Origin of the sequence: Massilia sp. Root418, from assembly GCF_001425265.1 — a bacterium.
Classification (GTDB): domain Bacteria; phylum Pseudomonadota; class Gammaproteobacteria; order Burkholderiales; family Burkholderiaceae_D; genus Rugamonas.
Genome location: NZ_LMEC01000023.1, coordinates 285950 through 340431, shown reverse-complemented (window position 1 = coordinate 340431; position 54482 = coordinate 285950). Strand labels below are relative to the sequence as shown.

Genomic DNA, 54482 nt, shown 5'->3' with positions numbered 1-54482 from the left:
CCGCGAGGAAGACAAGGGCCTGAACCGCAAGCCGCGCTACGCCGACTGGCTGTTTACCTATCCGGCCGACCTGTTCACGGGCGCGCCGCCCCCTAAAACTGATATCATCCCCGCCATCACTTCTGGAGGAAAATAGCATGAGCAAGAGCATAGGCGTCGGCGGCAAAACTGCGGAGCAGGCACTGGCAACCCTGTCCGACATGACGGCGGGCGCGGTCCCCATCGGCAAGGACGAACACGTGCAGCGCATCGCCAAGGCCCAGGCTTACATGCGCGAGCAGGGCATTGCTGCCATCTACATCAACGCCGGCGCCAACCTGCTCTACTTCACCGGCACGCGCTGGCACGCCAGCGAGCGCATGGTGGGCGCCATCCTGCCCGCAGAGGGCGCGCTGGAATACATTGCCCCCGCCTTCGAGGAAAGCACGCTGCTGGACTTCATGCTGGTGGAAGGCAAAGTCAATGGCTGGCACGAACACGAAAGCCCCTACCAGCTGTTCGTGGACACGCTGGGCCGCATGGGCATCGCCGCCAACCCGGCGCAGCCGCCGCGCGTGGGCATCTGCGAAAGCGCCGCCTTCTTCATCTACGACGGCATCCGCCCGCTGGCCGCCGGCTACGCGCTAGAGAACGCCCGCAGCGTGACGGCGCACTGCCGCACCCGCAAGTCCGCCGCCGAAATAGCGCTGATGCAGCGGGCCAAGGACATGACGCTGGCCGTGCACGTGGCCACTGCCAGCATGCTGCATGAAGGGATCACCACCACCGAGGTGGAACAGTTCATCGCCGCCGCGCACCGCAAGGTGGGCGCGCCCGGCTCCTACTTCGTGATTGTGCTGTTCGGCGAAGCCACCGCCTATCCGCACGGCGTGAGCTACGTGCAAACGCTCAAGCAGGGCGACACCGTGCTGATCGATACGGGCTGCAAGCTGCACAACTACATTTCCGACATCACGCGCACCTATGTCTACGGCGCGCCGAGCGATCGCCAGCGCAGCGTGTGGAACAGCGAGAAAAAGGCGCAGGCCGCCGCATTCGAAGCGGCGCAGCTGGGCGTGCCGTGCGAGCAGGTGGACCAGGCAGCGCGCCGTTCGCTGGAAGCGGACGGCTACGGCCCCGGATACAAGCTGCCCGGCCTGCCGCACCGCACCGGCCACGGCATCGGCCTGGACATCCACGAATGGCCCTACCTGGTGGGCGGCGACACCACGCCGCTGGCGCCGGGCATGTGCTTCTCGAACGAGCCGATGATCTGCATCCCCGGCGAATTCGGCGTGCGCCACGAGGACCATTTCTACATGACCGAGTCCGGCCCGAAATGGTTCACCGAACCATCCCACAGCATCGACGATCCGTTCGGCCTGAACAAAGCGGCATAACACCGGGGAGGGGCGCCGTCCCCTCCCTGCCGCTTGCGCTTCCTGCTTCTATTTGTGCTTGGAGACCAGCGTCAGAATATCGTAGCTGGCCACCAGCTCCTCGTTCTGGTTGGTCACCTGCACGTCCCACGCCACCACGCCCTGGCCGACGCCTTTGTCGTCGGTGCGGTTGCGGTCAACCTTGCGCTTGCAGGTCAGGCGGGCGCGGATGGTGTCGCCGATGGCCACCGGGGTGATGAAGCGCAGGTTGTCCAGGCCGTAGTTGGCCAGCACCGGACCCGGCGCGGGGGAGACGAACAACCCGGCGGCGGCAGACAGCACGAAGTAGCCGTGCGCGATGCGCTTGCCGAACTGCGTGTCCCTGGCGGCGATGTCGTCGAAGTGCATGTAGAAGTAGTCGCCCGAGACGCCGCCGAAATTGACGATGTCCGCTTCGCTCACGGTGCGGCGGTGGGTCAGCAGCGAGTCGCCGATCTTCAGGTCTTCGAAATGTCGGCGGAAGGGATGCACTTCGCTTTCGTTCACGGCCGCCCCGCGCACGTACTCGCCCGTCACCGCGGCCAGCATGGTCGGCGAGCCTTGCACGGCGGCGCGCTGCAGGAAGTGGCGCACCGCGCGGATGCCGCCCAGTTCCTCGCCGCCGCCGGCGCGGCCGGGACCGCCGTGCTTGAGCTGCGGCAGCGGTGAACCGTGGCCGGTGGAGTCCACCGACGATTCACGCTCCAGGATGTGCACGCGGCCGTGCGAGGCGGCGGCGATCGGCACCGCGTAGGCGGCCGTCTTCGGATCTTTGGTCACCAGGGTGCTCACCAGGCTGCCCTTGCCGCGCGCGGCCAGTTCCAGCGCCTCGTCGATGCCGTCGTAGGTCATCATGGTGCTGACCGGGCCGAAGGCTTCCACGTCGTGCACCGCGTCGTTGCTGCCGGCGTTACGGCACAGGACCAGGGTGGGCGAGAAGAACGCGCCTTCGGACACGCCCTCGCCGATCAGCTTGTAGCCATGGCTTTCACCGAACACGATCTCATTGCCGTGCGCGAGCAGGGCCAGGCGCTCGGCGACGTCGCGCTGCTGGTCCTTGGAGGCCAGCGCGCCCATGCGCACGCCTTCCACCGACGGGTCGCCGATGGTGACCTTGGCCAGGCGCTCGCGCAGGCGTTCGGCCACCGCGTCCACGCGGTCTTTCGGCACGATGATGCGGCGGATGGCGGTGCACTTCTGGCCGGCCTTGCCGGTCATCTCGCGCGCCACTTCCTTCACGAACAGGTCGAACTCCGGGTCGTCCGGTGTCACGTCCGGCGCCAGGATGGCGCAGTTAAGCGAATCCGCTTCGGCAGTGAACGGCACCGAGTTGGCGATCAGGTTGCGGTTGGTGCGCAGCTTGGCGGCGGTGTCGGCGGAACCGGTGAAGGTCACCACGTCGGCGCCGCCCAGGCGGTCCAGCAGGTCGCCGGTGCTGCCGATCACCAGCTGTAGCGCGCCCTCCGGCAGCAGACCCGATTCATGCGCCATGCGCACCACGGCTTCGGTGAGGTAGCTGGTGGCGGTGGCCGGTTTGCCGATGCAGGGCATGGCGGCCAGGAAGCTGGGCGCGAACTTCTCCAGCAGGCCCCAGATGGGGAAGTTGAAGGCATTGATGTGCACCGCCAGGCCGCCGCGCGGCACCAGGATGTGGGTGCCGGCGAAGCCGCCGCGCTTGCCCAGCGCCATGGCGGGACCTTCGTGCAATACATTGGACGACGGCAGCTCGCGGCTGCCCATGCTGGCGTAGGCGAACAGCGTGCCGATACCGCCCTCCACGTCCACCCAGCTGTCGGCACGGGTGGCGCCGGTGAGGTGGGAAATCTTGTACAGCTCTTCCTTGCGCTCCATCAGGTACACGGCCAGCGCTTTCAGGCGTGCCGCACGCTGCTGGAAGTCCAGCTTCATCAGGGCCGGCACGCCGGTCTTGCGGGCGTAGGTCACGGCTTCGCTGAAGTCGATCGCTTCGGCGTGGGTATGGTAGATCAGGCTGTTGTTCAGCGCGCTGTGCAGGGGGGTGGCCGCTTCCTTGCCGTGCCAGCGGCCGGCGATCAGGCTTTGCAGTGTTGGTGCCATACTTTTCTCCAGTTTCATTCAGTGACGTTCGCAGTGACGTTCGCAGTAACGTTCTCAGTTGCGTTCTTATGCAGGTGCAGCGGCAGCGACGATTCCCACTGCATGCGTTGACGGTCCGGTTCCACCTCGGTGAGCGCCACGGTTTCGCGCATGGTGGCGAGCGAGCGCACGCTCAGTTCCTGGTACTGGGCGGTGCCGGAGGTCTTCCATTCGATTTCCTTGTCGGTGACTTCGCGCAGCACGCGGGCCGGCGTGCCCACCACCAGGCTGCGCGGCGGCACCACCATGTTGGCCTTCACGAAGCTCATGGCGGCGACAATGCTGTCGGCGCCGATGACGGCGTTGTCCATGATGACCGAGTTCATGCCCACCAGCGCGTTGCGGCCGATGCGGCAGCCGTGCAGCACGGCGCCGTGGCCGACGTGGCCGTCCACTTCCACCACCGTGTCCTCGCCGGGGAAGCCGTGCATGATGCAGCCGTCCTGCAGGTTCGATCCCTCTTCCAGGATCAGGCGGCCGAAGTCGCCGCGCATGGAGGCGTGCGGGCCGACGTAGCAGCGCGGGCCGACGATCACGTCGCCGATCAGCACCGCGCTCGGGTGCACGTAGGCGGTGGGGTGGACCACCGGGGTGATGCCGTTCATTTCATATACTTTGACCATAGTCGCTCCTCGATCGGCGGGTTACGGCTATGCCTAACCCGCCCTACCTTGCCGCTGTCTGCGATGAGTAGGGCGGGTTAGCCGAAGGCGTAACCCGCCATTACGTACCCTATTACATGCCCAGATAGGCGCTCTGCACCTGCTCGTTTTTCAGCAGCTCCGGGCCGGGGCCGGACAGCGTGATGGCGCCGGTCTCGATCACATAACCCACGTCCGCTATCGACAGCGCCGCGTGCGCGTTCTGCTCCACCAGGAAAATGGTGATGCCCTGGTCGCGCAGGCCGGCCACGATGCGGAAAATCTCCGCGATCAGCAACGGCGCCAAACCCATGCTGGGTTCATCCAGCAGCAGCACGGATGGCTTGCCCATCAGCGCGCGCGCCATGGCCAGCATCTGCTGCTGCCCGCCGGACAGCGTGCCCGCCAGAAGCAGCCGCTTCTCCTTCAGGATGGGAAACAGCTGGTACATGCGTTCCATGTCCGCCGCCACTTCCGCCTTGGGCCGCGTGTAGGCGCCCAGCAGCAGGTTGTCCTCCACCGACATGGGGCCGAACACCTGCCGCCCCTCGGGCACCTGGCAGATGCCCGCGCGCACGCGCTTGTCCGCGCTGGCCCGGCTCACGTCCTGACCGCTGAAGTGAATGCTGCCGCCGCTGATCGGCTGTACGCCGGAGATGGCGCGCAGCAGCGTGGTCTTGCCCGCGCCGTTGGCGCCCACCAGCGCCACCAGTTGCCCCTGGCGCACCTCGATGTCGATGCCGTGCAGCGCCTGGATGCGGCCATAGTGGCTGGTCAGCCCTTTGATTTCCAGCACCAGCGGCTTCACCGCCACCTCGCTCGTGTTCGTCATGGCATCCCTCATGCTGCAACTCCCAGATAGGCCGCCACCACGTCCGGATTGGCGCGCACTTCGGCGGCCGTGCCTTCGGCCAGCTTCTTGCCGTAGTCCAGCACCAGGATGTGGTCGGATAAATTCATCACCAGCTTCATGTCGTGCTCCACCAGCACCACCGTCACGCCGGACTGCGCCACCTTGCGGATCAGCGCTTCGATTTCGCCGGTTTCGGTGTGGTTCAGGCCAGCGGCCGGTTCGTCGAGCAGCAGCACTTTCGGCCGCGCCGCCAGGGCGCGCGCGATCTCCAGCCGCTTCAGGGCGCCGTACGGCATCTGGCTGGAGTCGGCGTCCACGTACTGGCCCACGCCGACGAAATCCATCAGCTGCGCCGCCTCATCACGGCACACCTGGTCGGCCTTGCGTACCGACGGCAGGCGCAGCATGGACGCGAACAGGTTCTGGTTCAGGCGCAGGTGCGCGCCCACCATCACGTTGTCGATGGCCGTCATGTTCAGGCAGATCTGCAAGTTCTGGAAGGTGCGGCTCATGCCGCGCCGCGCCAGCGCGTCCGGCGACAGACCGGCCACGTTCTCGCCGCGCAGCACGATCTCGCCCCTGGTTGGCGTGTAGACGCCGGTGATCAGGTTGAACAGCGTGGTCTTGCCGGCGCCATTGGGGCCGATCACCGAGTGGATCGCCCCCTCCTTGATGGCGAAGCTCACATCCTGCACCGCGTGCACGCCGCCGAAGCTCTTGCTCAGGTTGCGGATCTCAAGCATGGCCGCCTCCCGCCTTCTTCACCAGTTTCAGTGGCGCCGCGGCGCCCGCTACGGGCTTGCTGCGGCGGCGCGCCAGCGACGGCACCAGGCCGCGCGGCAGGAAGATCATGGTCAGCATCAGGATGGCACCGAACACCACCACTTCCCAGCCCTCGAATGCGGACAGCAGCTGGGGCAGCAAGGTCAGGAGCGCGGCGCCAAGGATGGAGCCGAACACCGACGCCATGCCGCCCACCACCACCATGGTCACCAGCTCGATGGAGTGGAAGAATCCCGCCATGTTCGGCGTGATGAAGCCGATGTAGTGCGCACTGATGCTGCCCGCAATGCTCGCCACCACGGCCGACAGCACGAACACGCGCACCTTGAAGCGCGTGGTGTCGATGCCGACCACGCGCGAAGCCACTTCGGAACCGTGGATGGCCTGCAGCGCGCGGCCGACAGGCGAATCGATCAGGTTCAGCGCGAACCACGTCACCAGCAGCAGCAAGGCGGCAGCCACGGCGTACCACGATTTCTCGCCGGTGATCTCGGCACCGAAGATGGCGAAGCCCGGCACCGAAATGCCGTCCGGACCGCCGGTCCACTGGCCTTCGTTGTTGATGGCGATGGAGATGATGATGCCCAGCCCCAGCGTGGCCATGGCCAGCGTGTGCCCTTTCAGCTTGAGCACCGGGCGCGCCAGCACAAAGGCCAGCAGGCCGGTGGCGGCGGCGCCGGCGGCCAGCGCGGCAACCGGCGGCCAGTTGTAGTGCGTGGTGAGCACGGCGGACGCATAGGCGCCCAGGCCGAAGAAGCCGGCGTGGCCCAGGCTGATCTGGCCGGTGTAGCCCATCAGCAGGTTCAGGCCGATCACCACCACCGCATTCAAGGCAATGCGGATCGCCACGTCGAAGTAATAGGCGTTCGGCAGCAGCAGCGGCAGCGCTGCCAGCACCAGCGCCAGAATCAGCAGGCCAGCATGGCGGGAAGCGAAGGTCTTCATACGCGCTCCGATACTTTGGCGCCGAACAGGCCGCGCGGCATGAAGAACAGGATCAGCAGGATCAGCACGAAAGGCACCGCGTCCTTGTAGGCGGACGAGATGTACCCTGCCGTCATGGCCTCCGCAATGCCCAGTATCAGCCCGCCCGCGATGGCGCCCACGCCGCCGCCCAGGCCGCCCAGCACCGCCGCCACGAAGCCTTTCAGGCCCAGCATGATGCCCGCGTCGTAGGAGGTGTAGGTGATGGGCGCCAGCAGCGCGCCGCCGACGGCACCCAGCAGCGCGGCCAGTCCGAAGGACAGCAGCAGCACGCGGCGCGTATTGATGCCCACCAGCTGCGCGGCCAGCTTGTTGTGCGACGTGGCCAGCATGGCCTTGCCCAGCAGGGTGCGGCCGAAGAACCAGCCCAGCGCGGCCACGATGGCGATGGTCACGCCCAGCACCCACAGGCTTTGCGGCAGCAGGCTCGCGCCCAGGAACTGGATCGGCGTGTCGCCCGAGAAGGCGGGCAGCGTGTGCGTGCCCTTGCCGAGCCAGATCTGCACCAGCCCGCGCACCACCAGCGAGGCGCCGATGGTGATGATGATGAGCGTGACCACCTGCGCGTTCTGCGCCGGCTCGATCACCGCCTTTTCCATCACCAGGCCGACGATGGCGGTGAGGATGACGGCGCCGATGATGGCCAGCGGCAGCGGCACGCCCGCCCCCGCCATCATCGCGGCCAGCATCCCGCCCAGCATGATGAATTCGCCCTGGGCGAAATTGATCACGCCGCTGGTGTTGTAGATGATGGTAAAGCCGAGCGCCGCCAGTGCATAGGCGGAGCCGACCGTCATTCCCGAGTACAGGAATTGCAGGAATTGGGCGAGCATGATGGGTCCCTGTTACTTGGTCAACTGCCAGTCGCCGTTCTTCACTTCAACCATGCGGAAGGCCGACAGGTCCAGGCCCATGTGGTCGGTTGGGCTCATGTTGAACACGCCGGTGGTGGCCACGAAGCCCTTGGTCTGCTCCAGCGCGTTGCGCACCTTCTCCTTGTCCGTGCCGCCGGCGCGCTTGATGGCGTCCACCGACAGGTTGAGCGCGTCCAGCGCGTAGCCGCCGAAGGTGGACGGGTCGATCTTGTAGCGGTCCTTGTAGGCCTTGTCGTAGCCGGTGACGATGGCCTTCTGCGGGTCGTTCGCGGGCAGCATCTGGCCGATCAGCAGCGCGGGCGTCGGCAGGCGCACGCCTTCGGCAGCCTTGCCGGACAGCTTAAGGTACTCGTCCGAGGCCACGCCGTGCGACTGGTACATCGGCAGCGCGGTCATGCCCAGCTGGCCGTAGTTCTTGGTCACGACAGCAGGGCCCTGGCCCAGGCCGAATACGAACACCGCCTGCACGCCCGCGGTATTCTTGATGCGGGTCAGCTGCGCGGTGACGTCGGTATCTTTCGGACCGTAGGTTTCATCGGCCACCAGGGTGATGCCGTACTTGGACGCCACGTGCTGCGACTCCTTGCGGCCGGAAGCGCCGAAACCGCTGGTCTCGGACAGCAGGCCCACCTTGCTGATGCCGCGCTTCTTCATGTCTTCGAATACCTTCTCGGCCGCCATGCGGTCGGTGTGCGGCGTCTTGAAGACCCACTTCTTCACCGGGTCGATGATCACCACCGCGCCGGCCAGCGAGATGAACGGCAGGCCCGCCTTGTCCACCAGCGGCGCCATGGCCATGGTGGCGCCGGTGGTGGTACCGCCGATCAGCACGTCCACCTTGTCGGACTCGATCAGGCGCTTGGTGAAGCCGTTGGCCTTGGCGGCGTCGCTGCCGTCGTCGTAATGCACCAGCTCCAGCTTGCGGCCCATCACGCCGCCTTCGGCATTGATCTTCTCGACGTACATCTGCAGCGTTTTCAGCTCCGGGTCGCCCAGGAAGGCGGCAGGACCGGATACCGACAGCACCGAGCCGATCTTGATGTTCTGCGCCAGCGCGCTGCCTGCTGCAAAGATCAAGGATGCGGCGATGGCGGTCTTTTTCAGGATATTCGTGAACATTTTTTGTCTCCGTTGTTGTATTTGGATTGCTCTAAAAATGCTATTTGTTCTTGTTGCGGCGCCGGCATGCCGGCGGGTTACGCTGCGCTAACCCGCCCTACCGCCTATCTGTAGGGCGGGTTAGGCGGCACGCCGTAACCCGCCATTGCGCCGCCCTCAAACGCGTTCGATTACCAGTGCAATGCCCTGCCCCACTCCGATACACATGGTGCACAGCGCGTAGCGGCCGCCCGTGCGTTCCAGCTGGTTCAGCGCGGCCGTCACCAGGCGCGCGCCGGACGCGCCCAGCGGATGGCCGATGGCGATGGCGCCGCCGTTCGGATTGACGTGGGCGGCGTCGTCCGCCAGGCCCAGGTCGCGCGTCACGGCCAGCCCTTGCGCGGCAAACGCTTCATTCAATTCGATCACGTCCATCTGCTCGATAGTCAGGCCCAGCTGCGCCAGCACCTTCTTCGACGCGGGCGCGGGACCGAAGCCCATGATGCGCGGCGCCAGGCCGGCCGTGGCCATGCCCAGCACTTTGCCGCGCGGTTTCAGGCCGTACTTGTCCACCGCAGCGGCGGAAGCGAGCAGGATGGCGCAGGCGCCGTCGTTCACGCCGGAGGCATTGCCCGCCGTGACGCTGCCGTCCGGCTTGACCACGCCTTTCAGCTTGGCCAGCATCTCGATGGTGGTGTCCGGGCGCGGGTGCTCGTCGGTGTCGACGATCTTGGGATCGCCCTTCTTCTGGGCGATCGTCACCGGCACGATCTCGCTCTTGAAGTGGCCGGCCGCATGCGCGGCCGCCCAGCGCTGCTGGCTGCGCACGGCAAACGCGTCCTGGTCGGCGCGGCTGATGTTGAACTCATTGGCCACGTTCTCCGCCGTCTCCGGCATCGAGTCGATGCCGTGCTGCGCCTTCATCAGCGGATTGACGAAGCGCCAGCCGATGGTGGTGTCCTCGATCTTGGCCGCGCGCGAAAAGGCGCTGTCGGCCTTGCCCATCACGAAAGGCGCGCGCGTCATGCTCTCCACGCCGCCCGCGATAATGAGGTTGGCTTCGCCGGCCTTGATGGCGCGCGCGCCGATGCCCACCGCGTCCAGGCTGGAGCCGCACAGGCGATTGATGGTGTTGGCCGGGACTTCCACCGGCAGGCCCGCCAGCAGCACCGCCATGCGGCCCACGTTGCGGTTGTCCTCGCCGGCGCCGTTGGCGCAGCCGTAGTAGACGTCGTCCAGCTCCGACCAGTCCACGCCGGGATTGCGCTGCTTCAGCGCGGCCAGCGGCACTGCCGCCAGGTCGTCGGCGCGCACGCCGGCGAGGGAGCCGCCATAGCGGCCGAAGGGCGTGCGTACCGCGTCACAGATGAATGCTTCGTTCATGATCGTTCCTTATACAACTTGTTTATACGAGCTTGGGTCGTTTGTCGATGACGCGCTTGGCCTTGCCGGTCATGGTGCGTTCAATACTGTTCGACGCCAGCAGGCTGACGCGGGTGGTGACGCCGACATAGGTCTTGATGGCGTGTTCCAGCTCGCGCGCCAGCGCTTCCACTTCATTGGCGGTGAGCTTGCCGGTCAGTTCGGGGCGCAGTTCACCGATCACGTCCAGCTTGTCCAGGTGGCCGTCGCGGCTCACCACCAGCTGGTATTGCGGCGCCAGCTTCGGCATCTTGCAGATCAGTTCTTCGATCTGCGTGGGGAAGACGTTCACGCCGCGGATGATCATCATGTCGTCCGAGCGGCCGGTGATCTTGCCGATGCGGCGCATGGCACGCGAGGTCGGCGGCAGCAACCGGGTCAGGTCGCGCGTGCGGTAGCGGATGATGGGCAGCGCCTCTTTGGACAGCGAGGTGAACACCAGTTCGCCGTCCGAACCGTCCGGCAGCACTTCGCCGGTTTCGGGGTCGATGATCTCGGGATAGAAGTGGTCTTCCCATATCACCGGGCCATCCTTCGATTCGATGCACTCGCTTGCCACGCCGGGGCCCATCACTTCGGACAGCCCGTAGATATCCACCGCGTCGATGCCGGCGCGTGCTTCGATCTCGGCGCGCATGGCGTCGGTCCACGGCTCGGCGCCGAAGATGCCCACCTTCAGGGACGATTCCGCCGCATCCAGGCCCTGGCGCTGGAACTCCTCGATGATGTTCAGCATATAGGACGGCGTGACCATGATGATCTCGGGCTTGAAGTCCTGGATCAACTGCACCTGCTTCTCGGTCTGGCCGCCGGACATCGGGATGACGGTGCAGCCCAGCCGTTCGGCGCCGTAGTGCGCGCCCAGGCCGCCGGTGAACAGGCCGTAGCCATAGGAGATGTGCACCATGTCGCCGGCACGCCCGCCCGCAGCGCGGATGGAGCGCGCCACCACGGTGGCCCAGGTGTCGATGTCGTTCTGCGTGTAGCCCACCACGGTGGCCTTGCCGGTGGTGCCGCTCGACGCGTGGATGCGCACCACCTTCTCGCGCGGCACGGCGAACAGGCCGAAGGGATAGTTGTCGCGCAGGGTCTTTTTGTCGGTGAAGGGGAACTTGGCCAGGTCGGCCAGGGTCTTCAGGTCGTCCGGATGTACGCCTTTTTCGTCAAACGCGGCGCGGTAATGCGGAACGTTTTCGTAAGCATGCTTCAGCGTCCACTTCATGCGTTCCAGTTGCAGCGCCTGCAGCTCGTCCTTGCTGGCGCGTTCGATAGGCTCCAGGTCAGCTGGGGCGGGATTGCGTTGAACCATTGCTGTCTCCTCTGTTCTACTTTTGAACTAGCCCTGCTGTGGCGCCACTTCTCCGCTGACGCGGTGCGATTTGCCACGGAACAGGGCGATAATGCGTCCGTCCTGGTTGCTGACCTTGACGTCGTAAATGCCGCTCTTGCCGGCCAGCGCCTGCTCCACGGCTTCCGCCGTCAGCAGGTCGTGGTGGCGGCCGGGGGCCAGGTACTCGATCGTGCAGCCGGCGCCCACCGTGTTTTGGTTGTGGCTGTTGCACGCAAACGCGAAGGCGCTGTCCGCCAACGCGAAAATAAAGCCGCCGTGGCAGGTCTGGTGCCCGTTCAGCATGTCTTCCCGCACCGGCATGGTCATGCGCGCATAGCCCGGCCGGATCTCGGCCAGCAGCATGCCCATGGCCTGGGTCGCGCGGTCGCGCGCGTACATCGCGTCGCCTGCGGCCTGGGCCAAAGCCTGGGCGTGCGCAGGGTCATGCGCAGCGCTCAACACTGGTACGTCCTTATGCATGGAATGCCGCTCCCGATGCCTGTTTGCGGCGCAGCAGCGGCGACACGCGGTAGCGGTCTTCGCCATAGGCGGCTGCGAGATTGTTCAACACGGTGGCGATGCGCTCGACGCCCACGGCGTCGGCCCAGGCCAGCGGGCCGCGCGGATAGTTCACGCCCTTCTGCATGGCGGTGTCCGCGCCCTGCGCGCTGCACACGCCCTGGTGCACCGCGTCCGCCGCTTCATTGGCCAGCATGGCCACCGTGCGCATCACGGCCAGGCCGGGCACGTCATCCAGTTTCGTCACCGCGAAGCCGGCGGCCTGGAACAGGCCCACCACGGCGTTGTACGCGGCGGCGCTGCACTGGTCGGCGGCGGCGATGGCGATGCGGGTGGCTTTACCATAGTCCAGCGCCAGGTCGAACACCACGGTGTCCGGATGCTTGTTGTCCGCCGCGCGCTGCGTGGCGCTGCGGCCATCCGTCAGGTAGACGGCAGCGCCGTTGCAATGGAATGCCGGCGCGTGCTCCGCCACCGTGCCCGCTGCGTGGCTGTGGGCCTCGCTGGCCGTGCGCTGCGTCACGGCGATGCCGCGCTCCTGGAAGCGGGCCAGCACCGCGTCCGTGACGGCCGATGCGCCGCTGGCGCCCGGCTCCACGCTGTAGCTCACATAATCCGGCTTGGGCTGCGGCGCTTCGCTGCGCGCGGCCGGCACCGTTGCGCCGTCGCCGTAGGCGTAGAAGCCGCGGCCGGATTTGCGGCCCAGGTAGCCGGCGTTCACCAGCTCCTGCTGGATCACGGACGGCGTGAAGCGCGGATCGTTGTAGTAGGCGTTGAAGACGGACTGGGTGACGGAATAGTTCACGTCGTGCCCGATCAGGTCCATCAGTTCGAATGGCCCCATGCGGAAGCCGCCGGCCTCGCGCATCACCGCGTCGATGGTGGCGGCATCGGCGGCCTGCTCGTTGAGCAGGCGCAGGCCTTCGGCGTAGTAAGGGCGCGCCACGCGGTTGACGATGAAGCCGGGCGTGGACTTGGCGTGCACCGGATTCTTGCCCCAGGCGGCGGCGGTGTCGTACACGGTATCGGCCACGGCGGCGTCGGTGGCCAGGCCGCTGATCACTTCCACCAGCGCCATCAGCGGCACCGGATTAAAGAAGTGCATGCCGACCAGGCGCTGCGGGCGGCGCAGTCTGGCGGCAATGGCGGTAACGGAAATCGATGAAGTATTGGTGGCCAGGATGCAGCTGTCGCCGACCACGCCTTCCAGGTCGGCGAACAGGGCGCGCTTCACGTCCAGGTTTTCCACGATGGCTTCCACCACCAGCGCGGCGTCGGCCACGTCGGCCAGGCCGCCGGCCGGCTGCAGGCGCGCGGTGGCGGCTTGCGCGTCGGCTGCCGTCATGCGCTCCTTGTCCACCAGCTTCTGGTAGACCTTGGCGATGTCGGCAATGGCTTTCTGCACCGCCTCGGCGCGCGTATCGTACAGCTTGACGGTATGGCCGGCGGCGGCGGCCACCTGCGCAATGCCCGAACCCATGGCGCCGCTGCCGATCACGGCGACGACGCCGGCTTTATCCAGAGCTGCCATACTTACTCCCCTTTGAACTCAGGCGTGCGCTTGGCGATGAAGGCGGCAACGCCTTCGCGGTAGTCGTGACTGTAACCCAGCTCGCGCATCATCTCACCTTCCAGCTTGAGCTGCTCGGGCAGCGAATTGCAGTGGCTGATCTGCAGGGCCTTCTTGGTGAAGGCCAGGCCCTTGGTGGGCGCGGCGGCAAAGTGTTCGGCCATGGCAGTCGCTTCGGTCATCAGCAGTTCGTCCGGCACGGCTTTCCAGATCAGGCCCCATTGCTCGGCCTTGTCGGCGGTGAGCTTTTCGCCCAGCATGGCCAGGCCGGTGGCGCGCGCCATGCCGATCAGGCGCGGCAGGATCCAGGTGCCGCCGGTGTCCGGGATCAGGCCCAGGCGGCAGAACGCTTCCACGAAGCTGGCCGACTTGCCGGCGATGACGATGTCGCAGGCCAGCGCCAGGTTGGCGCCCGCGCCGGCGGCCACGCCGTTCACGGCGCAGATGACGGGCATGGGCAGGCTGCGCAGCGCCAGCACCAGCGGGGCGTAGAATTTTTCCACCGAGTCGCCCAGGTCAACGCCGTTCACGCCCGGTTCCACCGCGCGGTCGGCCAGGTCCTGGCCGGCGCAAAAGCCGCGGCCGGCGCCGGTGAGCAGGAACACCCGCACGGATTTGTCGGCCTGCACCTTGGCCAGCGTGTCGCGCACCTCCAGGTGCATGGCCTGGGTGAAGCTGTTCAGCTTATCCGGGCGGTTCAAGGTCAGCTTGGCGATGCCGCCTTTGATCTCAAATAAAATATTCTCGTAAGTCATGGCGTCTCCTCCATTGTCGTTCGTTGCGGCGGGTTACGCGCTGCGCGCTAACCCGCCCTACGGTATTCATATCCCGTGTTTCGTATTCCGTGTCCGTATCCGGTCACGTAGGGCGGGTTAGCGCGGAGCGCGTAACCCGCCAGCGCCAGCGCTCACTCAGCCTGGTCGAAGTCGACCACCACCTTGTCCGTCACCGGGAAGCTCTGGCAGCTCAGCACGAAGCCGCGCGCGATCTCGTAGTCTTCCAGCGCGTAGTTCACGTCCATGTCCACTTTCCCGTCCAGCACCTTGCAGCGGCAGGTTGAGCACACGCCGCCCTTGCAGGAATAGCGCATGTCGATGCCTGCGCGCAGGCCGGCGTCCAGGATGGATTCCTTGTCGCGGTCCATGGTGAACATGGTGTGGTTGCCGTCCATGACCACGGTCACTTCGGTCAGGCCCGCCGAGGCGTCGGCCTGCGTGCGCGGCTTGTGCTGGTGCTTGGGGATGCTGGCCGCGAACAGCTCGATCTTGATGTTCGCCTTCGGCATGCCGGCTTCCTGCAGCGCGGCCGACACGCCGTGCATCATGTCTTCCGGGCCGCAGATGAAGGCGTTGTCGAAATCCTCCACGCGTACCCAGTGCTGCAGGAACTGCTGCGCCTTCTCCTTGGTGATGCGGCCGTTGAACAGCTCGATGTCCTGCTGTTCGCGGCTCATCACGTAGGCGATGTTCAGGCGGTCGGTGTAGATGTCCTTCAGGTCGGCCAGTTCGTTCTTGAAGATCACCGACGACGACGCCCGGTTACCGTAGAACAGTGTGAAGCGGCTGCCCGGTTCCGTCAGCAGCGTGGTCTTGATGATGGACAAGATGGGCGTGATGCCGCTGCCGGCCGCGAAGGCCAGGTAGTTCTTGCGGTTGGCGGCGTCCAGCGGCACATTGAAGTGGCCCATGGGCGGCATCACTTCGATCACGGCGCCGGGCTTCAGCGTGTCGTTGGCCCAGGTGGAGAACATGCCACCGGGCGTGCGCTTGATGGCCACGCGCAGCGCGCCGTCCTGCACGGCCGAGCAGATCGAGTACGAGCGGCGCACGTCTTCGCTGTTGATGCGGGTGCGCAGCGTGAGGTGCTGGCCTTGCTGGTATTTGAAGCTCTCTTCCAGTTCGGGCGGCACGGCGAAGGTGACGGCGATGCAGTCGCGCGTTTCGTTGTTTACCTTGGCGACGGACAGCGGATAGAATTTGCTCATAGTGGGTATGCTCTCAGTGGCACTTGAAGTAGTCGAACGGCTCGCGGCAATCGAGGCACTTGTACAGCGCCTTGCAGGGCGTGGAGCCGAACTGGCTGGTGTTTTGGGTATGGCTGGAGCCGCAGTGCGGGCACACCACCCTGGGTGCGGCGATGGCGCCGCGGCGCACGCCGGCCGCCAGGCCGGCACTGCCGGCGGCGCCGCCCCGCAAGCCGCTGATGTCGATCACCTGCTGCGCCGGCGGGGCGATGCCGTAGCCTTTCAGCTTGGCCTTGCCCTCTTCGCTCATCCAGTCAGTGGTCCAGGCGGGGGACAGCTGCGTGCGCAGCTCCACCTTCGCCACGCCGCGCTCGCGCAGCGCATCGGTGACGGCATCGGCGATCACCTGCATGGCCGGGCAGCCCGAGTAGGTGGGCGTGATGGTGACGGTGCACGCGCCGTCGTCCGCCACGGCCACGTCGCGCACGATGCCCAGGTCCACCACCGAGATCACGGGAATCTCCGGGTCGGCCACCTCGGCGAGCCAGGCCCAGACCTGCCCGGTGGTGACGGCGCTAGCGTTGGCGGCAGCGGCGGCGTTCATTTACCACTCCGATCCGGGGTAGGCGCGCTGCAGGAACTGCATCTCGGCCAGCAGAAAGCCCAGGTGCTCGCTGTGCACGCCCTGCTTGCCGCCCTTCTGCATCCAGGCCTCCGGCGACGGCATGGCCAGCGTGGCTTCGCCGAAGATGTCGCTCACGTGCGCCAGCCATTGCGCGCGCAGCGGCTCGGCGGCCGGCGCCACGCCTGCGGCCACCATGGCCTGGTCGATGGCGTCGTACTTGAAGAACTCGCCCGTGTACATCCACAGCTCGTCGGCGGCGGTTTGCGTTTTCGCGTGGCTCACTTCCGTGCCGTCGCCCATGCGGACGATCAGGTCGCCGCTGCGGCGCAGGTGGTAGGTGACTTCCTTCAGCGACTTCTCGGCGATTTCGCGGATGCGCTCATCGCTGGAGCTGGTCAGCGCGCCGATGAAGAAGTAGTGCCAGGTGTCGAAGAAGAACTGGCGCATCATGGTGTCGGCGTAGTTGCCGTTCTGCTGCTCCACCAGCAGGCAGTTCTTGAAGTCGTGCGCGTCGCGGTGGTAGGCCAGCTGGTCCTCGCTGCGGCCCGCGCCTTCCAGCTCGCCGGCGTAGGTGTACCACATGCGGGTCTGGCCCAGCAGGTCCAGCGCCACGTTGGTCAGCGCCATGTCCTCTTCCAGCGCCGGGCCCTTGCCGCACAGCTCAGACAGGCGCTGGCTCAGGATCAAGGCGTTGTCGCCCTGGCGCAGCAGCCAGGAAAATTTGTCGTCCGTGAATTTGTCCATGACGCTTCCCGCTTACAGGTTCTTCACTTCTTCCGGCATCGGGAAGAAGGTGGGATGGCGGTAGACCTTGCTGTTGGACGGCTCGAACAGCGCATCCTTGTCGGCCGGGCTGCTGGCCACGATGTCGGTGGCCTTCACCACCCAGATGCTCACGCCTTCATTGCGGCGGGTGTATACGTCGCGCGCGTTGTTGACCGCCATGGCGGCGTCGGACGCGTGCAGGCTGCCCACATGCTTGTGCGCCAGGCCGTGCTGGCTGCGGATGAATACTTCCCACAATGGCCATTCTTTGCTCATCTTATGTCTCCTCAGGCCGCAGCCTTCTCCTCTTTGTGTTTGTCGGCGTAGGCCACCAGCGCGTCGCGGAACCACTCGCCGTCCTCGTAGGCCTTCACGCGGGTGCGCAGGCGCTCGCGGTTGCACGGGCCGTTGCCCTTCAGGACAGCCTGGAATTCGCTCCAGTCGATCTCGCCGAATTCATAGTGGCCCGTTTCGGCGTTGAACTTCAGGTCGGGATCTGGCACGGTCAGGCCCAGGTATTCGGCCTGCGGCACGGTCTGGTCCACCATGCGCTGGCGCAGCTCATCGTTCGAGAACAGCTTGATGCGCCACTGCGCGGACTGCGCGCTGTTGACCGACTCCGCGTCCGACGGGCCGAACATCATCAGGGAAGGCCACCACCAGCGGTTCAGCGCGTCCTGCGCCATGGCCTTCTGCTCGGGCGTGCCCTTGGCCAGCGACATCATGATGTCGTAGCCCTGGCGCGCGTGGAAGGACTCTTCCTTGCACACGCGGATCATGGCGCGCGCATACGGGCCGTAGGAGCAGCGGCAAAGCGGGATCTGGTTGATGATGGCCGAGCCGTCCACCAGCCAGCCGATGGCGCCCATGTCGGCCCAGCTCAGCGTGGGGTAGTTGAAGATGCTCGAATACTTGGCTTTGCCGCTGTGCAGGGCCGCCAGCAGCTCGTCGCGCGACACGCCCAGGGTCTCGGCGGCGCTGTACAGGTACAGGCCATGGCCGGCTTCGTCCTGGATCTTGGCCAGCAGGACGGACTTGCGCTTCAGCGTGGGTGCGCGCGTCACCCAGTTGCCCTCGGGCAGCTGGCCGACGATTTCAGAGTGGGCGTGCTGGGAAATCTGGCGGATCAGCGTCTTGCGGTAGGCATCCGGCATCCAGTCCTTGGCCTCGATCTTCACGCCGGCGTCGATACGGGCCTGGAAGGCGAGCTCCTCGGCGCTCATGTCCTCGTTCGTCTGAACTTTCTTCAGGCCGGTTTCAACCATCTGTGCGTACATGTTTTGTCTCCTTGGTCAAGGGTGTAAAATCATCATACGATACAAAAATTCGTTTGCATACTGTTTTTTTGACTCAGATCAAAAAACTGTATCCCTTCGTGACAAGTTGGTGCAAACTTCCGGCTTGAGAGAACAACCCGCGCGCATGATGAAGACCCTGAACAGCAATGAATGGATCGCCCACTTCCTGGCCAGCGATCCGCCGCGCTCGAAATCGCTGGTGATGACCATCTTCGGCGACGCGGTGGTGCCGCACGGCGGCGTGGTGTGGCTGGGCAGCCTGATCGAGCTGCTGGCGCCGTTCGGCGTGAACGACCGCCTGCTGCGCACCTCGGTGTTCCGGCTGGCGCAGGAGGGCTGGCTGGTGTCGCAGCGCGACGGACGCCGCTCGTCCTATTCCATCACGCCCGGGTCGCAGGCCCGCTTCGCGCGCGCGCAGCGCCGCATCTACGCCCCGCTGCACGTGCACTGGGACGGCAACTGGACACTGGTAATGAGCGGCAACAGCCTGGGCGCGGCCGAGCGCACGCTGCTGCGCAAGGAGCTGGTGTGGGAAGGTTACGGACTGGTGTCGCCCGGTGTGTTCGGCCATCCGGCCGGCAATCCGGACACGCTGGACGAGCTGCTCGCGCGCACCGGCACGCGGGGCAAGCTGTTCATCTGCCACGCGGCCGGGATGCCGGGCGCGCAGAACGGACGTCCCCTGCGGGAAATGATAGACGAGGGCTGGGACTTGCGCGGCGTGATCGGCGGCTACCAGCAATTCATCGCGCAATTCCAGCCGCTGCTGGCGCTGCTGCAGGCGGGCCACCGGCCGGACCCGGAGCAGGCTTTCGTGATCCGCTCGCTGCTGATCCACGCCTACCGCCGCGTGCAGCTGCATGACCCGCAACTGCCGGTGGAACTGCTGCCCGAGCCGTGGCCGGGCGCGGCCGCCTACGAGCTGGCGCGCGAGCTGTACCGGATTGTGTCGAAGGCGGCCGAGCAGCACGTGCTGGCCGTGCTGCGCCGCGAGGACGAGGCCGCCGCCGAAGCCGGCAGCGAGTTCTACCAGCGTTTCGGCGGCCTGGCTTAGCTTTTTAGCCTTTGTAGATGCCGCAGATAATGACGAGGTCGCCCGCCTTCTCCACGTAGGTGGATTTCTTCTCGATGGCCTTGCTGACCGGGTTCGGCCACTTGTAATCGACCCAGCCGCTGCCCTTGGTGGCGGCCACGTCGAGGAAGGCCTTGATGAAGTACTTATCGTCCACGTCCTTCAGGTCGATCATGGGTTTGCCGATCAGCTTGGCATTGCCGCCGTGCGCCAGGGTCACGCCCTTGGTGTCCAGCACCGCGATGTAGAGGTCGCGGTCCTTGAACTGGCCGCTGGGGTTGTTGATCTCGGCAAAAGCCTTCTCCTTGCCGTTGGCGGCGATGTAGGCTGCCGCCTTCTTCACCATCGCCACCGCCTCGTCCGCCGACCCCACGTTTGCCGCCGACGCGCCCGGCACGAAGGACCAGGCCAGCATGGCCGCAAACACTACCCGAAACAATTGCTTCATCCGTGACCCCTTATCAATGTGGAAAGGCGCCGCGCTGCCCCGGCAGGCGGCCAAGGCAGTGTAGCGCACATTTTCCACAGCAAAACGGTTTGTCAGCGCGACGCAACAAGCGGGAAGGCAGCAGGATCGGCCAATATCACTAAGGGGTGAAGCCTGTCGGCCCATTATTTTACTCCCGGCCCGTCAGCCCTCCTTCCCTACCTGCTTGGCGGCGCCGAGCAGCTGGTCGCCCATCTGCTCAAGCATGCGCGCCTGGTGGGCCATGGCGTCGAGCATGGCGACCGAGAAGGCGAACTCGGCGGGAGTGGTGTAGCCGGGGAAGCGGATGATGCGCAGCAGCTCTTTCAGCGTGGTGCCCTGGCCCAGGTGGGCCAGCGCGTCGCTCAGCGCGCTGATCTTTTTGTCCAGCACTTCAATGTGGTCCGGTCCGCAATGATCCATGATCGTCTCCTGGTAGCGCGGCGCGGCCGCACAATGCGGAGGGCCGCAAGCCAAGATAGCAAGCCGCGAGGCGGGCCATGTTGATCTGGCTCAGCGAAAGCGCGCTTTCCAGGCTAGGGAGCGGGCCAGGGACGGCGGCCTTCGAACAGGTCCGCCTGCTGGCGCAGACCCTCGCTCAGCCCATCGAGCACCGCGCCGATGCGCGCCACGCCGCGCGTGCTGGCATGGGACAGCAGCCACAGGTCGGAACGGAACTGCGGCTGCGGCGGCAGCACGCGCCGCAGCGCGCCACAGGCGTCGCCCAGGTAGCACGGCAGCATCGCCAGCCCCATGCCCTGCTCGGCCAGCCGCATCACGGCCACGGTGCTGTTGCAGCGCGCTGCGGCCCGGGCCAGCAGGCCGCGCTCTTTCAGCCACTGCATCGACGCCAGGTGCGCAAATCCGTCATCCAGGCAGACCCATGGCACGGCGGCGAGCCGCGCCTCGTCGACCGGCGCCCAGGCGGCCGGGCGGTAAACCGTGGTTTCAATGCCGCACACGATGCGCCCGACCAGCTCATCCGGCGGCTGGCCGCCCGCCCGCAGCGCCACGTCGGCCTCGCGCCGCTGCAGATTGGCCAGCCCGTCCGCAATATCCAGCTCCACCAGTATGCCGGGCACACTCTGCCGCAGCTTGGCCAGCACCGGCGGCAGCACGGTGGGCAGCATGGTTTCGGTGGTGCTCAGAAGTACCCTGCCTCCGACACAGCCATCGGCGCTGGCCGAGCCTGAGATGTCGTTCAGGCGCTGCGCAATATGTTCCGCCAGCTCCAGCAGTTCGGCTGCGGCTGCGGTGGCGCGATAGCCCTGCCTGCTGCGCTCGAACAGCGTTGCCCCCAGCGTCTGTTCAATGGCCTGGATGCGGCGGAACACGGTCGGATGGCTGGTGCCCAGCAGCGCCGCCGCCTGCGACAGCGAGCCGGTTTTCGCCACCGCGTGCAGCACGTGCAAATCGCCCCACCCCAGTTTGTCGCTGCCCGCCATCTCCAGTCCTTTCCTGTTGTTCACCGGTGAACGCGCCCATTGCACGGCGTGGCTTTCGCCGCCATGGTACGCCCCGCACAATGGCGGAACCAACCCACCGGAGACGCGCAATGTATCACACCAGTATTTTCCGCCCAGCCGACCTGCAGCCGATCGTAGACCTCGTCAAGCGCCACCCGCTGGCCATGGTGGTCAGCCATGGGGAAGCCGGAGCGCAGGCCACTCCGCTGCCGCTGGTCCTGCAGCGCAATGAAGACGGCAAACTGGAATTCATCGGCCACCTGTCCGCGCACAATCCGCAGCTTGCCAGCCTGCGCCAGGCGGGCCGGGCGCTGCTGGTGTTCACCGGCGCCCAGGGCTACGTCTCATCCGCCTGGCTGCGCGACCGGCGCAACGCGCCCACCTGGAACTACGAAATGGCGCAGTTCGAAGTCGACATCGCATTCGGAAGCGGCCAGGAAGCCACCCGCGCAGCCTTGCAGGCGCTGGTCGACCAGATGGATGCCGGCGAAGCCTGCCCGTGGCGGCTGGAGGAAAGTCCCCGCTACGAGATACTGAGCCAGTACATCGTGCCCTTCCGCGCCCGGGTGCGCACGGTGCAAGGGCAATTCAAGCTGGGCCAGGGCGAGTCGCCCGACGTGCTGGCCGACAGCATGCGCGGCCTGCTGCGCCATGGCGGCCACGGTAGCCTGGAACTGGCCGGCGCCATGGCCGCCTGGCACCAGCTGGACCTGCCGCTGCACGCGGCAGCGTGACAGGCGTCAGTAGAAGCGCACACCGGGCCTCAGCAACAGCTGGAAGACCACCAGCAGGCCCGCCACAGCGCCGAGGGGCCAGGCCAGCGGCGCCGCTGCCGCGCTGCTGCCGCTTACCCTGCCGGTTGCCCTGCCGGGGCGCCAAGCTCCGGCCTGCATCCAGACCAGGCCAACGATGGTCACCACCACCGGCACCGCAGCCACTTCTAACCAGTTCCTGGGAATGCGGAACAGGAAAATCGCAGGCAGCGCGAGCAGGGCGGGCACTACCGCGAGCTCCAACAGCAGCAGATTGCGCCCCCTTGCAGTGGCAACGCGGTCCGCGTCGCCCACCTTGCCGAGCAAGAGTTGCCGCAGCCAGCCCGCAATCAAAGGGATGACGGCAAGCGCAACCACGGACGCAGCCACTTTCGCGGCCTGGGACAGCCCCAGGTACACCATGGCCATCCCCAGATCGCTCTGGGTGCTGAGGACGCCGATGACCACCTGCGGCAACGCCATGAAGATGCCGCTGTAAGCCATCCAGAACAGGAACAGGCGCGTGGCAGCCGATTTGCCGGCGCCCCGCCGCAACAGCCATGCGCAGACACCACCCGCGAGCAAAGTCGCGATCGCGCCCGTTCCCTGGAACAGGCTTGCCAGCGGGTTGTCGCCCTGCCAGAGATGGTTGTTGTGGAAGAGGGTCGGACGCAGGCCCGGCGTGAAGGCCTTGGGCAGCACCAGGAACAGCTCCTGGATGAAGAAGGTCAGGTTGAAGGCGAGGACATACAGCAACGCCGACATCAGCGTCCACCTCCAGCGCCAGCCCACGCCGGGGCGAGGCCCGGGGGCCGGCGGCGCGCGGCGCGCCGTGTACCAGCCGGCCAGGCCGAGCGCTGCCGGTCCCGCCAGGAGCACCAGCAGCACGGCGATGCCGACGATCTGTGCCACCGTCATGGCAAAGCAGGCTGCTGCGCCATTACTTGCGGCCGGCGTTGATCAGATAGTTCTGCATGGTGGCTTCCGCCACCGAGGCCCACTGGTTCTGGTCCTGGCGGAACTTCTTCCACGGCTCGTAGATCTTCTTGAACTTGGCGTTCTTCGCCGCTTCCTCCTCCATCACGGCGGTGGACAGCTTGTAGGACGCGTCCATGATCTCCCTGGAGAAGGTGTGCAGCTTGGCGCCGTTCTTGAGCAGGCGCGCCAGGGCGGCCGGGTTCTTGGTGTCGTACTCGGCCTGCATGAGCACGTGGCACTCGTAGCTGGCGCACTCCACCGCCGCCTGGTATTCCTTGGGCAGCTTTTCCCATTCCTTGATGTTGACATAAAACGACAGCTGCGGCCCCGCCTCCCACCAGCCCGGCGCATAGTAGTGCGGCGCCACGCGCTGCAGGCCCAGCTTTTCATCGTCGTACGGGCCCACCCACTCGGCCGCGTCGATGGTGCCCTTCTCCAGCGAGCCGTACACGTCGCTGGCGGGAATCTGCTGCGGCACCGCGCCCATGCGCTCCATCACGCGGCCGGCGAAACCGGCGATGCGGATCTTCAGGCCCTTCATGTCCGCCACCGTTTTCACTTCCTTCCTGTACCAGCCGCCCATCTGCGTGCCCGTGTTGCCGGCCATGAAGTTGATGATGCCGTAGCCCTTGTAGAACTCGCGCATCAGCTCGCGGCCGCCGCCCTGCTCGTACCACGCGGTCTGCTGGCGCGAAGTCAGGCCGAAGGGCACGGCGCAGTCGAAGCAGAAGGCCGGGTCCTTGCCGAAGTAATAGTAGGACGGCGTATGCCCCATCTCCACCGTGCCGGCCTGCACCGCGTCCATCACCTGCAAGCCCGGCACGATCTCGCCGGCCGCGTGCTGGCGGATGGTGAATTTGCCGCCTGTGAGCTCGGCCACGCGCTTGCAGAAGCGGTCCGCCGAGCCGTAGATGGTGTCCAGGGTTTTCGGGAAGCTCGACGCCAGCCGCCAGGTGATGGCGGGCTGCGCCTGGGCCAGCGCCGGGGCGACCGCCAGCGCGCCGGCGCCGGCGCCCAGGGTGGCGTTTTTCAGGAAGGAACGACGCTGCATAAGTTCAGTCTCCGGTGTTGTTTTCGTGAGGAATCCCGGCCTAGTGTATGACCGAATTAGCAAGCTTGCAATCCCAAGCTTGTGCATAAAACTAGTATCATGTCGCACACCCGATACTTTCATCCATCAGGACCGACGCAATGCCTATCAAAATCAGCCACCAATTCGATGCTGGCGCCATCGACGTTCTGCGCGCGGACGACCCTTCCGCGATCGACCTGAACATCCGCAAAGACTCCGCTGCCGACATCATCCAGTGGTTCTATTTCCGTGTGCAGGGCGCCAAGGCCACCCCGCTGACGATGAACTTCCTGAACGCCGGCCAGGCCGCCTATCCGGACGGCTGGAAAGACTACCAGGCCGCCGCCAGCTACGACCGCGAAACCTGGTTCCGCGTGCCCACCTCGTACGACGGCAAGACCATGACCATCGAGCACACGCCCGAATATGACAGCGTCTACTACGCCTACTTCGAGCCCTACTCGTGGGAACGCCACCTGGCCCTGCTGGACAACGCCCAGCTGAACGACTATGTGCGCATGGAAGACCTGGGCAGCACGCTCGACGGCCACGACATGAACCTGCTGGTGATCGGCGAGCCGGAAGAAGGCAAGCCGAAAGTGTGGGTGATCGCGCGCCAGCACCCGGGCGAGACGATGGCGGAATGGTTTGTGGAAGGCATGGTCGACGCCCTGCTGGACGTGGCCAACCCCTTCGGCCGCCAGCTGCTGCAGGAAGCCGTGTTCTACGTGGTGCCCAATATGAACCCGGACGGCTCGGTGCGCGGCAACCTGCGCACCAACGCGGCCGGCGCCAACCTGAACCGCGAATGGCTGAACCCCACCATGGAGCGCAGCCCGGAAGTCTTCCTGGTGCTGAACAAGATGAAGCAAGTTGGCTGCGACCTGTTCCTCGACATCCACGGCGACGAAGGCCTGCCCTACGTGTTCACGGCCGGCAGCGAAGCGCTGGAAAGCTGGAGCAAGGCCGACGCCCAGCGCCAGCAGGATTTCGTTGAAGCCTTCAAGATCGCCAGCCCGGACTTCCAGGACGAGTTCGGCTACGGCGAAAGCCCGCTCACGCCGGAAACGCTGACCATGGGTTCGCCGCACATCAGCCACGCCTTCGGCTGCCTGTCGCTGACCCTGGAAATGCCGTTCAAGGACAACGCCAACGACCCCGATCCGGTCACCGGCTGGGACGGCGCCCGCAGCGCCCGCCTGGGCGCGGCCATCCTGCAACCGGTGCTGTTGTCGCTGCGCGCCAACGCTTGAGAAAATATTTTTCGTGCCGGCCGCCGGCCGGCATGCGCTTATTTGTCGTGATCTGCGGCAACATTCGCTATTTGCGCTCATCTGACGTAATTCAAGCCGGTTCGGCTGCCAAGCCGCCGGCATCGCCACTGGATGCAGGATTGAAAGTAGGCAACGTTCCTATTATCATCTAGGCAAAAGTGGATAAGCCCGCGTTCAGCGGGCTTTTTTCTGTCACATCACTCCCTACCCGGCAATCAACATGACTCAACGGCTGCGCCCGTCCCCTACCCTGCTGCGCCTGCTCGGCACCGCGCCCCTCCTGTTCGGCACCACCCTGCACGCCTACGCGGCCGAGGAACCCGTCAAGCCCGCCAAAGAACCCATCCAGAAGGTGGAAATCAAGGGCGCGGCCGAAACCTATGATGCGCGCCGCAACGACACTGCCACCAAGATCGTGGTGACGCAGGAAGAAATCCTGAAAAACGGCGACACCACCATCGGCGAAGTGCTCAAGCGCCTGCCCGGCATCACGGTGGGCGGCGTGCAGGGACGCGGCGGCGACATCCGCATGCGCGGCCTGGGCAGCGGCTACACCCAGATCATGCTGAACGGCGAACCGGCGCCGGCCGGTTTTTCGCTCGACTCGCTGTCGCCGGACATGATCGAGCGCATCGAAGTGATGCGCGCGGCCACGGCCGAATTCAGCACCCAGGCCATCGCCGGCGGCATCAACATCGTGCTGAAAAAAGCCATCGTCACCGCGCAGCGCGAGGTGAAGGTCGGCGTGCAAGACGACAACGGCAAACTGGGCACCAACACCACGTTCCAGATCTCCGACCGCAAGGGCCCCGTCTCCTACGCAGTGGGCGGCGGCGTCACCTACGGCAAGTTCAACCGCCCGGCGGAAATCATCACCACCGGCACCAATCCGGCCGGCGTGCAAAACCTGTCGCGCCGCACCGAGCAGACCAGCCAGGGCTCCTTTGAAGCGCTCAACCTGTCGCCGCGCATCAACATCAACCTCAGCCCGAACGACATCGTCACCTCGCAAAGCTTCATCAACGTGAACCGCTTCCGCGGCGACACCGACGAGCACGTCAACACCCTGCAGGGCAAGCTGCCGCGCTACAGCGCCACCAGCGTGGACATCGACTCCAAGGTGGCCCTGCTGCGCACCGACCTGACCTGGACGCGCAAGCTGGCCGGCGGCGCCAAGCTGGAAGTGAAAGGCGGCGCCAACTACAACAAGCGCGCAACCGACGCGCCCACCTTGCAATACTTCGCCAACAATGTGCTGGCGGTGGACCGTCTGGTCACCTCCGACTCGACCGACAAGGGCTTCACCACCACCGGCAAATACTCCACGCCGCTGTTCGAAGGCCACGCGCTGGCCACCGGCTGGGACGCCGGCTACAGCAAGCGCGACGAAGACCGCATCCAGCGCGAGAGCAGCCCGATCGGCGCGCCGGTGGCCAACCTGGACCAGGTCTACAGCGCCGACGTGCAGCGCCTGGCCCTGTACGCGCAGGACGAGTGGACCGTCACGGACCGCTGGTCGGTGTACTTCGGCCTGCGCTGGGAAGGCATCGAAACCACCAGCGAAGGCAACGACTACGCGCCGGTGAGCAACAAGTCCAGCGTCTGGAGCCCGCTGTTCCAGACCCTGTGGAAGCTCCCGGGCAGCAAGTCCGACCAGGTGCGCCTGGGCATCTCGCGCACCTACAAGGCGCCCGGCGTGAACAGCCTGATCCCGCGCCGCTTCGCGTCCAACAACAACACCGCCACCAGCCCGGACCAGACCGGCAACCCGCTGCTCAAGCCGGAACTGGCCTGGGGCCTGGACCTGGCCTTCGAGCACTACCTGCCCGGCGGTGGCCTGATGACGGCCAGCACCTTCGTGCGCCGCATCAAGGACATCACGCGCCAGCAAGTGGCGTTGATCGACGGCCTGTACGTGTCGCGCCCGGTGAACGCCGGCACCGCCAACACGCGCGGCATCGAGCTGGAAGCCAAGCTGCCGCTGCGCTCCATGTATCCGAAAGCGCCGGCGATTGAAATGCGCGCCAACCTGTCGCGCAACTGGTCGGACCTCGATTCCGTGCCGGGCCCGAACAACCGTCTGGACCAGCAGACCCCGGTCAGCGGCACCGTCGGCGCCGACTGGAAACTGGACACCCTGCCGCTGACCCTGGGCGGCAGCTTCAGCTTCCAGAGCGGCGGCCCGGTGCGCGTCTCGGAAAAGCAGTACGCCTACTCGATACCGAAGCGTTCGCTGGACCTGTACGGGCTGTGGAAGTTCACGCCCAAGACCCAGCTGCGCGTGGCGGTTGCCAACGCCCTGCACCAGGACAACTACACCGAGTCGACCTTCGTGGAAGCCACCGGCGCCCTGCGCGACGGCACCCTCACGCCCACCACCGCCGTGGTGCGCGCGCTGCTGGAAATGAAGTTCTGACGTAGCACAAAGCCGCCGCAACTTTTCTCTTGCGGCGGCGTCCGCCTGCGCAGATCATGGTTCCCAGTACCCCCGACTGGAGAACACCATGAAAAAGCTGCTGCCAGTATCCCTGCTGTGCCTGACCGCGTGCAGCATGCCCTACCGCCCGGCCCAGTTCATGGAGCCGGGCGCCACCTTCCCCGGCCTGGCCCATTTTGTCGAGCAAACACCCGGCCACCAGGTCGACGTGCTGCTGGTGCACGGCATGTGCACGCACGACGCCGGCTGGGCAGCACAGACCGTACAGCAACTGAGCAGCGCGCTGGCCGCCAGGCTGCCACCGGCGGCCGCACGCGCTACTGCCGCGCCCGGGCAGATCGAGATCATCCCGGCGGTGGTGCCGGCGGGGGACGGCGCGATCCGCTTCCAGTCGCTGATCTGGTCGCCGCTCACCACGCCGCTCAAGCAGCAGCTGTGCTACGACCAGAGCGGCAAGTCGCCCCTCTGCCAGGGCAGCCCGCCCTACACGGCGCAGCGCGCCGGCCTCAACGCCAGGGTAAAGGATCTGCTGATGGACGACTGCCTGCCGGACGCGCTGATCTACCAGGGCCAGGCGCGCGGCCAGATCCAGCAGCGCATGCGCGACGCGGTGCTGCGCGCCACGGCGGGCGCGGCGCCGGACGCGCCGCTGGTGGTGATCTCGGAAAGCCTGGGCAGCAAGATCCTGTTCGACACGCTGAGCAATATGCTGGACGACGACAGCGCGGCGCCGGACGCCAGGCGCGCCGCCGACGCCGCCCAGCAGACACTGGACCGCATGGCCTATTTGGTGATGGCGGCCAACCAGATCCCCATCCTGGGCCTGGCCGACCAGGGTCTGCCGCTCGACGTGGGCCGCCGCGCGCTGCCGCAGGACAGCCTGCAGCGGGTGCTGGAGCGCCGCCGCGCGCGCAGCGCGGCTGCGGCGCCGGCGTCGGCGCCGGCGTCCATGGGCAACCTGACGCTGGTCGCCTTCACCGACCCGAACGATCTGCTGTCCTACACGCTGCAAAAGGAGCGCTACGAACGGCCCGGCGTGGTGCTGCACAACGTGCTGGTGTCGAACGCCCGCACCTGGTTCGGCGCCTTCGAAAACCCGGTCGACGCCCACGTGCGCTACCTCGACAACCCCGACGTCGGCCGCCTGATCGCCTGCGGCGAGCCCAAGAGCCCCCTCTGCCGCTAAAAAAATGGGGTCAGGGTTAATTAATTTTGCAACTAGTTGCAAAATTAATTAACCCTGACCCCATTTATGGTGGCGGAGCTGAATTACTTGCCGCGGCCGGCGCTGATGAGGAAGTTCTGCATCGTCGCTTCGGCTACCGAGGCCCACTGGTTCTGGTCCTGTCGGAACTTTTTCCACGGCTCGTAGATCTTGGCGAACTTGGCGTTGCGCGCGGCTTCTTCGTTCATGACGTCGTTGGCGGCCTTGTAGCAGGCGTCCATCATGTCTTTGGGGAAGTTGCGCAGCTTGACGCCGCCCCTCAGCAGTTTCGCCAGCGCGGTCGGGTTGCGGTAGTCGTATTCGGCTTGCATCACCACGTGCGCTTCGTAGGTGGCCACTTCAATCGCGGCCTGGTATTCCTTGGGCAGCTTTTCCCATTCCTTGATGTTCACGTAGAACGAGAACGAGGCGCCCGCTTCCCACCAGCCCGGCGCGTAGTAGAACGGCGCCACCTTGTGGAAGCCCAGCTTCTCGTCGTCGTAGGGACCGACCCACTCCGCCGCGTCGATGGTGCCTTTTTCCAGCGCCGGGTAGATGTCGCCGCCGGCCAGCTGCTGCGGCACCAGGCCCAGGCGTTCCAGCACCTTGCCGGCGAAGCCGCCGACGCGCATTTTGGTGCCTTTCAGGTCGGCCACGGATTTCACTTCCTTGCGGAACCAGCCGCCCATCTGGGTGCCGGAATTGCCGCCCAGGAAGTTGACGATGCCGTAGCCCTTGAAGAATTCACGGGTCAGCTCGCGCCCGCCGCCCTGCTCGTACCAGGCGGTGTGCTGGCGCGAGGTCAGGCCGAAGGGCACCGCGCAGTCGAAGGCGAAGGTGGCGTCCTTGCCGAAGTAGTAGTAGGAGGCACTGTGGCCGCACTCGACGGTGCCGGCCTGCACCGCGTCCATCACCTGCAGGCCGGGCACGATTTCGCCGCCCGCGAACGAGCGGATGTTGAATTTGCCGCCGGTGAGCTGCGAGACGCGCTTGGTGAAGGTGTCGGCGGCGCCGAAGATGGTGTCCAGCGATTTGGGGAAGCTGGACGCCAGGCGCCAGTTGATGGTGGGCAGCGACTGCGCCAGGGCCGGGGCGGCGATCACGCCTGCGGTGGCGCCGGCGGCAGCCTTGGTAATGAATGAACGGCGTTCCATACATTGTCTCCTAGGTTTTTTTAATATTGCCGGGGACAGTGTATGGAAACGTGGGCAAGCTTGCAACGGATAATTAGCTTCCTGCAACAACCATTTTTTCGATCAGGATGGAGCCGGTCTGCTTGGTGCCGCGCACCAGCACATCCGAGCCGATGCCGACGATTTGCTGGAACATCTCTTTCATGTTGCCGGCAATGGTGATCTCTTCCACCGGGTACTGGATCACGCCGTTTTCCACCCAGTAGCCGGACGCGCCGCGCGAGTAGTCGCCGGTCACGTAGTTGGTGCCCTGCCCCATCAGCTCGGTCACCAGCAGGCCGGTGCCCATCTTCTTCAGCATGGCCACGAAGTCGTCGTTTTTCTTCGTCAGCGAGGACGTCAGCGACAGGTTGTGCGAGCCGCCCGCGTTGCCGGTGGTTTGCATGCCCAGCTTGCGCGCCGAGTAGGTGGACAGGAAATAGCCCTGCACCACGCCATCCTTGACCACGTCGCGGCGCTGGGTGCGCACGCCTTCCTCGTCGAACGGCGCCGAGCCCACCGCGCCGATCACGTGCGGGTCTTCCTCGATCTGGATGTGGGACGGGAACACCGGCTTGCCCAGGCTGTCGAGCAGGAAGGTGGACTTGCGGTACAGCGCGCCGCCCGAGGTGGCTTGTACGAAGGCGCCCAGCAGGCCGGCGGCCAGCGGCGCCTCGAACAGCACCGGGCAGGTGCGGGTGTCGAGCTTGCGCGCGTTCAGGCGGGCCAGCGCGCGCTCGGCGGCGTAGCGGCCGATGGCTTCCGGCGCGGCCATCTTGCTGGCGTCGCGCACCGAGCTGTACCAGTCGTCGCGCTGCATCTTGGCGCCCTTGCCGGCGATCGGCGCCACCGACAGGGTGTGGCGCGAGTAGGGGTAGCCGCCGATGAAGCCGCGCGAGTTGGCCGCCACGAAGTGCGACTGCTGCACGTGCACGCCCGCGCCTTCGCTGTTGGTGATGCGCGGGTCCACCTCGAAGGCGGCCGCTTCGGCACGCTGCGCCAGCGCCACCGCTTCCTCGGTGGAGATCAGCCACGGATAGTACAGCTTCAGGTCGCGCGGATTCTTCTCCAGCATGTCCTCGTCGGCCAGGCCGGCGCAGTCGTCGTCGGCCGTGAAGTTGGCGATGTTGTAGGCGGCATCCACGGTGGCGCGCAGCGAGGCGGCGGAAAAGTCGGAGGTGCTGGCGTTGCCGCGCTTCTGGCCGATGAACACGGTCACGCCCAGGCCCTTGTCGCGGTTCTGCTCGATGGTCTCGATTTTGGCCTTGCGCACAGAGACGGACAAGCCGCTGCCCTCGCTGATCTCGACGGCGGCATCGGTGCCGCCCTTCTCGCGCGCGTAGGCTAAAACGTCGCGTGCAAGCTGCTTCAATTGATCCTGGCTGTGGCTAAATGCGGAGTCGCTCATGTGGTGTTTTCTTCGGGTGACCGTTAAAACAGTTATCATAGCAGTCGTTTACAGTTTTTACAGGCCGGGTTCACGCCCTGCCTCACAGTTATCATGCCAAATGCAAACCGGGGCGCCGTCGGCTTCCAATCTTCCGAGTTCGAACAAGAATACGAGCGCCCATCCAAAACAGAAATGAAGCGCCAGTCCGACGCCCTGCAGGCGCTGGGCGCCGAGCTGGTGGAAGCCCCGCGCGACCGCGTCAAGCGCGTCCCCATGCCTGACGATGTCAAAGAAGCCATCCTGACTTGTCAAAGTATCACCAATCACGAAGGCCGCCGCCGCGCGATGCAGTTCGTGGGCAAGAAGATGCGCACCCTGGACGAGGAAGAAGTGGCCCTGATCCAGCGCACCATCGAGGGCTGGAAAGGCGCGTCCAAGGCCGATACGGCCGCCATGCACGCGCTGGAACGCCGCCGCGACAAGCTGCTGGCCGACGACAACGCGCTCACCACGCTGCTGGCGGAGAACCCGGAACTGGACGTGCAGCACCTGCGCACCCTGATCCGCAACGCCCGCAAGGAGCAGGCCGAGAACAAGCCGCCCAAGGCGTACCGTGAAATTTTCCAGATCCTGAAGCAGATCGAAGCCAAGAAGAAGGCCAAGCCGGCCGATGGCGACGACGACGCCGACGACGAGGACAGCGAACAAGATGACGAGTAATACCCTGGCGCCCGAGCTGGTGGTGGGCCTGGTGTCGGTCTCCGACCGCGCCAGCGGCGGCGTCTATGAAGACAAGGGCCTGCCCGCGCTGCAGGAATGGCTGTCGTCCGCGCTGACCACGCCCTTCCGCATCGAAACCCGCCTGATTCCGGACGAACGCGCGCAGATCGAAGCCACCCTGGTGGAACTGGTGGACGTGGCGCGCTGCCACCTGGTGCTGACCACCGGCGGCACCGGCCCCGCGCGCCGCGACGTGACGCCGGAGGCCACGCTGGCCATCGGCACCAAGGAAATGCCCGGCTTCGGCGAACAGATGCGCCAGATCAGCCTGGCTTTCGTGCCAACCGCCATCCTGTCGCGCCAGACCGCCGTGATCCGCGAGACGCCGGACCATGCGGCCCTGGTGATGAATTTGCCCGGCCAGCCGAAAGCCATCAAGGAAACCCTGGAAGGCCTGAAGGACGCCGGCGGCAAGCAGCTGGTGGGCGGCATCTTCGCGGCCGTGCCTTATTGCGTGGACCTGATCGGCGGCCCCTACATGGAAACCAATCCCGCGGTATGCAAGGCATTCCGCCCGAAATCGGCAATCAAACCTGCCTGAGGAAGAACGTATGACCGCACTGCTGGAAAATATCGAAATCGAATCGGGTGCCAATCCAACCGTGGCCGTCATCTGGATGCACGGCCTGGGCGCCGACGGCAACGACTTCGTGCCCATGGTGAATGAACTGGACCTGGACGGCCTGCCCGCCATCCGCTTCATCTTCCCGCACGCGAACACCATGCCGGTGACCATCAACAACGGCTACGTGATGCGCGCCTGGTACGACATCATCCACACAGACCTGGGCCGCCAGGAAGACGAACAAGGCCTGCGCGCCTCGCAGCTGCAGGTGGAAGCGCTGATCGCGCGCGAAAAGGCGCGCGGCATCCCGGCCGGGCGCATCATCCTGGCCGGCTTCTCGCAAGGCTGCGCCATGACCCTGCAAGCCGGCCTGCGCCACCCTGAAAAGCTGGCCGGCCTGATGTGCCTGTCCGGCTATGTACCGCTGGCCGACAAGGTGGCCGCCGAACGCAGCGAAGCAAGCCTGCAGACGCCGGTCTTCATGGTGCACGGCCGCATGGACCCGGTGATCCCGGTGGCGCGCGCCGAAGCGTCGCGCGACCTGCTGGTGAAGCTGGGCTACCAGGTGGAATGGCACGACTACTACATGCAGCACTCGCTGTGCCAGGAAGAGGTCGTGCACATCAGCGCATGGCTGAAGAAAGTCCTGGCCTAACCCCGCAGTACCACTGAAAGCAGAAAATGAAGAAAACCGGCATGGCAAAAAGCGACGCCAAGAAGTTGATGGGCAAGATGGTTGCCCCGGGCGCGGCCGGCTTCGGCAACACCGGCAACACCGGCAACACCGGCAACGCCGGCGAGGTGGTGGACAAGCGCGAACAGCGCCGCCGCGACCAGGCGCTGGGCCTCGTGCCCTTCGCCGTCAAGCTCAATAGCGAGCTGGTAGCGCAGCTGCAAGCGCTGGCCAAGGACAGCGGCAAAGACCTCAACGAGGTCGTCGCCGACGTCGTCACGCGCGGCCTCGCCGCCTGAGCCCGCCACCGCCGCATCCCCGTAGGGCGGGTTAGTCCGCAGGACGTAACCCGCCGGCACCCTCAAGGCAGCGGCGCCGCGCTCGACGGCGGCGGCGCCGATTGCGCCGCATTCATCACCATCGCCAAGAACGTGTAGTAACCGTTCAACCCCATCAAATCCACCACCCCGTGCTCGCCGAAGCGCGCCAGCGCGGCGTTGTAGGTGGCATCGCACACCCGCTTGTCCCGATGCAGTTCCACGCAGAAGTCGTGCACCAGCGCCTCGTCGTCCATCATGGCGTCCGGCCGGCGCCGTGCTGCAATCGCGTCCACCATGGCCGGGCTGAGGCCCTCCTGCAGCGCGATAGGCGCGTGGATAGCCCATTCCACCTGCTGGTCCCACTGACGCGCCGTCACCAGGATGGCCAGTTCCGACAAACGCGTGCCGATCGCGCTGCGGTAGCGCAGGTACTCGCCCATGCGCTGCGCGCACTCCATCAGCTCCGGGCTGCGTATCAGGGGCACAAAGGGGCCATACAGCGCGCCGCGCGGGCCGTCGATGATGGCTTGCGCGGCGGCTTGCTGGTGCGGCGCAAGCTGCGCGAAGGGGATGGGGCCGAGGCGTTCTGTCATGTGGCGTTCTGTCATGTGGAAATATTAACAAAGAAATCCAGCGTTAAGTGATCCGTGTTTGCGCTTTTCGATATGGCGGCGGCTAGCGGCGTGATATTTATTAAACCGCAGTCCCACTTGTTTTTTGAAAGGAGTACATCATGTCTTCATTTCTCAAGCGCATTGCAGGACCACTGGCAGTTGCGGCCTGCCTGGGCATGGCGGGCAACGCCGGCGCGGGCGTATTGACCTTCCAGGGCGTCACCTTCACCACCTCCTTCGCGGCCAACGTGCTGCGCCTCGAAATCGACGCGGCCAACCCCACCGGCGACTGGTCCACCGCCACCACCCTCGGCATGCTGGGCATCAAGGACGTGGGCTCGTTCAGCAGCGTGTCCCTGACCGCCGCACCACCCGGTGGCCTCAGCTGGCTGGTGAACAACAACGAACTGTCGGCCAACGGCTGCATCAACGGCGCCAACCCCATGAAGGTGTGCGCCTTCGGTACCCATTTGGCGCTCACGGACGACATGGTGTTCGAGTTCACCTTCACCGGCGGCACCCAGAACTTCACGTCGCCCCACCTGAAGGTCGGCATGTACGAGGGCGACAGCCCGGACAAGGTGGGCAGCCTGATGTCCCTGAATGTCCCTGCCATTCCCGAACCGGCCACCTACGGCATGCTGCTGGCAGGCCTGGCCATGGTGGGCGCCCTGGCCCGTACGCGCACTCGTTGAGTAAGATCAACGCCCCCGGCTGCGGGGCGATCTATCGTCGTTTCTCCACATCACCGTGAGGACGACATGAGCCACATCATTCACCGCAGCCTGCGTCACACGCCGCCGATTGCCGTCGGCGGCAAGGGCATCACGCTGCGCGACAGCCGCGGCAACACCTACCTGGACGCCAGCGGCGGCGCCGCCGTCTCCTCGCTGGGCCACGGCCACCCCGACGTTCTGGCCGCCATGCACGCGCAGATAGACCGCCTGGCCTACGCCCACACCGGCTTCTTCACCACCGAGGTCGCCGAGGAGCTGGCCGCGCGCCTGGCGTTCGACGCGCCCGGCGACCTGAATCATGTCTACCTGGTGTCTGGCGGATCGGAGGCGATGGAGACCGCGCTCAAGCTGGCGCGCCAGTATTTTGTGGAGAGCGGCCAGCCGCAGCGCAGCGTGTTCATCGCGCGCCGCCAGAGCTACCACGGCAACACGCTCGGCGCGCTGGCCCTGGGCGGCAATGCGTTCCGCCGCAAGCATTTCGCCCCGCTGCTGATGAATGTGCGGCGCGTGTCTGCCTGCTACGAATACCGCGACCGCCTGCCGCAGCAGACCCTGAACGACTACACCGCTTCGCTGCTGGCGGAGCTGGAGGCGGAGATCCTGGCGGCCGGGCCGGAAAACGTGATCGGCTTCTGCGCCGAGCCGGTGGTGGGCGCCACCGGCGGCGCCATCCCGGCCACGCCGGGCTATTTCAAGGGCGTGCGCGCGCTGTGCGACAAGTACGGCATGCTGCTGATCGCGGACGAGGTGATGTGCGGCATGGGCCGCACCGGCACGCTGTACGCGGTGGAGCAGGAGAATGTGCTGCCGGACCTGGTGGCGCTGGGCAAAGGCCTGGGCGCGGGCTACCAGCCGATCGGCGCGGTGCTGGCGCGCGAGCACGTGGTGCAGCGCATCCGCGACGGCAGCGGCGTGTTCCAGCACGGACACACTTACATCGGCCACCCGGTGGCGGCGGCGGCGGCGCTGACGGTGCAGCGCATTATCCAGCGCGACTGCCTGCTGGGCGCGGTGACGGTGCGCGGCGCAGCCTTGCGGCGCATGCTGAAGGAGGCCTTCGGCAACCATCCGCACGTGGGCGATATACGCGGCCGGGGGCTGTTCTGGGCGCTGGAGCTGGTGAAGGACCGCGAGAGCAAGGAGCCGTTCGCGCCGTCGGCCAGGCTGCACGCGAAGGTTAAGGAGGCGGCCATGGGGCGCGGGCTGATGGTGTATCCGATGGGCGGCACCATCGACGGCGAGCACGGCGACCATGTGCTGCTGGCGCCGCCCTTCATCGCCACCGAAGCGGAACTGGGGGAGGTTGTGGCGCGGCTTCAGGAGGCGCTGGCCAGGGCGCTGGCGTAGCCTGGCGGGTTACGGCGTGCCGCCTAACCCGCCCTACGAACATCGCACGTCGCGTAGGGCGGGTTAGCGCGCAGCGCGTAACCCGCCGCTGCGCCAATCAATACTGCTGGTACTCGATCACATCCTGCTGCTGCTCGCCCAGGCCGGCGATACCGAGGCGCATAAAGTCGCCCTTCTTCAGGAAGCGCTTCGGCTTGCGGGCGTTGCCCACGCCGGGCGGCGTGCCGGTGGCGATCACATCGCCCGGCTCCAGCGTCATGTACTGCGACAGATAGCTGACGATCTGGCGCACCGAGAAAATCATGTTTTCGGTGCTGCCGGTCTGCATGCGCTTGCCGTTCAGTTCCAGGTACAGGTCCAGTTTGTCGATGTGGTACACCTCGTCGCGCGTGACCAGCCACGGGCCGACCGGGCCGAAGGTGTCGCAGCCCTTGCCCTTGTCCCACTGGCTGCCCTGCTCCAGCTGGTACTGGCGTTCGGACAGGTCGTTGACCACGCAGTAGCCGGCGATATGCTTCTCGGCGTCCGCCTCGCTCACGTAGCGCGCACGGGTGCCGATGATGATGCCCAGTTCAACTTCCCAGTCGGTCTTCTTCGAGCCCTTCGGCAGCATCACCGGGTCGTCCGCGCCGGACAAACAGGTGGTGGCCTTCATGAACACGATGGGTTCCTTTGGTATCGGCAGATTCATCTCGGCCGCGTGGTCGTAGTAGTTCAAGCCGATGCCGATGAACTTGCCCACCTTGGCCACCGGCACGCCCATGCGCGGGTTGCCGCGCACCAGCGGCAGCTCCGCATGCGCGATCTTGGACAGCTTCTTGATGGCCTTGTCGGACAGCTGTTCGGGACCGATGTCATCGATCACGCCGGACAGGTCGCGCAGCTTGCCTTCATCATCTATCAGGCCAGGCTTCTCTTTGCCGGGACGGCCGTAACGAACCAGTTTCATATTCTTCCTTGGAGTTGATAGCCGCCATTTTACCGGATCGCGCGGAGCGACCCCGGCGGCGCGCCAGGAAGCGGATCAGGCCCGCCAGCTGCAGCAGCACCAGCACGCCGAACGCGGTGCGGTAGGCAATGGCGGGATAGTGCTGCGATGCGTCCGGCCGCCACAACGCCACGATGGCGCCGAAGCCCGCCTGCACGGCGAACGCGCCCAGGAAGATCAACAGGTTCAGGCAAGTGGAGGCGCGGCCGGTGAGGCCGGGCGGCATGGCCTGCGCGACGATGGCGTACTCGATGCCGGTGATGGTGCCCACCAGCGTGAACAGCACCGACAGCAGCTGGTAGCTGGGTGCCCAGTTCAGCACGAAGCCGCACTGGACGGCGATGTAGAGCGCGATGCCGGCGGCGGCCACGCTGAGCGGAGCGATCTTCTTGCGCGCGGCCCATTCGGTGATCATGCCCACCGAAATGGCGCCGAAGATGACCGCCGCCATGCCCAGGTAAAGCAGCCAGGCAATGGCCTTCTGGTCGAAGCGCGCCACGTCGTTCAGCCAGCGCGCGATCCACAGGCCCTGGATGCCGAAGAACACGGCGTGCGGTATCAGCACCAGGCAGGCGGTGTCGCGGAACACCGGGTTGGCGTAGACCTCGGCTAGCATGCGCCGGCTCAGGGGCTTGCGCGGCGCTTCGGGTGGCGTGGGCGCCAGCAGGTAGATCAGCAGGGCGATGATGGCGCAGCAGGCAGCCAGCGCGATGAACAGCCAGCGCCAGTCCACGTAGTGCAGCGCCAGCTGCACCGGCAGCGTGGCGCTGGCAGCGCCCAGGCCGCCGGCGGCGATCAGGTAGCCCTGTACCGAAGGCAGCCTGGCGGGGGAGATCCAGGTGGAGACGGATTTGACGGCGGCCATGAAGCAGCCAGCCAGGCCGATGCCCATCAGCGTGCGCGCCGCCAGCAGCTGGTTCAGTTCACGGCTGCCGGCAAAAGCCAGCGCGCCGATGGCGGCCACGCTCAGCATGGCGAATTGCACGCGGCGCGGGCCGTAGCGGTCCAGCGCCACACCGACCGGCAGCTGCACCAGCGCGAAAGAGAAGAAGTATGCGCTGGTGAGCAGGCCAAGCTGGGCGGGCGTGAGTGCCAGCTCGGCCATCAGTTGCGGTGCCAGGACGGCGTTCACGTGGCGCAGCAGGCTCGAGATGTAATGGCCCAGCGCGAACGGCAGGAACACCAGGAAGAACACCTGCCCGCCCGGCAGCGTGCCCGGCTCGCGCACCCGGCCGATCACGGCCGGCACCCCATAAGTCAGCCAGGACTGCGCCCCGCCCGCAACACCGGCAGCACCGGCAGCACCGACGGCATCGGCGGCGGCGACATCGGCGACATCGGCGACACCGGCATCGGCGGCATCGGCATCGGCAGCATCGGCATCGACAGCATCGGCATCGGCAGCATCGGCATCGGCGACATCGGCGGCGGCGACATCGGCGGTGGCGACATCGGCGGCGGCGGCGGCATCGGCGGCATCGGCGGCATCGGCATCGGCGGCGACGGCGGCGGCGGCGTCGGCGGCATCGGCGGCGGCGGGGTCCTCGTAGGGCGGGTTAGGCGAAGCCGTAACCCGCCGAGCCGGCGTCCCGGCGGCGCACGCGCCACCGGTGGTATCTCCATCAGCCATGGCATCATGCTCCGTTAAGCCGCGTTGCTGTGCGAGCCGCAAGCCGCCGCGGGAGCCGCCGCATCCCCGCGCGCCGAGGCCAGCCGGATCACCTTGCGCGGCGCCGCCTCCCCTTCCTCGAAGAAGAACTTCTCCTTGCCGAAGGCCGGCACCAGGTCGTCCATCCAGGTGGCGTTCGGATCGAACTTGGCATAGAACGGCTTGCGCACCCAGTCCGCATTGCGCGCCTGCAGGAACTGCAGCGCGAACACCTTCTCCCCCGCGATGTTGGCCACGCCATCGATCACCACCTTGCCCGGAAACGCGCTCATCGAAGGCCCGCGCACCGTACGCGACAAGCCCGACACCATCTGGTAAGCCTGCTGGAAGATCTCGTGCGCGCGCGCCAGCGGCAGCTGGAAATACTCGCGCGGCCCGGTGTCGCGCTCCACGAACATATAGTACGGAATAGCCCCCAGCCGCACGCCCGTGGTCCACAGCTCGGCCCAGCTTTTCGGGTCCTCGTTGATGTGGCGGATCAGCGGCCCCTGCATGCGCAGGGTCGCGCCAGTGCCCACGATGCGCTTGACCGCCTTCTGCGCGATCTCCTGGCGCAGCTCCACCGCGTGGTTGTAGTGGCCCATGATGGCCATGTTCTTGCCCGAGGCGACCACCCGCTCGAACAGGCGCAGCAGATCGTCCGCGTCCTTGTCCGACACGAAGCGCTGCGGCCAGTACGCCACCGACTTGGTGCCGATGCGGATGTTCTGGATGTGGGCCAGCTCCGGCGCCAGCAGCGGCTCGATGAACTCGGCCAGTGAGCGCGTGTTCATGATCAGCGGATCGCCGCCGGTGATGAGCACGTCCGTCACCTCCGTGTGCTCGCGCAGATAGGCCGCCAGCTGCGTGGTTTCCCTGGCGTCGAACTTCATGTCGTCCATGCCCACGAACTGCGGCCAGCGGAAGCAGAAGGTGCAATAGGCGTGGCAGGTCTGGCCGGCGCTGGGGAAGAACAGCACGGTCTCCTTGTACTTGTGCTGCAAGCCTTTCAGCGGCGCGTCGTTCACGCGCGGCACGTTGTGCGTCATCTGCCCGGCCGGATGCGGATTCATGCGCATGCGGATGCCGTGCACGTAGCGCGCAATGGCCGCGTCGTCCTTCTTTACCAGCACCAGGTCGCGCAGGTGTGCGTATTCCTCCGGCGCCAGCATGTCGCGGTGGGGAAACACCAGCCGGTAGATCGGATCGTCCGGCACATTGTTCCAGTCGATCAGCCGGTCCAGCACGTACTCGTTGGTCCGGAACGGCAGCACGTGCGACACCACTTGTGTCGCTTCGCGCAAGTCATCGGGCATCCATTCCCACTGGCGGGCCTGCTTGATGGTCTGGCGGGTATAGGGCTTGAACTTCACGGGCACGGGTTCTGCGGTCATTGCAATCTCCTGTGGGGTGGGAATTTCATCGTAGTTTTCAGGCGTTAAAACGCGTTGCCGCACATCAATTCGTACCCGGCTATTTTCCAGAAAGGAACCATTCGTTGACGCATCTACACGCGCAAGGCATGACCTGCAGCAAGCTTGCGCTAACGCAATTCAGACTCCGCCTGCCGGACGTAAAGTATTCCGACACACAACCCACCTGGAGGATTCCCATGAAACGCATCCTGATCGCTGCCCTGCTTTGCCTGAGCGCAGGCGCCACCGTTTCCCCGGCATGGGCCAGCGCCGAGCCGACAGAGAAAGACGCCATCGCCATGGCCGAGCGGGGCGCCGCCTTCATCAAGGCCAATGGCAAGGACGAGATGATGAAAAAGATCAGCGCCAAGGATCCCGAGTTCCTGCAGGGTTCGCTCTACGTGGACATGCGCGACATCAACACCGGCATCGTGCTGGCGCACCCGGTCAATTCCGCCATTGTCGGCAAGGACCTGACCGACGTGCCGGACGCGAACGGCAAGAAATACCGCCGCGAGATCATCGAGCTGGCCGCCAAGAAGGGCAAGGGCTGGGTGGACTACATGTACAAGAACCCCACCACCGGCAAGATCGAACCCAAGACCACCTACATCCTGCGGGTGGGCGACGTGGTGCTGGAAGCCGGCATCTACAAGAAATAGTGGAATAGCACAGAAGCACATTGCGCCGGGGAGGCTGCCATGCTGAACAAATTGCGGATCGGACCGAAACTGCTGCTGGCGCCGGGGCTGGTGCTGGTGCTGCTGGTGGTCACCTCGGGCAGCGCCTTCTATGGCATGGTGCGCCAGAATGCGTCGATGGAAAACCTGGTGCAAGTGCGCGCCGCGCGCCTGCAGGCCACGGCCAGCGTGATGGGCGACGCCAGGTACGCCCACGCCAACATCTACCAGCTGCTGGCCTGGATCAACGGCAGCTTCGCCCAGGCGCGGCTGGACGCGCTGGGCGCCCAGATCAAGGCTGGCCATGCAGGCGTGGAAAAGCAGCTGGCCGCGCTGGCCGCGGTGACCGAGCCATCCGAGCGCCAGTTCGTGGACGCCTCCGCGCAGGCGCTGGCGGGCTACCGCAAGCTGGTGCTGGAAACCATGGAGATCGCCGCCATCGACCAGTCCATCGCCACCAATTCCATGGCCAAGGCCGAGGCGCAGTTCGGGCTGCTCAACACGCAGCTGGGCAAGCTGGCGGCGATGGAAAAAACCCTCAGCGAGCAGGCCCACACGCAGGCGCGCGCCGACTTCCAGGCGCTGGGCGTGACCATGGCCGGGCTGGTGCTGCTGTCGATTGCGCTGTCGCTGCTGGCCACCGTCCGGGTGCGCGCGGCGCTGCTGCGCGACATCCACGCCATCGGCGCGGCGGTGCGCGAACTGGCGGCCGGCCGGCTGGCGCTGGGCAAGCGCAACGAGGGGCGCGATGAAATCGCCGACACCGCGCGCGCGCTGGACCAGACCATCGCCAACCTGAACCAGACCTTGCGCACCGTGCTGGGCGCGGTGCAGTCGATCGACACGGCATCGCATGAAATTGCCAGCGGCAATATGGACCTGTCCAACCGCACCGAGCGCCAGGCCGCGTCGCTGGAGGAAACCGCCAGCGCGATGCAGAACCTGACGCAGGCGGTGCGCCAGAACGCCGACAACGCGCGCCTGGCCTGCGAGCTGGCGGCCAGCGCCACCAGCCTGGCCAGCAAGGGCGGCGCGGCGGTGGCCCAGGCGGTCGACAGCATGGACACGATACGGGCCAGCTCGCGCAAGATCGTGGAAATCATCGGCGTCATCGACGGGATCTCCTTCCAGACCAACATCCTGGCGCTGAACGCGGCGGTGGAGGCGGCGCGCGCGGGCGAATCCGGGCGCGGCTTCGCGGTGGTGGCCTCCGAGGTACGCACGCTGGCGCAGCGTTCGGCCGGCGCGGCCAAGGAGATCAAGGCGCTGATCGCCGCCTCGGTGGCCACCATCGACAGCGGCAGCGCGTGCGTGAACCAGGCCGGCAGCAGCATGGACGACATCGTGGCATCGGTGCAGCAGGTGAACGACATCATCACCCGCATCAGCGACGCCAGCGCGGAGCAGGCACGTGGCATCACCGAGGTCAACCAGGCGGTGGTGCAGATCGACGACGTGACGCAGCAGAACGCCGCGCTGGTGGAACAGGCGGCGGCCGCCGCCGAGAGCCTGCAGGAGCAGGCCGCGCAGCTGTCGCTCGCGGTAGGCGTGTTCCAGCTGGAAGAAGATGACATCGCCCCGGACGTCGCGGACAATGACCCAACGCCGGACTGCAAACCGGAACGCCGCGCGGGCAGCAGCCCCATGCGCGGCATAGCGCTGCTGCCCAAAACAGGCGCCGGCAAACGTGCACGGCGCCATGCAGGCTGATATAAAAATTAAAAGAAAAACAGCTGTTATATTTAGTGAGTATTTATATTGCTCTTGACTCGGTTATTTACCCCGATTAAATTCCGCACTGGTTTAATCGGATTAATAACTTCGCATATAAAAGTTATGCGGGCGCCGGGAGCAATTAAACAATGCCGAATCAAGTATTTCTGCCGTTAGAATTAAAGAAGATCGTACAACTAATACTGGCGGCGGGAATATTAGCGGCCACGCCACCGTCATTTGCGCAGACGCCTTCATCGCAAGGTCCCACCACCTTCACCGAGCATGGCAAGCTGCTGCGCGCTCCTGAAGCAATCGGCGTGCTGGGCGCGGACCTATTCGGCGATAAACTCAATTTTTATAACGGCGGCCTGGAATTTGTGCAGACCGATGTCAGCCTGCCCGGCAATAGCGGATTATCCGTCGGGATCGGCCGGCGCCTCACTACTGGCGACAAAAACCTCGCGCAAGGCGCTTTCATGGAATGGGAACTGGAGATTCCCCGCATTCATGGAACATTCTCCAAGTTATATGGCTGGCAGAAGGCATTGGCAGGCGGCGGTACGACGGTTGAACGCTGCACCAATTTCGGTGCGCCGCCCGACGCCGTGGTCCAACTGGATACGTACCGGTCGTTCGAATATTGGCATGGCAATTCGCTGTATGTTCCCGGTGTCGGCGACCAGGAGATCTTGAAGCGCGATGCGGGCAATACACAGATCCCGAGCGACGGCCAGGCGACGCCGCTGGTCACAAAGAACAATTGGGCCATTCAATGCCTGTCCACCCTCGCCAGTATCGACGGCGCCACGCCAGCCAACCAGCGCGGGCAGGGTTTCCTCGCCATAGCGCCGGACGGCACGCGCTACCGCTTTGACTGGCTGGTGACAAGGGAAGCGCTGACGCTGAGCAAACCGACCGCCGCCGAACAGTTACCGGAAACTTTCGCGGCAGCAAAATCCCCGCACAAGTTCCCCGCCTGGTCCAAGCCTGCCCCCGCCGGCGTGGCCAAGGCCGGATCGGCCGAGGATTTGGCGGAGGTGGCCAAGTTCGCCGCCACCGGTACGGCAGGCGGCACGCCTCACGCGTCCCTCCCACGCGAAGAAGTATGGATTTTGCCGACCCTGATCACCGACCGCTTCGGCAATACCGTCACCTATACCTACGATCCCTCCAACAAGGCCCGCCTGCTGAGCATCACGGCCAGCGACGGCCGTTCCATCACGCTGACGCACCAGCCCGGCACCAGCTTCATCAGCAGCGCCACCGACGGCACGCGTACCTGGAGCTACACCTATGGCCAGGTGGACAGCGGCCGCACCATGCTCACCACCGTCACGCTGCCGGACAATTCGACCTGGCAGCTCGGCGGCCTGGACGGCGGCCGCGACCGCGACGGCAACTACGGCCTGGAGGGCCTGGTGCAGATGCAAATCGATTACCGCCCGACAGCGGACGACGGCCAGCCCTGGTGCGACTTGCCTCCCGCCGGCCTGGATGCGCGCACCGCAACGGGCAGCATGGTGCACCCATCCGGCGCAATCGGCACCTTCACCATGGCGCCGGTCAGCAAGGGCCGCAACGGCGTGCCGCTGGGCTGCTATGGCAACGGCACGCAGTACGGCGCCCCCATGTACCCCGCCTATATCGACAGCTACTCCATGACGGAGAAAAAGATCTCCGGCCTCGGACTGCCCGAACTGGTCTGGCGCAACAACTACGATGGCACTTATGTGCCCGGCTGGAGCGACTGCGCGCAGTGTATCCAGCCGGCCATCGTGCTGGCCACCGATCCGGCCGGCCACGTCACGCGCTACACATTCGGCAGCACCTACGCCGTCGACGAGGGCCTGCTGAAGCAGGTCGACATTGGCTGGAGCGGCAGCGGTGCCATCCGCACCACGGCCACCCGCTACAACCGCAGCTTCACGCAGCCGATCGGCACCAGCGACCAGAATCGCGGCGACAACTGGATCAGCGAACACCGCCTGCCGGAAGACCAGCGCATCATCACCCAGCAGGGCGCGACCTTTAAATGGGAAGTCGCGTCCGGCGGCTTCGACAGCCTGGCCCGCCCCACCAAGGTGACGCGTTCGAGCTCGCTAGGCTACAGCCGGGCCGAAACGACGGTGTATTCCGACCAGCTGTCCAAGTGGATACTGGGGCAGATCAAGAGCGTCACCGAAACCGGCTCGAACATTGTGATGGTCAGCAATACCTACGATACAAGCTACGGCAACCTGCTCACCAGCGGAAAGTATGGCTTGGTCGAAAAGACCTTCACCTACAACCCGGACGGAACGCTGGCCACCGCCAAGGACGGCAAGCTCCAATCCACCAGCTACACCAACTATAAGCGCGGCATCCCGCAGACCATCAGCTATCCCAACAGCACAAGCGAAAGCGTGGTCGTCAACGACATCGGCCTGATTACCTCGCATACCAGCGCGGCGCAGTACACGACCGGCTACGGCTACGACGCCATGGGGCGGCTGAACCGCATCACGCCGCCTGAAGGCGCGCAAACCACGCTGGTGTTCGAGCAGGTGCAAACCCCGGAAGTTGGCCTGGAGGCCGGCCATTGGCGCCACACCGTCACCAAGGGCACCGGCGTGACGGCCACCTACATGGACAACATGTGGAGGCCGGTCTACAAACTGACGTACGACAGCGCGAACTACGACGCAACGAAGGCGGCCGTTGTAACGCATTTCGACCACGCCGGCATGCCCACAAGCATCTCGTACCCGCAGCGCGACATCAGCTCCATTAACGCCCCCGTCAACGGCACATTCAATGACTACGACGCCCTGCAGCGCGTCATCCATATTGCTGCCAATGCCGAATCCGGGGTGGCCAACACCTACACCACCTATCTGAGCGCCTTTCAGAAGCAAACCGTGAATCCGCGCGGTCACGCCACCACGACGTCTTACCACGCGTTCGATCAACCAGTCGAGTCTGCCCCCACCGCCATCGCCGCGCCGGAAGGCGTCAGTGTGGCGATCGCCCGCAATATCCTCGGCAACACGACATCGATCACCCGTAGCGGCGGCGGAAAAAGCGCCACGCGCACCTACGTGTACGACGCGAACCAGCGCCTGTGCAAAACCATCGAGCCGGAGACGGGCGGCACCCTGCAGGACTACGACGCCTTCAACAACGTCGTGTGGCGCGCCACACTGGCAACCGCCACCGCTGTTACCTGCGACCGCACGACGGCCACGGCCGCCAGCAAGATCAGCTTCGGCTACGACACGCTCAACCGCCTGGCCACCATTACCTATGGCGACGGCAGTCCCGGCATTACCCGCACCTATACGGCGGATGGCCTGCCCTGGACGGTGAGCACCAATGGTGCCAACCCCACTACCTGGACCATGGCCTACAACGCGCGGCGACTGCTGGCGGAGGAGAAGCTCACCTACGGCGGCAGCAACTACGCGCTTAAACGCGACTACAACAGCAACGGCCATTTCAGCAAGCTGACCTACCCGGACGGCACCGACGTTCAATTCAACCCCAACGGTCTGGGCCAAGCCACCTCGGCCGGCATCTTCGCCACCGGCGCGGCGTACCACCCGAACGGCGGCGTCAGCGGCTTCACCTATGGCAACGGCATCGTACGCACCGTAACCCAAAACCTGCGCGGCCTGCCGCTGCAGGCGAAGGACGCGGGCGTGCTGCAAGACACCTACGGCTACGACCTGAACGGCAACGTCACCTCGATTGCCGACGGCACCGCCAACAACACCAGCCGCACCATGGGCTATGACGGCCTGGACCGGCTGACATCAACGTCCGCGCCCGGCCTCTGGGGCGCGGCGACCTACGGCTACGACGCGCTGGACAACCTCACCGCCAGCACCGTGAGCACGCGCACCAGCACGCACAACTACAACGCCGCCACCAACCGGCTGACCAGCATCAGCAGCAGCGCCGCAGCCTACAACCTGGCCTACGACTACGACGCCCAGGGCAATATCCGGCAACGCGGCGGACAGATCTTCACCTTCGATCAGGGCAACCGGCTAAAGAGCGCAACCGGAAAAGCCACCTACGTCTACGACGGCTTCGGCCGCCGCGTGCAGATCCTGGGCAATGACGGCAGCCAGCTGCTGCAGGTCTACAGCACGGTGGACGGACAGCTGCTGCTGGCCGCCCAGCGCGGCGGCGCCAAGCCGCAGAAGGACACCAAGTACGTCTACCTCAACCGCCACGTGGTCGCTGAAGTCGAGGTGGCCAAATGACTGGAGCCATCATGAACCGCGCGCTGCTCTCGCTGCACCAAGTCGTTATCACCGTGGTGCTGCTCATCATGGCTGCGCTGTACGGCGCCCCCCGGTGCAAGCACAAACATTTACCTACGTCCACACCGACGCACTGGGCAGCCCGGTAGCCAAGACGAACGCCAGCAAGGCCATCGTCAGCATCACGCGCTACGAGCCATACGGGATGACTTGGGCCGGCAATGCACCGACCATAGGCTTTACCGGCCACGTCAACGACGCAGATACAGGCTTGACCTATATGCAGCAGCGGTACTACGATCCGTTGGCAGGCAGGTTGCTGAGCATCGATCCTATCTCTTCAGATGCAGACAACGGCACCTCCTTTAATCGCTACAACTACGCGAACAATAGCCCCTACAAATATGTAGACCCAGACGGAAGAGCCGCAGCTGTATTAACACTCGGAATTCCTATCCTAATGATCGGAGCGTACAATTACGCAACGAACCCTAAAGCTCGAGAAGTAATTAATCGCGTATTTCAGGCTGCGGAAAGCAAACCTGACCCATCTAGAACGGAGGGAACCAAGGACACCCTCAAACCAGGGGAGCACGCAGGTGAGTCTGTTCCTGCTCGCGGCCCGGACCGAGATTTCAACAAGGGGGAACGCGAGCAGATGAACGAAATTGGTGGCACGAGCGGCTGCCATACGTGCGGAACAAAGGACCCTGGTACCTCAAGTGGGAATTTCGTCCCCGACCACCAACCACCGAACGCATTGAACCCATCTGGCGGAGCCCAAAGATTATACCTTCACTGTCTAACGTGCAGTAGAACACAAGGAGGTCAAATCCGCGGCGAGCAAACCCGCAAACAGGAGCCTGCCGAGCCCAAGCCGCAAAAAGAGAAAGCCAATTAGACAGAATTGAGATATCCAATGGAAATTATACTTAGCAATGACGAACTAACAACCTCAACGGATGGACTGAGTTCTGAGTTAGGGTACGAAATTAGCGCTACCGTTGATGACATTACTTTAATCGACGAATGCCGGAGATTCGTATTATTCGTGGCCAATTATGTCTTAAAGGGAAGAAAAATTAAACCCGAGGAAACGCTCGCCTACGGCTATTGGATTACCAAAGTACGACTTGAAATTTCTGGGCGCTTGAATTTTTGGGAGTACAGGCCAGATGCAAGAGAATACGTTCCGGGAATTTCAAATACACTGCGATACTGGCGCGAGCAACATGAGGTCTGCAATGCAATTGGATCAGTATTTTCGCCCCCTAATGCTGAGCAATTGATTACCGTTTCGGAGGGTGTTTTTGAGGGCGATGACGTGCAGGGCGTCCGTTATCGATCGCCGTCGCACATGTCCGGATGGTGGATTACCACTGACCGATACAACGGGGCGCTGTCGTCTTTAAAGAATGTCCATGAGTCGGCTACAGGTTCTATTCAGACAATGGTGAAGTCAAATTCGATCCGAAGACCATTGACGATGCTGGGATCTGAATGGCGGCTGGCTTACCCCAAATTAGTAGAAGCGGAGCGCGAAATATTCAGGCCGACGAGCCGTTTTCGCCTATCCTAATTCCGGCAACTGTTTTTCGGATGACAACCAAATTTGTGCGTACAGGGAGACGGCGGAACCAGGGGCAGATCAGACGTAAACGGGCTGATTGGTACCACCTCAACGGTCTTGTCCGCAAAACGTCCGGAGGCGAAATACTTTGCTTAGCGCGTGTGCGTGAGCAATCGCGTTTAGGGATAATGGCTGCCATACCACAAACGCACGCTGGGTGGCTCACTCTTGAGCATTGAGCCGGTAGCGACGGATGCCAACACTGGCGAAAGTTTCAACCGCTACGCCAACAATAAACCGGATCGATACATTGATCCGGACGGTCGGGACCCTGGGCCCATGACCGCGCACGATGCGAAGTATTAGCAGATGTCGACCACTTTGCGTTGGTGGTTGGCGCTAGGAATCATAGTTTCGGACCGGCGTGGCAATTGCTGGGCAAATAGTCAAAACGAAGCAGCACCTGGCCGGTGCGATGCCGGGTGAACGAGATGCGCCCTGTAAAAATATGGGGATACAGCGGCAGGCCACGGCTGCCCGCGATGAATTCCGCAGTACCAAGCTCGGCCTCAACCAAGCTATCTCCATAGATGGCGGTAGAAGGTCATCTTCTACAGCAATTCTATCGACAGTCCGGAGCCCGACTAAAGTACCGAACAAACCGGTGAAATTCGGGAGACGAATCGCGGCAGACCAAAACAGGATAAAAAGTCGAAAGTGGATTACCAATGAGTGCGACCGACCGAAAAATCTTAATCAATTATAAGCTAACTATCCGCCGATATTTGATTGAACTCAACGAGCTGTGTCTAGAGAAACCGCTTGAGAACAAACTGCTGTCTTTAGAAAAAACTGAACATATCCAGCAAGTTAGTTTTTTGAAAAGAAAGCCGGCTCGGAAAATCCGCATCTATTTTGAAGAAAAAACAACTGACAGATTCAAGAAATACGTAACTGGACTGCATCGTGCCAATCCGAACTCTGTATATATTTGGACGGAAAACAGTAACAGTTGCGGCTTGTTTGAAATTTCTTCACTCCTAAATTTTAATTTTGGATTCGGGTTTGGCGTTAATACGCAAGGAATTGTTGCGTTGTTAACAAGCGACCTGACTGATAGTCTCGTTCTAGACTTCTCTCATGGTGGAACCGCATCCGGGCAGGAACTGGAAATCGATGTTTCTGGTGACCGCTGGCCTGCCGTCAACTATTGAAAGCAATGGCTCCAGCTTGGCCTAGCGAAAGAGCCGTCTCACTTGCTGCGCAGGGGCGACAGCTGCGCGCCCTTCGGTTTGACATAAGGGGGCCTCTAGCGGCGGGAAAACACACCCGGCAATTATGCGGAAGTTTGCAGCACGCCAGTCGAGTGATCGGCGACTGGATTCAGTTTTACAACCACAAGCGTTCGCACCAGGCACTTCGGATGCAAACCCCTGCGGCCGCTTTTGCATTAGCCGAGTAATCTGAGCAGATTCTGCTGGGTCGTTGCAACATAGCGGTAACGCCTGGGCTCGTACCACAGGCCAACGCCCAGCCTACCCCCCATACAACTGAGACGAGGAATGGGACATCAAGCAAATTTCTATATTACGCATTATGACCTGACGTCGCTTGAACAGGCATTGCGCGCGTCTGCGCCATTCCCAGCGCGGAGGCGCCAAGCCGCAGAAGGACACCAAGTACGTCTACCTCAACCGCCACGTGATCGCTGAAGTCGAGGTGGCCAAATGACTGGAGCCATCATGAAACGCGCGCTGTTCTCGCTGCACCAAGTCGTTATCACCGTGGTGCTGCTCATCATGGCCGCGCTGTACAGCGCCCCGCCAGTGCAAGCGCAAACATTCACCTACGTCCACACCGACGCACTGGGCAGCCCGGTGACCAAGACGAACGCCAGCAAGGCCATCGTCAGCATCGCGCTACGAGCCATACGGGATGACTTGGGCCGGCAATGCACCGACCATTGGCTTTACCGGCCACGTCAACGACGCAGATACAGGCTTGACCTATATGCAACAGAGATATTACGATCCGTTGGCGGGCAGGCTATTGAGCATTGATCCGGTGACCACGGATGCCGATACAGGTTCAAGCTTTAATCGGTACGACTACGCGCACAATAATCCCTACAAATTTGTTGATCCTGACGGTCGCAATCCATTGCTAAAGTTGCTTCCAAGGGCTCTTATAAAGACGGAATCGAAGCAAGTCGCAAAAGAAGCTGCGAAAGGTGCGGCGAGGGAAGTTGAGAAATCAGTCGCGAAAGAGGTAACAAAGGACGCTGCGAAAAGCGTTCCGAACCCACACGGCAAAGCAGGCGGTCCGGCGCATCAAGAGAAAGTAGCAGATGTAGCGAAAGACGTAGAGTCGCGCGGTCTAACTGTGGAAAAGTAATTAGAGGTTAATACGCCGGGAGGAAACAAAGAAACCCCTTATGTCGATGTTGCTGGGAAAAATGCGGAGGGCAAGGTGACGGAAATGCATCAGGTTAGCAAGCAAAATCAAAACGGTACTCCCGTGGCAAGAGAAGTGAAGGCCATGGATGACATTCAGGGGGCCACCGGCCAACGCCCGACCTATCACCCTTACAACTAAAGGCTAAGGATGGGACATCAAGTTAATTTTTATATGACACCTAGAGACGTGGCAGCGCTTGAGCAGGCATTGCATGCGGCCGTCCCAATTGTTGTCTTGCATAGTCGGTCGGGTAATGAGCGTCCTCGTGTGGTCGAGTCCCTTAGTCATGATGAGAATGGTCAACAATGGCTTTTCTTCTATTTGGCTCGTCCGGAAGATCTGGCGGAAATTGCGACAACTTTTGTATCAACGCAGGCTTACTGGAGTATTGATACGATGACGGCCCCGGTCGTTGAATTCCACCTTTCATTTTTCAATGGGAAACTTCTCCGACGCGGCAGAGCCTATTATGTAGATTCATATTTTGGGAGCGATCAAGCACGCATTTCGAAATCTGAGGAATTTACGAAATGGGCAAAAAAAATTCTCACTGTTGTGAGGAGAAATTTAGTAAAGCAAGATGGCAACTATATTGGGCCAGACGCGAAAAGCTTGTTAGGCATGAAGGAAGCGGCTCTCATTTTAGAATAATGGGGGCGAGAGGGTTAGGGCCCATCCCGACACGGGCTGATCCGTAGTTCCACGGCAGGGTTCTGCGCAGCTTGCTCGGAATCGAAATGCCTTGCCTTGCCTCGCGTGCGTGTGCAAGTCAAAATCGCGTCTAGGAAAAGTTCGCTCTTTACACCCGGCGGCCTGGCAGAAAACCGCGCCAAGTCATTGAAGGGACTAGGGAAAACGGCTGCGCGTACGACAAGCGCACGTTGGGCGGCAACTTCTTGAGCATTGATCCAGTTACGACCGATTTCAATACCGGTGACAACTTTAATCGCTTCGAGTACGCCAACGACAGCCCGTACAAATTCATCGATCCAGATGGGCGTAACGTAAGAATGCTCGTTGAGATTGTCAAATCGATAGTCAAGGCTGAAGCCAAGCAAGCTGCAAAAGCGGGCGCTAGGCAAATTGCCAAAGAGTCAAAGATGTTAAAGGCAGAGAAGGGCGCGCCGCCTCCGCCACCCCCCCCCCCTCCGCCGAAGATTAATTCGCAATAGGTTACTGGCATGAATCAAGAGAAAAATGAGCTGGATGTTGTGACGGAAGAGTCTGAGCTTGCGATCAGTCAGGGCAATATCTATCGCCTGATCAGCCTATACCAAAGGATGGGGCAGCTCGGCGTTTGGCAAGCGTACTCCCGGATCGGAGAGCTTTACGAAACCGGTTTCAATAATGGGACTCAAACGTTTGAAAAGAATTTAGATGAGGCTGTGAAGTGGTATCGCCAATCTATCATTGAAAGCGATGATCCTGTAGCCCATTTGGGCCTTGGACGGATCTACTATGAGGGTAGCCCTACTGTAGAGCGAGACATCTTGAAAGCCCAACCACATTTGCGGAAAGCCTATGATCACAATTTGCCGCAGGCTGGGATTTATCTGGGCGCGATGAGCATGTTTGGCATAGGCGTTGAAAAGAACCTATCAGATGCCGAGCAGTTTTTTTTGACAGCCGCCCGTGGAGGCTTCCCTCTAGGATATCGATATCTAGCCAACATCGCAGCCTCCTCAGGAAATTTTTCCCGCACGATCAAGATGCTCTGGAAAGAGCGCGTTTTGTCGGCAAAGCTGAAGATCCAAGATAGAAACCACCCGAATCTATGGGATATTCCCAAGTGAGCTTACAACTGAGACGCGGAATGGGACATCAAGTAAATTTCTTTATTACGCATTATGACCTGGCGTCGCTTGAACAGGCATTGCGCGCGTCTCGAAATTTCTTGCGTCAGGAGTCGGCCACAGATTCTATTTAGACAATGGTGAACTGAAATTTGATTCGAAAATTATCAACGACCAAGCTGGATAACACAAAGCATAAGGTTGATAGAAGGTGAGGACTATGGATTTAAAAATCGAGGTGAAGCGCATTGAGCACGAGTGTGCCTTAGCCCTAGCGCCACTGGGAGTAAATATGAGGCAGGGAACGGGCTCGATTGCAATAAACGAAGAGTTCTTCGGGTGGATTGGTCTGAATTCGGGTCAACACAACCAATTTATTAGGATCAATCCATTTATTGGCTTGCACTGTCCGGCGATTATGAAACTAACCGCAGCAGCTGGCGGAAAAAAATATTGCCCCAATGAGGTGGCTACATACTCAGTTTTCCTTGGCACGCTATGCCCTCATGTTAAACAATTTATTTTCAATGAAGAAGTGGACATTGAATACGAGGCGAGAAGAATGGCGTCCGTCATTGGTGAATTCGGTCTTCCATACATGAATGAAATTTCCAATTTCCCATCTTTGCTGCCATTGTTAAAAGAGCGTGTGCCAAGCTTGGGCGGTTACCCGCAACGTTACGCTGCGGCACTTCACCTAAGTGGAAATACTGAAGAAGCTATCGTTTTTATTGAACAGCAAATTGCACTATTCCAACAAGATGGTGAAAACGATCTCATCGCGACTATGAAAAAATTAAGGAAGCTGATGCACGTGAACTAAAGTTTGGTATACAAACATCATCAAGATCGGCGCCAGTTCGGTGCAATTCTGATTCCGAACCAGCGAAGCGTAGATGAATCGGCATGCGCTTGCGCGCGTGGAGTGCCATTGGCCGGTCGTGCCAAGATAGTTGACGCGAACCGGTTTGCTGAAGTTGTCAGCGAACCGGGACATGATTGAGCGTTGTGGTGTGCGGACGGACTTCGCGATCGATTGTAGCGCTAAGGTATGTCTCGATGGGCCACCCCAACCCATGAGGGCCGCGTGCTGGTAGCGGGCAAGCTGCGCCTTAGCGTCGCGAAGGGCGATCAGGTCATCGTCCTCTAGCCTCACCGGCACATCCAGCCCGGCGCCGGTGGCGGGGCCGCGGTCGAGGACTGCGAATACGTCGCCGGTCGAATCCATCTAAGTGGGAAATGGATCGTTCCCAAAATGGTTCAGTCTTTGTTAAATTATCAATTTCGACACTTTTGAGCAGTTTCCCGTTCTGGAAGCGCGCTATACGGCGTCCCGCCGGTGCAAGCGCAAACATTCACCTACGTCCACACAGACGCACTGGGAAGCCCCGTGGCCAAGACGAACGCCAGC

Annotated in this window: 58 protein-coding genes (2 of these 58 running past the window's edge); 28 read left to right on the top strand and 30 right to left on the bottom strand. The window is 63.7% G+C overall.

The genetic code is table 11. The features are described 5' to 3' along the window. Both ASC94_RS24945 and ASC94_RS24940 read left to right on the top strand, forming a co-directional pair. Nucleotides 1-136, top strand: the end of a protein-coding gene (locus tag ASC94_RS24945) for a type II secretion system protein (RefSeq protein WP_056402326.1). It extends 386 nt beyond the left edge of the window; 136 of the gene's 522 nt are visible here — the last part of the coding sequence; the start codon falls outside the window, past its left edge; it ends in the stop codon at nucleotides 134-136. Nucleotide 137: 1 nt separating this feature from the next. Next, nucleotides 138-1379, top strand: a complete 1242-nt coding sequence (locus ASC94_RS24940) for a Xaa-Pro peptidase family protein (protein ID WP_056402323.1) — start codon at nucleotides 138-140, stop codon at nucleotides 1377-1379. Between the two features lie 48 nt (nucleotides 1380-1427). Here ASC94_RS24940 and paaZ read toward each other — a convergent pair whose 3' ends face one another. The 17 genes from paaZ to paaA form a co-directional block, all read right to left on the bottom strand. Next, entirely contained in the window at nucleotides 1428-3473 is a 2046-nt protein-coding gene (gene paaZ / locus ASC94_RS24935; RefSeq protein WP_056402527.1) for a phenylacetic acid degradation bifunctional protein PaaZ, read from the bottom strand. Nucleotides 3474-3487: 14 nt separating this feature from the next. Next, the gene (locus ASC94_RS24930; RefSeq protein WP_056402319.1) at nucleotides 3488-4135 is read right to left on the bottom strand and encodes a phenylacetic acid degradation protein PaaY; all 648 of its coding nucleotides are present in this window, start codon (nucleotides 4133-4135) and stop codon (nucleotides 3488-3490) included. 112 nt (nucleotides 4136-4247) lie between these two features. Then, nucleotides 4248-4985 carry an ABC transporter ATP-binding protein gene (locus tag ASC94_RS24925; RefSeq protein WP_082616822.1) on the bottom strand — a complete coding sequence of 246 codons (738 nt, stop codon included), beginning with the start codon at nucleotides 4983-4985 and terminating at the stop codon, nucleotides 4248-4250. A gap of 8 nt (nucleotides 4986-4993) precedes the next feature. Continuing rightward, nucleotides 4994-5749, bottom strand: coding sequence for an ABC transporter ATP-binding protein (locus ASC94_RS24920; RefSeq protein WP_056402316.1), 756 nt, complete (start codon nucleotides 5747-5749; stop codon nucleotides 4994-4996). Further along, nucleotides 5742-6734, bottom strand: a complete 993-nt coding sequence (locus ASC94_RS24915; RefSeq protein ID WP_082616821.1) for a branched-chain amino acid ABC transporter permease — start codon at nucleotides 6732-6734, stop codon at nucleotides 5742-5744. The genes ASC94_RS24920 and ASC94_RS24915 overlap by 8 nt, the downstream gene beginning before the upstream one ends. Continuing rightward, the gene (locus tag ASC94_RS24910; RefSeq protein ID WP_056402313.1) at nucleotides 6731-7606 is read right to left on the bottom strand and encodes a branched-chain amino acid ABC transporter permease; all 876 of its coding nucleotides are present in this window, start codon (nucleotides 7604-7606) and stop codon (nucleotides 6731-6733) included. Before ASC94_RS24910 ends, ASC94_RS24915 begins: the two co-directional genes overlap by 4 nt. A gap of 12 nt (nucleotides 7607-7618) precedes the next feature. Further along, complete coding sequence (locus ASC94_RS24905; protein ID WP_056402310.1) at nucleotides 7619-8767, bottom strand: ABC transporter substrate-binding protein; 1149 nt, start codon at nucleotides 8765-8767, stop codon at nucleotides 7619-7621. 156 nt (nucleotides 8768-8923) lie between these two features. Continuing rightward, the gene (gene pcaF / locus ASC94_RS24900) at nucleotides 8924-10129 is read right to left on the bottom strand and encodes a 3-oxoadipyl-CoA thiolase (RefSeq protein ID WP_056402307.1); all 1206 of its coding nucleotides are present in this window, start codon (nucleotides 10127-10129) and stop codon (nucleotides 8924-8926) included. A 22-nt stretch (nucleotides 10130-10151) separates the two neighbouring features. Then, nucleotides 10152-11477 (bottom strand): phenylacetate--CoA ligase PaaK, encoded by a 1326-nt coding sequence (paaK, locus tag ASC94_RS24895; protein WP_056402304.1) that lies wholly within the window; start codon nucleotides 11475-11477, stop codon nucleotides 10152-10154. Between the two features lie 27 nt (nucleotides 11478-11504). Next, nucleotides 11505-11978, bottom strand: a complete 474-nt coding sequence (paaI, locus tag ASC94_RS24890) for a hydroxyphenylacetyl-CoA thioesterase PaaI (RefSeq protein WP_056402303.1) — start codon at nucleotides 11976-11978, stop codon at nucleotides 11505-11507. Further along, nucleotides 11971-13548 carry a 3-hydroxyacyl-CoA dehydrogenase PaaH gene (gene paaH, locus ASC94_RS24885; RefSeq protein WP_056402298.1) on the bottom strand — a complete coding sequence of 526 codons (1578 nt, stop codon included), beginning with the start codon at nucleotides 13546-13548 and terminating at the stop codon, nucleotides 11971-11973. Before paaH ends, paaI begins: the two co-directional genes overlap by 8 nt. Nucleotides 13549-13550: 2 nt before the next feature. Next, entirely contained in the window at nucleotides 13551-14342 is a 792-nt protein-coding gene (paaG, locus tag ASC94_RS24880) for a 2-(1,2-epoxy-1,2-dihydrophenyl)acetyl-CoA isomerase PaaG (protein ID WP_056402295.1), read from the bottom strand. Nucleotides 14343-14494: 152 nt separating this feature from the next. Continuing rightward, on the bottom strand, nucleotides 14495-15571 hold the full coding sequence (gene paaE / locus ASC94_RS24875) for a 1,2-phenylacetyl-CoA epoxidase subunit PaaE (protein WP_056402292.1): 1077 nt from the start codon (nucleotides 15569-15571) through the stop codon (nucleotides 14495-14497). Between the two features lie 13 nt (nucleotides 15572-15584). Beyond that, nucleotides 15585-16154, bottom strand: a complete 570-nt coding sequence (gene paaD / locus ASC94_RS24870; RefSeq protein WP_056402289.1) for a 1,2-phenylacetyl-CoA epoxidase subunit PaaD — start codon at nucleotides 16152-16154, stop codon at nucleotides 15585-15587. Next, nucleotides 16155-16919, bottom strand: a complete 765-nt coding sequence (gene paaC / locus ASC94_RS24865) for a 1,2-phenylacetyl-CoA epoxidase subunit PaaC (RefSeq protein ID WP_056402286.1) — start codon at nucleotides 16917-16919, stop codon at nucleotides 16155-16157. Between the two features lie 12 nt (nucleotides 16920-16931). After that, the gene (gene paaB, locus ASC94_RS24860) at nucleotides 16932-17216 is read right to left on the bottom strand and encodes a 1,2-phenylacetyl-CoA epoxidase subunit PaaB (RefSeq protein WP_056402283.1); all 285 of its coding nucleotides are present in this window, start codon (nucleotides 17214-17216) and stop codon (nucleotides 16932-16934) included. Between the two features lie 11 nt (nucleotides 17217-17227). Further along, nucleotides 17228-18217, bottom strand: coding sequence for a 1,2-phenylacetyl-CoA epoxidase subunit PaaA (gene paaA / locus ASC94_RS24855; protein WP_056402282.1), 990 nt, complete (start codon nucleotides 18215-18217; stop codon nucleotides 17228-17230). A 145-nt stretch (nucleotides 18218-18362) separates the two neighbouring features. On the opposite strand from paaA, the gene paaX reads away from it, so the two are divergent. Then, nucleotides 18363-19292, top strand: coding sequence for a phenylacetic acid degradation operon negative regulatory protein PaaX (gene paaX, locus ASC94_RS24850; RefSeq protein WP_307718852.1), 930 nt, complete (start codon nucleotides 18363-18365; stop codon nucleotides 19290-19292). Between the two features lie 4 nt (nucleotides 19293-19296). On the opposite strand, the gene ASC94_RS24845 is transcribed toward paaX, so the two are convergent. From ASC94_RS24845 to ASC94_RS24835, 3 genes are all read right to left on the bottom strand, one after another. Then, on the bottom strand, nucleotides 19297-19758 hold the full coding sequence (locus ASC94_RS24845) for a cache domain-containing protein (RefSeq protein WP_056402278.1): 462 nt from the start codon (nucleotides 19756-19758) through the stop codon (nucleotides 19297-19299). 183 nt (nucleotides 19759-19941) lie between these two features. Beyond that, the gene (locus ASC94_RS24840; RefSeq protein WP_056402276.1) at nucleotides 19942-20199 is read right to left on the bottom strand and encodes a hypothetical protein; all 258 of its coding nucleotides are present in this window, start codon (nucleotides 20197-20199) and stop codon (nucleotides 19942-19944) included. A gap of 113 nt (nucleotides 20200-20312) precedes the next feature. Continuing rightward, nucleotides 20313-21245, bottom strand: a complete 933-nt coding sequence (locus tag ASC94_RS24835; protein WP_157201580.1) for a LysR family transcriptional regulator — start codon at nucleotides 21243-21245, stop codon at nucleotides 20313-20315. A gap of 86 nt (nucleotides 21246-21331) precedes the next feature. On the opposite strand from ASC94_RS24835, the gene ASC94_RS24830 reads away from it, so the two are divergent. Next, entirely contained in the window at nucleotides 21332-21976 is a 645-nt protein-coding gene (locus ASC94_RS24830) for an FMN-binding negative transcriptional regulator (RefSeq protein WP_056402270.1), read from the top strand. 6 nt (nucleotides 21977-21982) lie between these two features. Here ASC94_RS24830 and ASC94_RS24825 read toward each other — a convergent pair whose 3' ends face one another. Together ASC94_RS24825 and ASC94_RS24820 are read right to left on the bottom strand one after the other, a co-directional pair. Next, nucleotides 21983-22912, bottom strand: a complete 930-nt coding sequence (locus ASC94_RS24825) for a hypothetical protein (protein ID WP_056402266.1) — start codon at nucleotides 22910-22912, stop codon at nucleotides 21983-21985. Between the two features lie 22 nt (nucleotides 22913-22934). Further along, entirely contained in the window at nucleotides 22935-24023 is a 1089-nt protein-coding gene (locus ASC94_RS24820) for a TRAP transporter substrate-binding protein (RefSeq protein ID WP_056402263.1), read from the bottom strand. Nucleotides 24024-24163: 140 nt separating this feature from the next. On the opposite strand from ASC94_RS24820, the gene ASC94_RS24815 reads away from it, so the two are divergent. The 3 genes from ASC94_RS24815 to ASC94_RS24805 all read left to right on the top strand — a co-directional run bounded on the left by ASC94_RS24815 (nucleotide 24164) and on the right by ASC94_RS24805 (nucleotide 28941). Then, the gene (locus tag ASC94_RS24815) at nucleotides 24164-25297 is read left to right on the top strand and encodes a M14-type cytosolic carboxypeptidase (protein WP_056402260.1); all 1134 of its coding nucleotides are present in this window, start codon (nucleotides 24164-24166) and stop codon (nucleotides 25295-25297) included. A gap of 241 nt (nucleotides 25298-25538) precedes the next feature. After that, nucleotides 25539-27734 carry a TonB-dependent siderophore receptor gene (locus ASC94_RS24810; protein ID WP_056402257.1) on the top strand — a complete coding sequence of 732 codons (2196 nt, stop codon included), beginning with the start codon at nucleotides 25539-25541 and terminating at the stop codon, nucleotides 27732-27734. Nucleotides 27735-27822: 88 nt separating this feature from the next. Continuing rightward, nucleotides 27823-28941: a hypothetical protein gene (locus tag ASC94_RS24805; RefSeq protein WP_056402254.1), complete on the top strand. Its 1119-nt coding sequence runs from the start codon at nucleotides 27823-27825 to the stop codon at nucleotides 28939-28941. 83 nt (nucleotides 28942-29024) lie between these two features. On the opposite strand, the gene ASC94_RS24800 is transcribed toward ASC94_RS24805, so the two are convergent. Both ASC94_RS24800 and pmbA read right to left on the bottom strand, forming a co-directional pair. Continuing rightward, nucleotides 29025-30113 carry a TRAP transporter substrate-binding protein gene (locus ASC94_RS24800; protein ID WP_056402251.1) on the bottom strand — a complete coding sequence of 363 codons (1089 nt, stop codon included), beginning with the start codon at nucleotides 30111-30113 and terminating at the stop codon, nucleotides 29025-29027. A 73-nt stretch (nucleotides 30114-30186) separates the two neighbouring features. Then, nucleotides 30187-31539 (bottom strand): metalloprotease PmbA, encoded by a 1353-nt coding sequence (gene pmbA, locus ASC94_RS24795; protein ID WP_056402248.1) that lies wholly within the window; start codon nucleotides 31537-31539, stop codon nucleotides 30187-30189. A 93-nt stretch (nucleotides 31540-31632) separates the two neighbouring features. On the opposite strand from pmbA, the gene yjgA reads away from it, so the two are divergent. From yjgA to ASC94_RS24775, 4 genes are read left to right on the top strand one after another with little or no spacing between them, the layout of a single operon-like run. Next, nucleotides 31633-32241: a ribosome biogenesis factor YjgA gene (gene yjgA, locus ASC94_RS24790; RefSeq protein ID WP_056402245.1), complete on the top strand. Its 609-nt coding sequence runs from the start codon at nucleotides 31633-31635 to the stop codon at nucleotides 32239-32241. Then, complete coding sequence (gene mog, locus ASC94_RS24785; protein WP_056402242.1) at nucleotides 32231-32842, top strand: molybdopterin adenylyltransferase; 612 nt, start codon at nucleotides 32231-32233, stop codon at nucleotides 32840-32842. The genes yjgA and mog overlap by 11 nt, the downstream gene beginning before the upstream one ends. Before the next feature lie 10 nt (nucleotides 32843-32852). Continuing rightward, a complete protein-coding gene (locus ASC94_RS24780) occupies nucleotides 32853-33521 on the top strand; it encodes an alpha/beta hydrolase (protein WP_056402239.1) in 669 nt (222 codons plus the stop codon). A gap of 26 nt (nucleotides 33522-33547) precedes the next feature. After that, complete coding sequence (locus ASC94_RS24775) at nucleotides 33548-33838, top strand: hypothetical protein (RefSeq protein WP_056402236.1); 291 nt, start codon at nucleotides 33548-33550, stop codon at nucleotides 33836-33838. A gap of 62 nt (nucleotides 33839-33900) precedes the next feature. Here ASC94_RS24775 and ASC94_RS24770 read toward each other — a convergent pair whose 3' ends face one another. Next, complete coding sequence (locus ASC94_RS24770; RefSeq protein WP_056402234.1) at nucleotides 33901-34452, bottom strand: carboxymuconolactone decarboxylase family protein; 552 nt, start codon at nucleotides 34450-34452, stop codon at nucleotides 33901-33903. A gap of 140 nt (nucleotides 34453-34592) precedes the next feature. On the opposite strand from ASC94_RS24770, the gene ASC94_RS24765 reads away from it, so the two are divergent. Next, nucleotides 34593-35168, top strand: coding sequence for a PEP-CTERM sorting domain-containing protein (locus tag ASC94_RS24765; RefSeq protein WP_082616819.1), 576 nt, complete (start codon nucleotides 34593-34595; stop codon nucleotides 35166-35168). Nucleotides 35169-35234: 66 nt separating this feature from the next. After that, nucleotides 35235-36557, top strand: a complete 1323-nt coding sequence (locus tag ASC94_RS24760; RefSeq protein ID WP_056402227.1) for an aspartate aminotransferase family protein — start codon at nucleotides 35235-35237, stop codon at nucleotides 36555-36557. Between the two features lie 97 nt (nucleotides 36558-36654). Here the strand turns inward: ASC94_RS24760 and ASC94_RS24755 are convergent, their stop codons facing one another. Together ASC94_RS24755 and ASC94_RS24750 are read right to left on the bottom strand one after the other, a co-directional pair. Beyond that, nucleotides 36655-37506: a fumarylacetoacetate hydrolase family protein gene (locus ASC94_RS24755; protein ID WP_056402225.1), complete on the bottom strand. Its 852-nt coding sequence runs from the start codon at nucleotides 37504-37506 to the stop codon at nucleotides 36655-36657. After that, nucleotides 37451-38728, bottom strand: a complete 1278-nt coding sequence (locus tag ASC94_RS24750) for an MFS transporter (protein ID WP_307718851.1) — start codon at nucleotides 38726-38728, stop codon at nucleotides 37451-37453. Before ASC94_RS24750 ends, ASC94_RS24755 begins: the two co-directional genes overlap by 56 nt. Between ASC94_RS24750 and ASC94_RS33890 the strand changes: the two genes are divergently transcribed. Beyond that, nucleotides 38702-39193: a hypothetical protein gene (locus tag ASC94_RS33890; RefSeq protein ID WP_056402222.1), complete on the top strand. Its 492-nt coding sequence runs from the start codon at nucleotides 38702-38704 to the stop codon at nucleotides 39191-39193. The two genes, ASC94_RS24750 and ASC94_RS33890, sit on opposite strands and share 27 nt — an antisense overlap. On the opposite strand, the gene ASC94_RS24740 is transcribed toward ASC94_RS33890, so the two are convergent. Further along, on the bottom strand, nucleotides 39190-40587 hold the full coding sequence (locus ASC94_RS24740) for a KamA family radical SAM protein (protein WP_056402219.1): 1398 nt from the start codon (nucleotides 40585-40587) through the stop codon (nucleotides 39190-39192). The genes ASC94_RS33890 and ASC94_RS24740 overlap by 4 nt on opposite strands. Nucleotides 40588-40805: 218 nt before the next feature. Between ASC94_RS24740 and ASC94_RS24735 the strand changes: the two genes are divergently transcribed. The 5 genes from ASC94_RS24735 to ASC94_RS32800 all read left to right on the top strand — a co-directional run bounded on the left by ASC94_RS24735 (nucleotide 40806) and on the right by ASC94_RS32800 (nucleotide 48830). Next, nucleotides 40806-41270: a cache domain-containing protein gene (locus ASC94_RS24735; RefSeq protein WP_056402215.1), complete on the top strand. Its 465-nt coding sequence runs from the start codon at nucleotides 40806-40808 to the stop codon at nucleotides 41268-41270. A gap of 39 nt (nucleotides 41271-41309) precedes the next feature. After that, on the top strand, nucleotides 41310-42998 hold the full coding sequence (locus tag ASC94_RS24730) for a methyl-accepting chemotaxis protein (RefSeq protein WP_056402214.1): 1689 nt from the start codon (nucleotides 41310-41312) through the stop codon (nucleotides 42996-42998). A gap of 482 nt (nucleotides 42999-43480) precedes the next feature. Further along, on the top strand, nucleotides 43481-47251 hold the full coding sequence (locus ASC94_RS32805) for an RHS repeat domain-containing protein (protein ID WP_162251451.1): 3771 nt from the start codon (nucleotides 43481-43483) through the stop codon (nucleotides 47249-47251). 94 nt (nucleotides 47252-47345) lie between these two features. After that, nucleotides 47346-48152, top strand: a complete 807-nt coding sequence (locus tag ASC94_RS33305) for an RHS repeat domain-containing protein (RefSeq protein WP_200955816.1) — start codon at nucleotides 47346-47348, stop codon at nucleotides 48150-48152. A gap of 18 nt (nucleotides 48153-48170) precedes the next feature. Next, nucleotides 48171-48830 carry a hypothetical protein gene (locus ASC94_RS32800; protein ID WP_157201578.1) on the top strand — a complete coding sequence of 220 codons (660 nt, stop codon included), beginning with the start codon at nucleotides 48171-48173 and terminating at the stop codon, nucleotides 48828-48830. 397 nt (nucleotides 48831-49227) lie between these two features. On the opposite strand, the gene ASC94_RS32795 is transcribed toward ASC94_RS32800, so the two are convergent. Next, complete coding sequence (locus ASC94_RS32795; RefSeq protein WP_157201577.1) at nucleotides 49228-49398, bottom strand: hypothetical protein; 171 nt, start codon at nucleotides 49396-49398, stop codon at nucleotides 49228-49230. A 151-nt stretch (nucleotides 49399-49549) separates the two neighbouring features. Here ASC94_RS32795 and ASC94_RS32790 point away from each other — a divergent pair, with 151 nt between their 5' ends. From ASC94_RS32790 to ASC94_RS32775, 8 genes are all read left to right on the top strand, one after another. Continuing rightward, nucleotides 49550-50035, top strand: coding sequence for a hypothetical protein (locus ASC94_RS32790; RefSeq protein WP_157201576.1), 486 nt, complete (start codon nucleotides 49550-49552; stop codon nucleotides 50033-50035). A 5-nt stretch (nucleotides 50036-50040) separates the two neighbouring features. Further along, the gene (locus ASC94_RS33885) at nucleotides 50041-50283 is read left to right on the top strand and encodes an integrase core domain-containing protein (protein WP_229417395.1); all 243 of its coding nucleotides are present in this window, start codon (nucleotides 50041-50043) and stop codon (nucleotides 50281-50283) included. A gap of 280 nt (nucleotides 50284-50563) precedes the next feature. Further along, complete coding sequence (locus ASC94_RS33880) at nucleotides 50564-50881, top strand: hypothetical protein (protein WP_056402209.1); 318 nt, start codon at nucleotides 50564-50566, stop codon at nucleotides 50879-50881. Continuing rightward, nucleotides 50784-51215 carry an RHS repeat-associated core domain-containing protein gene (locus ASC94_RS32080; RefSeq protein WP_229417402.1) on the top strand — a complete coding sequence of 144 codons (432 nt, stop codon included), beginning with the start codon at nucleotides 50784-50786 and terminating at the stop codon, nucleotides 51213-51215. Before ASC94_RS33880 ends, ASC94_RS32080 begins: the two co-directional genes overlap by 98 nt. Nucleotides 51216-51425: 210 nt before the next feature. Then, a complete protein-coding gene (locus ASC94_RS32785) occupies nucleotides 51426-51929 on the top strand; it encodes a hypothetical protein (protein ID WP_157201575.1) in 504 nt (167 codons plus the stop codon). A gap of 245 nt (nucleotides 51930-52174) precedes the next feature. After that, nucleotides 52175-52450: a hypothetical protein gene (locus ASC94_RS32780; protein ID WP_157201574.1), complete on the top strand. Its 276-nt coding sequence runs from the start codon at nucleotides 52175-52177 to the stop codon at nucleotides 52448-52450. 9 nt (nucleotides 52451-52459) lie between these two features. After that, nucleotides 52460-53071, top strand: a complete 612-nt coding sequence (locus ASC94_RS24715; protein ID WP_056402205.1) for a tetratricopeptide repeat protein — start codon at nucleotides 52460-52462, stop codon at nucleotides 53069-53071. Nucleotides 53072-53291: 220 nt separating this feature from the next. Continuing rightward, nucleotides 53292-53894, top strand: a complete 603-nt coding sequence (locus ASC94_RS32775; RefSeq protein WP_157201573.1) for a hypothetical protein — start codon at nucleotides 53292-53294, stop codon at nucleotides 53892-53894. Here the strand turns inward: ASC94_RS32775 and ASC94_RS24710 are convergent. Next, complete coding sequence (locus ASC94_RS24710) at nucleotides 53868-54299, bottom strand: hypothetical protein (protein ID WP_056402202.1); 432 nt, start codon at nucleotides 54297-54299, stop codon at nucleotides 53868-53870. The two genes, ASC94_RS32775 and ASC94_RS24710, sit on opposite strands and share 27 nt — an antisense overlap. 162 nt (nucleotides 54300-54461) lie before the next feature. Here ASC94_RS24710 and ASC94_RS32075 point away from each other — a divergent pair, with 162 nt between their 5' ends. Further along, nucleotides 54462-54482, top strand: the beginning of a protein-coding gene (locus ASC94_RS32075; protein WP_200955815.1) for an RHS repeat-associated core domain-containing protein. 519 nt of this gene lie beyond the right edge of the window; the window shows 21 of its 540 coding nt (coding positions 1-21); its start codon is at nucleotides 54462-54464; its stop codon lies beyond the right edge, outside the window.

Bases quoted from the DNA above. Each gene is read 5' to 3' on its own strand.
- ASC94_RS24940 (WP_056402323.1), top strand. From the start codon at position 138: ATGAGCAAGAGCATAGGCGTCGGCGGCAAAACTGCGGAGCAGGCACTG.
- paaZ (WP_056402527.1), bottom strand. From the start codon at position 3,473: ATGGCACCAACACTGCAAAGCCTGATCGCCGGCCGCTGGCACGGCAAG.
- ASC94_RS24930 (WP_056402319.1), bottom strand. From the start codon at position 4,135: ATGGTCAAAGTATATGAAATGAACGGCATCACCCCGGTGGTCCACCCC.
- ASC94_RS24925 (WP_082616822.1), bottom strand. From the start codon at position 4,985: ATGACGAACACGAGCGAGGTGGCGGTGAAGCCGCTGGTGCTGGAAATC.
- ASC94_RS24920 (WP_056402316.1), bottom strand. From the start codon at position 5,749: ATGCTTGAGATCCGCAACCTGAGCAAGAGCTTCGGCGGCGTGCACGCG.
- ASC94_RS24915 (WP_082616821.1), bottom strand. From the start codon at position 6,734: ATGAAGACCTTCGCTTCCCGCCATGCTGGCCTGCTGATTCTGGCGCTG.
- ASC94_RS24910 (WP_056402313.1), bottom strand. From the start codon at position 7,606: ATGCTCGCCCAATTCCTGCAATTCCTGTACTCGGGAATGACGGTCGGC.
- ASC94_RS24905 (WP_056402310.1), bottom strand. From the start codon at position 8,767: ATGTTCACGAATATCCTGAAAAAGACCGCCATCGCCGCATCCTTGATC.
- pcaF (WP_056402307.1), bottom strand. From the start codon at position 10,129: ATGAACGAAGCATTCATCTGTGACGCGGTACGCACGCCCTTCGGCCGC.
- paaK (WP_056402304.1), bottom strand. From the start codon at position 11,477: ATGGTTCAACGCAATCCCGCCCCAGCTGACCTGGAGCCTATCGAACGC.
- paaI (WP_056402303.1), bottom strand. From the start codon at position 11,978: ATGCATAAGGACGTACCAGTGTTGAGCGCTGCGCATGACCCTGCGCAC.
- paaH (WP_056402298.1), bottom strand. From the start codon at position 13,548: ATGGCAGCTCTGGATAAAGCCGGCGTCGTCGCCGTGATCGGCAGCGGC.
- paaG (WP_056402295.1), bottom strand. From the start codon at position 14,342: ATGACTTACGAGAATATTTTATTTGAGATCAAAGGCGGCATCGCCAAG.
- paaE (WP_056402292.1), bottom strand. From the start codon at position 15,571: ATGAGCAAATTCTATCCGCTGTCCGTCGCCAAGGTAAACAACGAAACG.
- paaD (WP_056402289.1), bottom strand. From the start codon at position 16,154: ATGAACGCCGCCGCTGCCGCCAACGCTAGCGCCGTCACCACCGGGCAG.
- paaC (WP_056402286.1), bottom strand. From the start codon at position 16,919: ATGGACAAATTCACGGACGACAAATTTTCCTGGCTGCTGCGCCAGGGC.
- paaB (WP_056402283.1), bottom strand. From the start codon at position 17,216: ATGAGCAAAGAATGGCCATTGTGGGAAGTATTCATCCGCAGCCAGCAC.
- paaA (WP_056402282.1), bottom strand. From the start codon at position 18,217: ATGTACGCACAGATGGTTGAAACCGGCCTGAAGAAAGTTCAGACGAAC.
- paaX (WP_307718852.1), top strand. From the start codon at position 18,363: ATGATGAAGACCCTGAACAGCAATGAATGGATCGCCCACTTCCTGGCC.
- ASC94_RS24845 (WP_056402278.1), bottom strand. From the start codon at position 19,758: ATGAAGCAATTGTTTCGGGTAGTGTTTGCGGCCATGCTGGCCTGGTCC.
- ASC94_RS24840 (WP_056402276.1), bottom strand. From the start codon at position 20,199: ATGGATCATTGCGGACCGGACCACATTGAAGTGCTGGACAAAAAGATC.
- ASC94_RS24830 (WP_056402270.1), top strand. From the start codon at position 21,332: ATGTATCACACCAGTATTTTCCGCCCAGCCGACCTGCAGCCGATCGTA.
- ASC94_RS24825 (WP_056402266.1), bottom strand. From the start codon at position 22,912: ATGACGGTGGCACAGATCGTCGGCATCGCCGTGCTGCTGGTGCTCCTG.
- ASC94_RS24820 (WP_056402263.1), bottom strand. From the start codon at position 24,023: ATGCAGCGTCGTTCCTTCCTGAAAAACGCCACCCTGGGCGCCGGCGCC.
- ASC94_RS24815 (WP_056402260.1), top strand. From the start codon at position 24,164: ATGCCTATCAAAATCAGCCACCAATTCGATGCTGGCGCCATCGACGTT.
- ASC94_RS24810 (WP_056402257.1), top strand. From the start codon at position 25,539: ATGACTCAACGGCTGCGCCCGTCCCCTACCCTGCTGCGCCTGCTCGGC.
- ASC94_RS24805 (WP_056402254.1), top strand. From the start codon at position 27,823: ATGAAAAAGCTGCTGCCAGTATCCCTGCTGTGCCTGACCGCGTGCAGC.
- ASC94_RS24800 (WP_056402251.1), bottom strand. From the start codon at position 30,113: ATGGAACGCCGTTCATTCATTACCAAGGCTGCCGCCGGCGCCACCGCA.
- pmbA (WP_056402248.1), bottom strand. From the start codon at position 31,539: ATGAGCGACTCCGCATTTAGCCACAGCCAGGATCAATTGAAGCAGCTT.
- yjgA (WP_056402245.1), top strand. From the start codon at position 31,633: ATGCCAAATGCAAACCGGGGCGCCGTCGGCTTCCAATCTTCCGAGTTC.
- mog (WP_056402242.1), top strand. From the start codon at position 32,231: ATGACGAGTAATACCCTGGCGCCCGAGCTGGTGGTGGGCCTGGTGTCG.
- ASC94_RS24780 (WP_056402239.1), top strand. From the start codon at position 32,853: ATGACCGCACTGCTGGAAAATATCGAAATCGAATCGGGTGCCAATCCA.
- ASC94_RS24775 (WP_056402236.1), top strand. From the start codon at position 33,548: ATGAAGAAAACCGGCATGGCAAAAAGCGACGCCAAGAAGTTGATGGGC.
- ASC94_RS24770 (WP_056402234.1), bottom strand. From the start codon at position 34,452: ATGACAGAACGCCTCGGCCCCATCCCCTTCGCGCAGCTTGCGCCGCAC.
- ASC94_RS24765 (WP_082616819.1), top strand. From the start codon at position 34,593: ATGTCTTCATTTCTCAAGCGCATTGCAGGACCACTGGCAGTTGCGGCC.
- ASC94_RS24760 (WP_056402227.1), top strand. From the start codon at position 35,235: ATGAGCCACATCATTCACCGCAGCCTGCGTCACACGCCGCCGATTGCC.
- ASC94_RS24755 (WP_056402225.1), bottom strand. From the start codon at position 37,506: ATGAAACTGGTTCGTTACGGCCGTCCCGGCAAAGAGAAGCCTGGCCTG.
- ASC94_RS33890 (WP_056402222.1), top strand. From the start codon at position 38,702: ATGGCCCAGCGCGAACGGCAGGAACACCAGGAAGAACACCTGCCCGCC.
- ASC94_RS24740 (WP_056402219.1), bottom strand. From the start codon at position 40,587: ATGACCGCAGAACCCGTGCCCGTGAAGTTCAAGCCCTATACCCGCCAG.
- ASC94_RS24735 (WP_056402215.1), top strand. From the start codon at position 40,806: ATGAAACGCATCCTGATCGCTGCCCTGCTTTGCCTGAGCGCAGGCGCC.
- ASC94_RS24730 (WP_056402214.1), top strand. From the start codon at position 41,310: ATGCTGAACAAATTGCGGATCGGACCGAAACTGCTGCTGGCGCCGGGG.
- ASC94_RS32805 (WP_162251451.1), top strand. From the start codon at position 43,481: ATGGAATGGGAACTGGAGATTCCCCGCATTCATGGAACATTCTCCAAG.
- ASC94_RS32800 (WP_157201578.1), top strand. From the start codon at position 48,171: ATGGAAATTATACTTAGCAATGACGAACTAACAACCTCAACGGATGGA.
- ASC94_RS32790 (WP_157201576.1), top strand. From the start codon at position 49,550: ATGAGTGCGACCGACCGAAAAATCTTAATCAATTATAAGCTAACTATC.
- ASC94_RS33885 (WP_229417395.1), top strand. From the start codon at position 50,041: ATGGCTCCAGCTTGGCCTAGCGAAAGAGCCGTCTCACTTGCTGCGCAG.
- ASC94_RS33880 (WP_056402209.1), top strand. From the start codon at position 50,564: ATGAAACGCGCGCTGTTCTCGCTGCACCAAGTCGTTATCACCGTGGTG.
- ASC94_RS32785 (WP_157201575.1), top strand. From the start codon at position 51,426: ATGGGACATCAAGTTAATTTTTATATGACACCTAGAGACGTGGCAGCG.
- ASC94_RS24715 (WP_056402205.1), top strand. From the start codon at position 52,460: ATGAATCAAGAGAAAAATGAGCTGGATGTTGTGACGGAAGAGTCTGAG.
- ASC94_RS32775 (WP_157201573.1), top strand. From the start codon at position 53,292: ATGGATTTAAAAATCGAGGTGAAGCGCATTGAGCACGAGTGTGCCTTA.
- ASC94_RS24710 (WP_056402202.1), bottom strand. From the start codon at position 54,299: ATGGATTCGACCGGCGACGTATTCGCAGTCCTCGACCGCGGCCCCGCC.